The sequence below is a fragment of the Xanthobacter sp. SG618 genome, assembly GCF_012932745.1.
Classification (GTDB): domain Bacteria; phylum Pseudomonadota; class Alphaproteobacteria; order Rhizobiales; family Xanthobacteraceae; genus Xanthobacter; species Xanthobacter flavus.
This window is the reverse complement of the sequence record NZ_JABBHL010000001.1, coordinates 111,071-167,694: the sequence shown is the minus strand read 5'-3', so window position 1 is coordinate 167,694 and position 56,624 is coordinate 111,071. Positions and strand designations below refer to the sequence as shown.

The 56,624-nt window shown below is 69.7% G+C and carries 49 protein-coding genes and 1 tRNA gene (2 of these 50 running past the window's edge); 31 read left to right on the top strand and 19 right to left on the bottom strand.

Going from position 1 to position 56,624, the window contains the following annotated elements:
- The 3 genes in view from FHT36_RS00800 to dprA are tightly spaced (at most 58 nt apart) and all read left to right on the top strand, a layout consistent with a single transcriptional unit that may run on beyond the window.
- Positions 1-795, top strand: partial view of a dihydroorotase gene (locus FHT36_RS00800; protein ID WP_169120233.1) — the 3' portion only. The gene continues 537 nt to the left of window position 1, outside the view; only the last 795 of its 1,332 coding nucleotides appear in the window; its start codon lies beyond the left edge, outside the window; its stop codon occupies positions 793-795.
- A 58-nt stretch (positions 796-853) separates the two neighbouring features.
- Positions 854-1,459 (top strand): glycerol-3-phosphate 1-O-acyltransferase PlsY, encoded by a 606-nt coding sequence (plsY, locus tag FHT36_RS00795; RefSeq protein ID WP_169120231.1) that lies wholly within the window; start codon positions 854-856, stop codon positions 1,457-1,459.
- Positions 1,460-1,465: 6 nt separating this feature from the next.
- Positions 1,466-2,614 carry a DNA-processing protein DprA gene (dprA, locus tag FHT36_RS00790; protein ID WP_169120229.1) on the top strand — a complete coding sequence of 383 codons (1,149 nt, stop codon included), beginning with the start codon at positions 1,466-1,468 and terminating at the stop codon, positions 2,612-2,614.
- A gap of 11 nt (positions 2,615-2,625) precedes the next feature.
- On the opposite strand, the gene FHT36_RS00785 is transcribed toward dprA, so the two are convergent.
- The gene (locus tag FHT36_RS00785; RefSeq protein ID WP_169120220.1) at positions 2,626-2,838 is read right to left on the bottom strand and encodes a hypothetical protein; all 213 of its coding nucleotides are present in this window, start codon (positions 2,836-2,838) and stop codon (positions 2,626-2,628) included.
- A 332-nt stretch (positions 2,839-3,170) separates the two neighbouring features.
- Here FHT36_RS00785 and topA point away from each other — a divergent pair, with 332 nt between their 5' ends.
- The gene (gene topA, locus FHT36_RS00780; protein WP_169121442.1) at positions 3,171-5,855 is read left to right on the top strand and encodes a type I DNA topoisomerase; all 2,685 of its coding nucleotides are present in this window, start codon (positions 3,171-3,173) and stop codon (positions 5,853-5,855) included.
- Between the two features lie 27 nt (positions 5,856-5,882).
- On the opposite strand, the gene FHT36_RS00775 is transcribed toward topA, so the two are convergent.
- Both FHT36_RS00775 and FHT36_RS00770 read right to left on the bottom strand, forming a co-directional pair.
- The gene (locus FHT36_RS00775; protein ID WP_169120218.1) at positions 5,883-7,382 is read right to left on the bottom strand and encodes an MDR family MFS transporter; all 1,500 of its coding nucleotides are present in this window, start codon (positions 7,380-7,382) and stop codon (positions 5,883-5,885) included.
- Between the two features lie 140 nt (positions 7,383-7,522).
- Positions 7,523-8,695 carry a putative zinc-binding metallopeptidase gene (locus FHT36_RS00770; protein WP_169120216.1) on the bottom strand — a complete coding sequence of 391 codons (1,173 nt, stop codon included), beginning with the start codon at positions 8,693-8,695 and terminating at the stop codon, positions 7,523-7,525.
- A 206-nt stretch (positions 8,696-8,901) separates the two neighbouring features.
- Here FHT36_RS00770 and FHT36_RS00765 point away from each other — a divergent pair, with 206 nt between their 5' ends.
- The gene (locus FHT36_RS00765) at positions 8,902-9,369 is read left to right on the top strand and encodes a DUF488 family protein (protein WP_169120214.1); all 468 of its coding nucleotides are present in this window, start codon (positions 8,902-8,904) and stop codon (positions 9,367-9,369) included.
- Here FHT36_RS00765 and FHT36_RS00760 read toward each other — a convergent pair.
- The 3 genes from FHT36_RS00760 to FHT36_RS00750 form a co-directional block, all read right to left on the bottom strand.
- Positions 9,341-10,993: a molybdopterin-binding/glycosyltransferase family 2 protein gene (locus FHT36_RS00760; protein ID WP_169120212.1), complete on the bottom strand. Its 1,653-nt coding sequence runs from the start codon at positions 10,991-10,993 to the stop codon at positions 9,341-9,343. The two genes, FHT36_RS00765 and FHT36_RS00760, sit on opposite strands and share 29 nt — an antisense overlap.
- Positions 10,990-11,688 (bottom strand): XdhC family protein, encoded by a 699-nt coding sequence (locus FHT36_RS00755; protein WP_169120210.1) that lies wholly within the window; start codon positions 11,686-11,688, stop codon positions 10,990-10,992. The genes FHT36_RS00760 and FHT36_RS00755 overlap by 4 nt, the downstream gene beginning before the upstream one ends.
- Positions 11,689-11,770: 82 nt before the next feature.
- Positions 11,771-12,094, bottom strand: a complete 324-nt coding sequence (locus tag FHT36_RS00750) for an XdhC family protein (RefSeq protein WP_169120208.1) — start codon at positions 12,092-12,094, stop codon at positions 11,771-11,773.
- An 88-nt stretch (positions 12,095-12,182) separates the two neighbouring features.
- Between FHT36_RS00750 and FHT36_RS00745 the strand changes: the two genes are divergently transcribed.
- Positions 12,183-13,277 carry a lysine-2,3-aminomutase-like protein gene (locus FHT36_RS00745; protein WP_169120206.1) on the top strand — a complete coding sequence of 365 codons (1,095 nt, stop codon included), beginning with the start codon at positions 12,183-12,185 and terminating at the stop codon, positions 13,275-13,277.
- Positions 13,270-14,136 carry a DUF296 domain-containing protein gene (locus FHT36_RS00740; protein ID WP_169120204.1) on the top strand — a complete coding sequence of 289 codons (867 nt, stop codon included), beginning with the start codon at positions 13,270-13,272 and terminating at the stop codon, positions 14,134-14,136. Before FHT36_RS00745 ends, FHT36_RS00740 begins: the two co-directional genes overlap by 8 nt.
- Here the strand turns inward: FHT36_RS00740 and FHT36_RS24780 are convergent.
- The 6 genes from FHT36_RS24780 to tpiA form a co-directional block, all read right to left on the bottom strand.
- On the bottom strand, positions 14,099-15,304 hold the full coding sequence (locus FHT36_RS24780; protein WP_169120202.1) for a VWA domain-containing protein: 1,206 nt from the start codon (positions 15,302-15,304) through the stop codon (positions 14,099-14,101). The genes FHT36_RS00740 and FHT36_RS24780 overlap by 38 nt on opposite strands.
- Complete coding sequence (locus FHT36_RS00730) at positions 15,301-16,233, bottom strand: MoxR family ATPase (RefSeq protein WP_169120200.1); 933 nt, start codon at positions 16,231-16,233, stop codon at positions 15,301-15,303. Before FHT36_RS00730 ends, FHT36_RS24780 begins: the two co-directional genes overlap by 4 nt.
- Positions 16,234-16,291: 58 nt before the next feature.
- Entirely contained in the window at positions 16,292-17,839 is a 1,548-nt protein-coding gene (locus tag FHT36_RS00725) for an EAL domain-containing protein (RefSeq protein WP_169120198.1), read from the bottom strand.
- 93 nt (positions 17,840-17,932) lie between these two features.
- Positions 17,933-21,442 carry a transcription-repair coupling factor gene (gene mfd / locus FHT36_RS00720; protein WP_169120196.1) on the bottom strand — a complete coding sequence of 1,170 codons (3,510 nt, stop codon included), beginning with the start codon at positions 21,440-21,442 and terminating at the stop codon, positions 17,933-17,935.
- A 33-nt stretch (positions 21,443-21,475) separates the two neighbouring features.
- Entirely contained in the window at positions 21,476-21,772 is a 297-nt protein-coding gene (locus FHT36_RS00715) for a succinate dehydrogenase assembly factor 2 (protein WP_169120194.1), read from the bottom strand.
- A gap of 389 nt (positions 21,773-22,161) precedes the next feature.
- Positions 22,162-22,911, bottom strand: coding sequence for a triose-phosphate isomerase (gene tpiA / locus FHT36_RS00710; RefSeq protein WP_169120192.1), 750 nt, complete (start codon positions 22,909-22,911; stop codon positions 22,162-22,164).
- Between the two features lie 173 nt (positions 22,912-23,084).
- Between tpiA and FHT36_RS00705 the strand changes: the two genes are divergently transcribed.
- The 9 genes from FHT36_RS00705 (at position 23,085) to lexA (ending at position 32,523) form a co-directional block, all read left to right on the top strand.
- Positions 23,085-24,980 (top strand): peptidylprolyl isomerase, encoded by a 1,896-nt coding sequence (locus FHT36_RS00705; protein WP_169120190.1) that lies wholly within the window; start codon positions 23,085-23,087, stop codon positions 24,978-24,980.
- 12 nt (positions 24,981-24,992) lie between these two features.
- A complete protein-coding gene (gene trpE / locus FHT36_RS00700) occupies positions 24,993-26,504 on the top strand; it encodes an anthranilate synthase component I (protein ID WP_169120188.1) in 1,512 nt (503 codons plus the stop codon).
- 272 nt (positions 26,505-26,776) lie between these two features.
- Positions 26,777-27,394, top strand: coding sequence for an aminodeoxychorismate/anthranilate synthase component II (locus FHT36_RS00695; RefSeq protein ID WP_169120186.1), 618 nt, complete (start codon positions 26,777-26,779; stop codon positions 27,392-27,394).
- Between the two features lie 22 nt (positions 27,395-27,416).
- A complete protein-coding gene (gene trpD / locus FHT36_RS00690) occupies positions 27,417-28,451 on the top strand; it encodes an anthranilate phosphoribosyltransferase (protein WP_169120184.1) in 1,035 nt (344 codons plus the stop codon).
- Positions 28,448-29,239 carry an indole-3-glycerol phosphate synthase TrpC gene (trpC, locus tag FHT36_RS00685; protein ID WP_169120182.1) on the top strand — a complete coding sequence of 264 codons (792 nt, stop codon included), beginning with the start codon at positions 28,448-28,450 and terminating at the stop codon, positions 29,237-29,239. Before trpD ends, trpC begins: the two co-directional genes overlap by 4 nt.
- A 104-nt stretch (positions 29,240-29,343) precedes the next feature.
- Positions 29,344-29,778 carry a DUF2147 domain-containing protein gene (locus FHT36_RS00680; protein WP_169120180.1) on the top strand — a complete coding sequence of 145 codons (435 nt, stop codon included), beginning with the start codon at positions 29,344-29,346 and terminating at the stop codon, positions 29,776-29,778.
- Between the two features lie 119 nt (positions 29,779-29,897).
- Positions 29,898-30,386, top strand: coding sequence for a cyclic pyranopterin monophosphate synthase MoaC (gene moaC / locus FHT36_RS00675; protein ID WP_169120177.1), 489 nt, complete (start codon positions 29,898-29,900; stop codon positions 30,384-30,386).
- A gap of 55 nt (positions 30,387-30,441) precedes the next feature.
- Positions 30,442-31,656 carry a gephyrin-like molybdotransferase Glp gene (gene glp, locus FHT36_RS00670; RefSeq protein WP_169120175.1) on the top strand — a complete coding sequence of 405 codons (1,215 nt, stop codon included), beginning with the start codon at positions 30,442-30,444 and terminating at the stop codon, positions 31,654-31,656.
- 156 nt (positions 31,657-31,812) lie between these two features.
- Positions 31,813-32,523, top strand: coding sequence for a transcriptional repressor LexA (gene lexA, locus FHT36_RS00665; protein ID WP_169120173.1), 711 nt, complete (start codon positions 31,813-31,815; stop codon positions 32,521-32,523).
- A 133-nt stretch (positions 32,524-32,656) separates the two neighbouring features.
- Here lexA and FHT36_RS24260 read toward each other — a convergent pair whose 3' ends face one another.
- Positions 32,657-34,831 (bottom strand): ComEC/Rec2 family competence protein, encoded by a 2,175-nt coding sequence (locus FHT36_RS24260; protein ID WP_169120171.1) that lies wholly within the window; start codon positions 34,829-34,831, stop codon positions 32,657-32,659.
- A 237-nt stretch (positions 34,832-35,068) separates the two neighbouring features.
- Between FHT36_RS24260 and gltX the strand changes: the two genes are divergently transcribed.
- Together gltX and FHT36_RS00650 are read left to right on the top strand one after the other, a co-directional pair.
- A complete protein-coding gene (gene gltX / locus FHT36_RS00655) occupies positions 35,069-36,484 on the top strand; it encodes a glutamate--tRNA ligase (RefSeq protein ID WP_169120169.1) in 1,416 nt (471 codons plus the stop codon).
- The gene (locus tag FHT36_RS00650; protein ID WP_169120167.1) at positions 36,481-36,717 is read left to right on the top strand and encodes a sulfurtransferase TusA family protein; all 237 of its coding nucleotides are present in this window, start codon (positions 36,481-36,483) and stop codon (positions 36,715-36,717) included. Before gltX ends, FHT36_RS00650 begins: the two co-directional genes overlap by 4 nt.
- A gap of 155 nt (positions 36,718-36,872) precedes the next feature.
- On the opposite strand, the gene FHT36_RS00645 is transcribed toward FHT36_RS00650, so the two are convergent.
- Positions 36,873-38,039, bottom strand: coding sequence for a M20 aminoacylase family protein (locus tag FHT36_RS00645; protein ID WP_169120165.1), 1,167 nt, complete (start codon positions 38,037-38,039; stop codon positions 36,873-36,875).
- A 152-nt stretch (positions 38,040-38,191) separates the two neighbouring features.
- Here FHT36_RS00645 and FHT36_RS00640 point away from each other — a divergent pair.
- Positions 38,192-38,267, top strand: a tRNA-Lys gene (locus tag FHT36_RS00640).
- Between the two features lie 30 nt (positions 38,268-38,297).
- On the opposite strand, the gene FHT36_RS00635 is transcribed toward FHT36_RS00640, so the two are convergent.
- Complete coding sequence (locus tag FHT36_RS00635) at positions 38,298-38,810, bottom strand: HXXEE domain-containing protein (RefSeq protein WP_246701964.1); 513 nt, start codon at positions 38,808-38,810, stop codon at positions 38,298-38,300.
- A gap of 211 nt (positions 38,811-39,021) precedes the next feature.
- Here FHT36_RS00635 and ribB point away from each other — a divergent pair, with 211 nt between their 5' ends.
- Positions 39,022-40,332, top strand: coding sequence for a 3,4-dihydroxy-2-butanone-4-phosphate synthase (gene ribB, locus FHT36_RS00630; protein ID WP_169120161.1), 1,311 nt, complete (start codon positions 39,022-39,024; stop codon positions 40,330-40,332).
- A 265-nt stretch (positions 40,333-40,597) separates the two neighbouring features.
- Positions 40,598-41,398 carry a DUF1194 domain-containing protein gene (locus FHT36_RS00625; protein WP_169120159.1) on the top strand — a complete coding sequence of 267 codons (801 nt, stop codon included), beginning with the start codon at positions 40,598-40,600 and terminating at the stop codon, positions 41,396-41,398.
- A gap of 28 nt (positions 41,399-41,426) precedes the next feature.
- Here the strand turns inward: FHT36_RS00625 and map are convergent, their stop codons facing one another.
- Together map and fni are read right to left on the bottom strand one after the other, a co-directional pair.
- Complete coding sequence (gene map / locus FHT36_RS00620; protein ID WP_169120157.1) at positions 41,427-42,257, bottom strand: type I methionyl aminopeptidase; 831 nt, start codon at positions 42,255-42,257, stop codon at positions 41,427-41,429.
- A 157-nt stretch (positions 42,258-42,414) separates the two neighbouring features.
- Entirely contained in the window at positions 42,415-43,446 is a 1,032-nt protein-coding gene (gene fni / locus FHT36_RS00615) for a type 2 isopentenyl-diphosphate Delta-isomerase (RefSeq protein ID WP_169120155.1), read from the bottom strand.
- A gap of 213 nt (positions 43,447-43,659) precedes the next feature.
- Here fni and FHT36_RS00610 point away from each other — a divergent pair, with 213 nt between their 5' ends.
- From FHT36_RS00610 to FHT36_RS00575, 8 genes are all read left to right on the top strand, one after another.
- Complete coding sequence (locus tag FHT36_RS00610) at positions 43,660-44,709, top strand: polyprenyl synthetase family protein (RefSeq protein ID WP_169120153.1); 1,050 nt, start codon at positions 43,660-43,662, stop codon at positions 44,707-44,709.
- Positions 44,706-45,680 carry an ABC transporter ATP-binding protein gene (locus FHT36_RS00605; protein WP_169120151.1) on the top strand — a complete coding sequence of 325 codons (975 nt, stop codon included), beginning with the start codon at positions 44,706-44,708 and terminating at the stop codon, positions 45,678-45,680. The genes FHT36_RS00610 and FHT36_RS00605 overlap by 4 nt, the downstream gene beginning before the upstream one ends.
- On the top strand, positions 45,677-46,870 hold the full coding sequence (locus FHT36_RS00600) for an ABC transporter permease (RefSeq protein ID WP_169120149.1): 1,194 nt from the start codon (positions 45,677-45,679) through the stop codon (positions 46,868-46,870). The genes FHT36_RS00605 and FHT36_RS00600 overlap by 4 nt, the downstream gene beginning before the upstream one ends.
- 124 nt (positions 46,871-46,994) lie before the next feature.
- Entirely contained in the window at positions 46,995-47,726 is a 732-nt protein-coding gene (locus FHT36_RS00595) for a heme ABC transporter permease (protein ID WP_169120147.1), read from the top strand.
- A gap of 10 nt (positions 47,727-47,736) precedes the next feature.
- Entirely contained in the window at positions 47,737-47,910 is a 174-nt protein-coding gene (gene ccmD / locus FHT36_RS00590; protein WP_169120145.1) for a heme exporter protein CcmD, read from the top strand.
- A complete protein-coding gene (locus FHT36_RS00585; RefSeq protein ID WP_169120143.1) occupies positions 47,907-48,503 on the top strand; it encodes a DsbE family thiol:disulfide interchange protein in 597 nt (198 codons plus the stop codon). Before ccmD ends, FHT36_RS00585 begins: the two co-directional genes overlap by 4 nt.
- A gap of 31 nt (positions 48,504-48,534) precedes the next feature.
- Positions 48,535-49,353, top strand: coding sequence for a molybdopterin-synthase adenylyltransferase MoeB (locus tag FHT36_RS00580; RefSeq protein WP_169120141.1), 819 nt, complete (start codon positions 48,535-48,537; stop codon positions 49,351-49,353).
- Between the two features lie 3 nt (positions 49,354-49,356).
- Entirely contained in the window at positions 49,357-50,364 is a 1,008-nt protein-coding gene (locus tag FHT36_RS00575; protein WP_169120139.1) for a glycosyltransferase domain-containing protein, read from the top strand.
- Positions 50,365-50,376: 12 nt separating this feature from the next.
- On the opposite strand, the gene FHT36_RS00570 is transcribed toward FHT36_RS00575, so the two are convergent.
- Complete coding sequence (locus FHT36_RS00570; protein ID WP_169120137.1) at positions 50,377-51,378, bottom strand: D-glycerate dehydrogenase; 1,002 nt, start codon at positions 51,376-51,378, stop codon at positions 50,377-50,379.
- 156 nt (positions 51,379-51,534) lie between these two features.
- Between FHT36_RS00570 and FHT36_RS00565 the strand changes: the two genes are divergently transcribed.
- Positions 51,535-52,083, top strand: a complete 549-nt coding sequence (locus FHT36_RS00565; RefSeq protein WP_210257521.1) for an SH3 domain-containing protein — start codon at positions 51,535-51,537, stop codon at positions 52,081-52,083.
- A gap of 30 nt (positions 52,084-52,113) precedes the next feature.
- Here the strand turns inward: FHT36_RS00565 and FHT36_RS00560 are convergent, their stop codons facing one another.
- Positions 52,114-52,434: a 2Fe-2S iron-sulfur cluster-binding protein gene (locus FHT36_RS00560; RefSeq protein WP_168457945.1), complete on the bottom strand. Its 321-nt coding sequence runs from the start codon at positions 52,432-52,434 to the stop codon at positions 52,114-52,116.
- A gap of 382 nt (positions 52,435-52,816) precedes the next feature.
- Here FHT36_RS00560 and FHT36_RS00555 point away from each other — a divergent pair, with 382 nt between their 5' ends.
- Positions 52,817-56,624, top strand: partial view of a hypothetical protein gene (locus FHT36_RS00555; RefSeq protein ID WP_169120135.1) — the 5' portion only. The gene runs 521 nt beyond the window's last position; the window shows 3,808 of its 4,329 coding nt (coding positions 1-3,808); the start codon lies at positions 52,817-52,819; its stop codon lies off the right edge, out of view.

The following is a 56,624-nucleotide window of genomic DNA, read 5'->3' as shown; positions in this document are numbered from 1 at the left end:
CAGGTGCTGCGCCGCGCGCTCACCTATGCCCGCGACTTCGATGCTCTCCTCGTGCACCACACCGAGGATGCGTCCATGTCGCAGGGGGCGATGAACGAGGGCGCCTTCGCCTCCCGCCTCGGCCTCTCCGGCAATCCGAAGGCGGCCGAGACCATCATCCTCGAACGCGACGTGCGGCTCGTGGGCGCGGCGCGCTCGCGCTACCACGCGGCGGCGCTCACCTGTGCCGAATCGCTGGAGGTGCTGGAGCGGGCCAAGGCGGCCGGGCTGCCGGTGACCGCCTCGGTCAGCATCAACCACCTGTCGTTCAACGAACTCGATATCGGCGCCTACCGCACCTATTTCCGCCTCGCCCCGCCCCTGCGCGGGGAGGAGGACCGGCAGGCGCTGATCCGTGCGCTGGCCTCTGGTCTCCTGGACGTGGTGGTGTCCGACCATCTGCCGCAGGACGTGGAGGGCAAGCGCCTGCCCTTCTCCGAAGCCGAGCCCGGCGCCATCGGGCTGGAGACCCTGCTCTCCGCCGCCCTGCGCCTTGTCCATTCCGATCAGGTGGACCTCGTGAACCTGCTCGCCGCCCTGTCCACCCGGCCGGCGCAGATCCTGGGTCTGGATGCCGGCACGCTCCGGCCCGGCGCGGCGGCGGACGTGATCGTGTTCGATCCCGGCATGCCCTACGTGCTCGATCCCCGCTCGCTGAAGTCGCGCTGCCGGAACACGCCGTTCGATGAGGCCCGCCTCGACGGACGGGTGCTGCGTGCCATCGTTGCCGGGCAGACCGTCTACGAATACGTTTGACCCACCGTGACCTGTGCCGTCCCGCCGCGGCGGCGCGGCGAGACCGTTCGAGGTGCGCATGCCTGATACCCCGCCCGCGCTCGTGCTGCTGATCGCCCTTGCGTTCGGCTACCTGCTCGGCTCGGTCCCGTTCGGGCTCATCCTCACCCGCTTCGCCGGCACCAAGGACCTGCGCTCCATCGGCTCCGGCAATATCGGCGCCACCAACGTGCTGCGCACCGGGCGCAAGGATCTCGCCGCCGCCACCCTTCTTCTGGATGCGCTGAAGGGCACCGCCGCCGTCCTCGTCGCCCGCCATTTCGCCGGCGAGAGCGCCGCCATGGCGGCGGCTGTCGGGGCCTTTCTCGGCCACATCGCGCCGGTGTGGCTGCGCTTCAAGGGCGGCAAGGGCGTCGCGACCTTCCTGGGCGTCACCATCGGCCTGTTCTGGCCGGCCGCCATCGCCTTCGCGGTGGTGTGGCTGGGGGCGGCCTATTTCACGCGATATTCGTCGCTGTCCGCGCTTATGGCGTCGGTGGCCACCGTGGTTGCGGCCATGGCCCTCGGAAACAACAATCTGGCCGTGCTGCTCGCCCTGCTCGCCATCCTCCTGTGGCTGAAGCACCACGAGAACATCCGCCGGCTGCTGGAAGGCACCGAGGGCAAGATCGGCGCGAAGGGCTGAGGCGACATGGCGCGCGGCAGGGCAAGCGGTCGCGCCAGCGGGCCGGCGAAGGGCGAGTTGCTGGGGCCGGAGCAACGCCGCGACTGGCTGCGGCTGATCCGCACCGAGAATGTCGGCCCGCGCACCTTCCGCGCCCTCATCAATCAGTTCGGCGGTGCCGGCGCGGCGCTGGATGCCCTGCCCTCCCTCGCCCGGCGCGGCGGACGGCTGATGCCGCCCCACACCCCGACCCTCGCCGAAGTCGACGCAGAGCTGGAGGCGCACGCCCGCATGGGCGCCCGGCTGGTCGCTTTGGGCGAGCGGGACTATCCCCCCGCCCTTGCCGCCCTCGATGACGCGCCGCCCCTCATCTCCGTGCGCGGTGAGGCAGAGGTGCTGCGCCGGCCCATGGTCGGCATCGTCGGCGCCCGCAACGCCTCAGCCGCCGGACGCACCTTCGCGGCGCGCCTCGCCCGTGACCTTGCGGCCGGCGGCTGGGTGGTGGTGTCCGGCCTTGCCCGCGGCATCGATGCGGCGGCTCACGAGGCCAGCCTCGACGGCGGCACTGTCGGCGTATTCGCCGGCGGGCTGGCCAAGCCCTACCCGCCCGAAAACCTCGGCCTGATGGAAAAAGTGTCCGCGACCGGCGCGCTCGTCTCCGAGATGCCCATCGGCTGGGAGCCGCGCGCCCGCGACTTTCCCCGCCGCAACCGGCTCGTGTCCGGCATGAGCCTCGGTGTCGTGGTGGTGGAGGCGGCGGAGCGGTCGGGCTCGCTCATCACTGCGCGGCTTGCCGCCGAGCAGGGACGCGAAGTGTTCGCCGTGCCCGGCTCGCCGCTCGACCCCCGCGCGGGCGGCACCAACCGCCTGCTGAAGCGCGGCGCCACCCTCGTTACCGAGGCCGCCGACGTCATCGAGGTGCTCACCCCCATCGCCGGGCGGCGCGACGATCCGGTGGTGGAGGCGGAGGCGCCGTTCGTGCCGGCGGGGCCGGTGACGCCGGGCGACGATGCGCGCGCCCGGGTCATCTCGCTGCTCGGCCCGGTGCCGACGCCCATCGACGATCTGGTGCGCCTGTCCGGTTGCACCGTCGCGGAAGTCCAGATCGTGCTGCTGGAACTGGAACTCGCCGGCCGGCTGGACCGACCGGGGACAGGCAGAGTGGCGCTCAAATAGGCCGGGCGGCGCTAGCGCGGCTCGGCATCCGCGCTTCCCGGCCCCGCAGAGGAGACGCTGTCGGCCAGCGCGCGGGCCTCCTGACGCGCCATGTCGAGCACATAAGCGAGGGTACTGAACCCATGGCTGCGGGCGAGACGTGACAATTCGGCGGTGATGGCGGCGACATAGGCGGCCGTCGCAGCGGCATCGCCGGCAATATCGACGGAAGACCGTTCGGTCATGTCGGTTCCAAAGCCCCCGTTTGGTATCAGAGCATGGTCTTAAAGATTGAGTTGAATTATGAAACATACTCTGGGTTGTACTTTGCTCAAACCTGTCAGCGCGCCCTGATCCGGCGCACCATTTGACAGGCGCCCCTCGGCTCCCCATGTTGCGGCGCTCTCGGCGTCGCGGTCCGCTCTTGCTGGGGTGAGCGATCGCGATCGGACGCCGGGCATCGGAGCCGGAGCTTCACGCTTCGCCCCCGGGATGCCGAACGGCATCGCGGGATGCTCCCTCCCCTTTCCAAGGCCGCGCAATGGGGCGGCGGCCCTTGATTGAGACACGGTTCGTCATGCAGGTCGTCATCGTCGAATCGCCGGCCAAGGCGAAGACGATCAACAAATATCTCGGTCCCGGCTATGAGGTGATCGCCTCCTACGGCCACGTTCGCGACCTGCCGTCGAAGGACGGGTCGGTGGATCCGGATGCCGATTTCCGCATGCTGTGGGACGTGGACCCCAAGGCGCAGAAGCGGCTCAACGAGATCGCCGCCGCTGTGAAGGGGGCCGATGGCCTGATCCTCGCCACCGACCCGGATCGCGAAGGCGAGGCCATCTCCTGGCACGTGCTGGAGGTGCTCCGGCAGAAGAAGGCGCTCAAGAGCCAGAAGGTCGAGCGCGTCGTCTTCAATGCCATCACCAAGCAGGCGGTGCTGGAGGCGATGAAGTCGCCCCGCGCCATCGACAGCGCGCTGGTGGACGCCTATCTCGCCCGCCGCGCCCTCGACTATCTCGTTGGCTTCACCCTCTCCCCCGTGCTGTGGCGCAAGCTGCCCGGCGCCCGCTCGGCTGGCCGCGTCCAGTCGGTGGCTCTGCGCCTCGTCTGCGACCGCGAGCGAGAGATCGAGACCTTCGTCCGGAAGGAATACTGGTCGATCCTCGCCAAGCTGGCGACGCCGCGGAACGAGGAGTTCGAGGCGCGGCTTTCCGGCGCCGACGGCAAGAAGATCACCCGCCTCTCGGTGGGCACGGCGGAGGAGGCCAAGGCCTTCCGCGAAGCGTTGGACAGCGCGGCCTTCCGGGTGCGCTCCGTCGAAGCCAAGCCCATGAAGCGGCATCCCCAGCCGCCCTTCACCACCTCGACCCTGCAGCAGGAAGCGAGCCGCAAGCTCGGCCTCGCCCCCGCCCGCACCATGCAGATCGCTCAGCGCCTGTATGAGGGCGTGGACGTGGGCGGCGAGACGGTGGGTCTCATCACCTACATGCGAACCGACGGCGTGGACATGGCCCCCGAGGCCGTGGCCGCCACCCGCGATGCCATCGGCAAGCAGTTCGGCCAGAAGTACCTGCCGGGCGTGCCGCGCAAGTACACCACCAAGGCCAAGAACGCGCAGGAGGCCCACGAGGCCATCCGCCCGACCGACCCCTCGCGCCATCCGCGCGATGTGGCCCGCTATCTCGATGGCGAGCAGGCCAAGCTCTATGAGCTGATCTGGATCCGCACGGTCGCGAGCCAGATGGAATCGGCCGAGCTGGAGCGCACCACGGCGGACATCGAGGCGAAAGCCGGTGCCCGCACGCTGGACCTCACCGCCACCGGCACGGTGGTGAAGTTCGACGGCTTCCTCACCCTCTACCGCGAGGGCAAGGACGACGAGGACGACGACGAGGAGGGCCGTCGCCTTCCGGCCATGAGTGCCAACGAGGCGCTGGCCAAGCGCGACATCTCCACCACCCAGCACTTCACCGAGCCGCCGCCGCGCTATTCGGAAGCCTCGCTGGTGAAGCGGATGGAAGAGCTGGGCATCGGCCGGCCGTCCACCTATGCCGCCGTGCTCGCGGTGCTGCGCGACCGCGAATATGTGAAGCTCGACAAGAAAAAGCTGGTGCCGGAGGACAAGGGCCGGCTCGTCACCGCCTTCCTCGAAAGCTTCTTCAAACGCTACGTGGAATACGACTTCACCGCCGACCTGGAAGAGAAGCTCGACGAGGTCTCGGCCGCGGAACTCGACTGGAAGGAGGTGCTGCGCGCCTTCTGGCAGGACTTCCACGCCGCCATCGAGGCCACCAAGGATCTGCGCGTGTCGCAGGTGCTCGACGCCCTCGACGAGATGCTGACCGCCCACATCTTCCCGCCGCGGGAAGATGGCACCGATCCGCGCCTGTGCCCCACCTGCGGCACCGGCCGGCTCTCGCTGAAGATGGGCAAGTTCGGCGCCTTCATCGGCTGCTCCAACTATCCCGAGTGCCGCCACACCCGTCCGCTCACCGGCGACAATCCGCAGGAAGGCGACGGCACCCGCGTGCTCGGCCTCGATCCGGACTCGGGCGAAGAAGTCACCATCCGCTCCGGCCGCTTCGGCACCTATCTCCAGCTCGGCGAGGGCAAGGAGGGGGAGAAGCCCAAGCGCTCGTCCCTGCCCAAGGGCCTCGCCCCGGCGGACGTGGACCTTGAAACCGCGCTGAAGCTGCTCTCCCTGCCGCGGGAGATCGGCCTCCATCCGGAGGATCGCGAGCCGATCCTTGCCGGCATCGGCCGCTATGGACCCTATGTCCAGCACGGGCGCACCTACGCCAATATCGAGGACGGCGACGACATTCTCGCCATCGGCCTCAACCGGGCGGTAGCGCTGATCGCGGAGAAGCAGTCCAAGGGGCGTGGCGGACGCGGCGGCACGCCGGCCGGGCGGGTCGTCGGCGATCATCCTACGCTGGGCGGTCCCATCACCGTGCGTCCGGGCCGCTTTGGGCCCTACGTGAACCACGGCAAGGTCAATGCGACCCTGCCCAAGTCCACCGATCCCGAGGCGCTGACGCTGGAACAGGCGGTGCAGTTCATCGACGCCAAGGCGGCCTCGTCTCCGGCCAAGCCCGCGCGCGGCGGCCGCAAGGCGGCGGCTGACGACGGCGAGAAGGCCGCGCCGAAAAAGGCGGCGGCGAAGAAGCCTGCCGCCAAGAAGCCGGCGGCAAAGGCTGCCGCTCCCAAGAAGCCTGCTGCAAAGAAGCCGGCGGCGAGCAAGCCCGACGCGGCGGAATAGCCCCGCGTCCATCCGGCCGGGGCAGCGTCAGACGATGCTGCCCTCGCCTTCGCTGGCATGGACCGAGCTGCGCAGCGGCCGCTCCGGCAGGAAGACCAGCGCCACGGCCGCCAGCGCCGCCAGCACCGAGACGGTGGTGAACACCCGGCTGAACGCGCCCGAGAGGCGCGCCGGATCCGCGCTGCGCGCCAGGCTCTCGATATCCCCTGCCCCAACTCCGGCGAGCGCCGCGAGCAGCACGGCGCCCAGCACCGCCACCGCCAGCGCGCCGCCGAGCTGGCGGAAGAAGGTCATCACGCCCGTGGTGGTGCCCATGAGATGCGGCTGCACGGCATTCTGGATGGACACCGTGCACACCGGCAGCGCCGTGCCCATGCCCACGCCGATGACGGCGAACAGGGCGAGGACGAGCACGAGCGGCATCGCCGGCGCCAGGGCGATGGCGAGCAGCCCGCCGGCGGAGAGCGCCAGCCCGCCGATGGCCGGCCGCTTGTAATGGACAAGCCGCGCCATGGCGCGGCCGGAGAGCATGGCGCCTATCACCACCCCGCCCATCACCGGAATGAGGCCGAGGCCCGACTGGGTGGCGGAGAGCCCGCGCGCCGTCTCGAAATAGAGCGGCACGAAGATGGACAAGCCGACCATGCCCCCGAATGCGAGGAAGGAGGCGATCATGCCTCGCCCCACCACCTTGTCGGCGAGAAGCCCGAGGGGCAGGAACGGCTCCTCCGCCCGCCGCATCCGCCAGATGAACAGGCCGACAAAGACGGCGGTGCCGGCGAACAATGCGAGGATGAGCGGTGAGCCCCAGAGCACGCGCACGCCGCCCCAGCCGAGGGCAAGCAGCAGCATCAGGCTCGCCACCGCCATCAGCGCCGCGCCGAGATAATCCATGGCGTGGCGGCGCTCGTGGCGCGGCAGGTCGCGCAGCCGCCGCTCGGTGATGAGCAGTGCCGCAAGGCCGATGGGCAAATTGACCCAGAAGATGAGGGTCCAGTTGAGATATTGGGCGAAAAGGCCGCCCAGCACCGGGCCGGCGATGCTGGAGGCGGCGAACACCCCGGCGATCTGGGCCTGATAGCGCCCCCGCTCCCGTGGCGAGACCAGATCGGCGATGATGGTTTGCGACAGGGAGATGAGTCCCCCGCCGCCCAATCCCTGAACCGCTCTCGCGATGATGAGCGCAAGCAGATTGGGTGCCAGCGCGCAGGCCACGGACGCGGCCGAGAACACCGCCACGGCGGTGAGCAGCATCACCCGCCGCCCATGGATGTCGCTCAGCTTGCCATAGAGCGGCGTCGCCACCGTGGCCGCGAGCAGATAGGCGGTGACCACCCAGGAGAGGTTGGCGAAGTCGCCGAACGCATCGCCGATGGTGGGCAGGGCCGTCGCCACGATGGTCTGGTCCAGCGCGCCGAGCAGCATCGCCAGCATCAGCCCGAAGATGATGCGGCGGATCTCGGCGTGGCTGGGTGGGATCTTCGCCCCGGACGAAGCGTGGGGCGACTGCGGATCGATCTGGTGCATCAGGGGAATCGAGCGACGGCGGAGGGACGCCCATGGGTCGCCCGTTGCCGGCCGATTGCAAGGCCGACGGGACGGAAGAGGCATCCCCATCCGCTCCGGCCCAGCTTCACGAGTACGTGAAGGTGCACCCCCGCGCCCCCTTAGGCGACCGCGGCGATGGGGCTCCCCTCCGGTGCGTCGGCGGCATTCTCGCCACGGCCCGGCGGCACCTCCTCGGTCACGGTCTCCGGCACCGGATCGGCTTCCACCTGCCGGTGGACGAGGCTGTGGATGAAGCCGACCTTCTCGATCACGCCCGGGCCGAGGATGAACGGATAGGCATCCGACATGCCGAGGCAGCGATTGAGATTGTTGAGCGCGAATGAGATGGGCAGCCAGGAATCCACCATCTGCTGAATGGCGCAGGCGCGGTAGGGGTTGAAATCCACCTCCGCCCCGAGTTCGCCCGTGCGGTCGAGGCGCGGCTGCACCCGGATGCCGAAGGCGCCGGCCATCTCCAGCGTATCCACGATGTGGATGTAGTGCTTGAAGGTCTCGGCGAAGTCCTCCCACGGATGCGCCGTGGCATAGGCGGAGACGTGGTTCATCTGCCAGTCGGGCTTGGGGCCATTGGCGTAATAGGCCTGCAGGGCCTCGCCATAATCCTCCGTCTCGTCGCCGAAGAGGGCGCGGAAGGCCTGCAGGCGGCCTGCGTCTCGCACCAGCCTGTTCCAGTAATAATGCCCCGTCTCATGCCGGAAATGGCCGAGCAGGGTGCGGTAGAGCTCGCCGAGTTCGCCCTTGCGGTGCTCGCGCTCGGCATCATCCGCCTCGGCGAGGGCGATGGTGATGAGGCCCTCATCGTGGCCGGTCATGACTTTGGGAGCCGAGCCGTCCGGCGCGTCGGCGAGAAATTCGAAGCAGAGGCCGCCCTCGCGATCCTCGTTGCTTTCCAAGGGCAGGTTGAGGCGTAGCAGGGAATAGACGAGCCGGTGCTTCGCCACCTCCACCTTGCGCCACTTGCGCAGGTTTTCGGGAACCGTGAGATCGGGAACCGTGCGGTTGTGGCGGCAGGCGAGGCAGAATTCGCCCTCCTCCTCCGCCGGCATCAGCCAGTTGCAGGCATCGAGCGCAGCATTGGCGCAGAAGCGGTAGCGCTGCTCGCCACCGCGACCGATGGCACGCCACACGCTGCTTTCGGCATCCCCCTCGCGCTCCAGCGGTACCAGAGCGTTGGCTTGCGGGATGTAGCCGAGATCGTGGCCGCACTTCTCGCAGCGGCGGTTTTCGAAATACAGGAGCTGATCGCAGGCGGCACAGCGAAACAGGCGCATGATGGGTCTCCCCCCAAGCCAGCGGCCGTCCTTGTACGACGCCCGCCCGGGTGGCTCATGAACCCGGGGAACGCCGCGCGGTTCCCCGTTCACCGCTGGCTTAAGCGAGAAAGTGGCCCTTTCGCCTGCCCAAGTCCATTTCGCGCCTGCGAAACGCGCTTCGGGCGGGGATGACGGGTCGTCCGCCGCACGGCATGATCCCTTCCATGAGCAGCCGCAAAGACCCCACCGCCCTCTTCACCATCGGCTACGAGCAATCCACCCCCTCGGCCTTCCAGGCCGCGCTGGATGAGGCGAGGGTGGGCCTGCTGGTGGATGTGCGCGCCGTCGCGGCGTCACGCCGGCCGGGCTTCTCCAAGACCGCGCTGGCGGCGGGCATCGCCGAGAACGGCGTCGCCTATGTCCATCTGCGGGCGCTGGGCACCCCCAAGGAGGGCCGGCTCGCAGCGCGCAGCGGCGACCATGACGCCCTGATGCGCATCTATGATGCCCACCTCGCCACCGACCCCGCCAAGGCGGCGCTGGAGGAATTGGCCGGGCTGGCGCAGGGCCGGCGCATCTGCCTCATGTGCTTCGAGCGCCATGTGGAGGGGTGCCACCGGCTGCGGCTGGCGCAATTCCTGTGCGAGCGGCTGGACCTCGACGTCACGCACCTTCAGCCGGCGCCGTTCTGAGCTGCCGCTCCCCCTTGGCGGCGGCCTCGCGCGCCTCGGCGAGGAGGCGCGGCGTGTCCACATCGAGGAAGGCGCCCTCCTCCGCCTCGACAGGCACTTCCGCCACCAGTTCGGCATTGGCGGCGAGAATGGCGCGGGCGCCCACATCCCCCTCCAGCGCCGCCAGCTCGGCGAAGAAGCGGCGCGACCACAGCACCGGATGCCCCCGCTGCCCGCCCTCCACCGGCGCCGCGATGAGCCGTCCGGAGGCAGGCGCATAAGCGGACATCAGGCGATCCAACAGGCCGGGCGCGAGCAGCGGCATGTCGCCCAGCACCACCAGCGCCCCCGCCGCCGTCTCCGGAACCGCGGCGATGCCGGCGCGCAGCGACGAGGCCATGCCCGTCGCATGATCGGGATTGTGGACGAAGACCACGTCGAGCCCCGCCAGCGCCGCCTCCACGCGCGCGTGTTCATGCCCGGTAACGACGATGACCGGCCGCGCGCGGGACGCCAGCACCGCTTCCGCCACCCGGCGGATCACCGGCCGTCCGCCCACTTCCGCGAGCAGCTTGTTGATGCCCTCCCCCATGCGCGAGGAGCGGCCGGCGGCGAGGATGACGGCGGCGAACCCGTCCTCCACCTCGTCGCTCTCGGCGCGGGGATGGGGGCGGGCGGCGATGTCCTGAAGCAGCCCACCGGCACCGAGGCGGGCAATTTCGCGGGCGCTCACCTCCAGCCCCGCGAGGAGGCGGTGGAGGATGAAATCGAAGCCGTTCTCCTTCGGGCTGCGCGCACAGCCCGGCGCACCCAGCACCGGGACGGATCCCAGCCGCCCGAGCATCAGGAGATTGCCCGGGTCCACCGGCATGCCCAGCCGCTGGACCTCCCCGCCCGCAGCAACGAGCCCGGCCGGGATCACGTCATTGCGGTCGGCGATGGCGGAGGCGCCGAAGACGATGACCAGTTCCGCACCGGCCGCAACCGCGTCCGTAAGCGCAGCGGCGAGCTTCGCGGTGTCATGGGGCAGGGTGCGATGGGCGATCACCTCCGCCCCAGCCAGCGCGAGGCGGGCGCGGGTGACGGCCAGCGTCTTCGCCACCACCTTGTCGGCAAGGCCCGGCAGCAGGGTGGAGAGCACTGCCACGCGCTTCAGCCGGAACGGCGCGATGGACAGGATGCCCGGCCCGACCGCAGCGGCCGCGTCCACCATCCCGCCCGGCACGGCATAGGGGATGATCTTCACCGTCCCCACCATGTCGCCGGCCGCCACTGCGCTGAAATCGCGCAAGGTGGCGAGGGTGATGGCCTCGTCCACCGCGTTGAAGGCGTCCAATGCGGCATCCGATACGCGCAGCACGCCGGCGGCGGCGGCATAGAGATTGGCGCGGCCGGTAAAGGCCGTGTCGGGCCGCACATGGGCGCCAGCCACCGCATCGGCGAGACGGCGCGCGGCGGCATCCTCGGCCACATCCCCCGGCTCCATGCGCGCGGCGACAACCTCGGCGAGGCCGGCGGCGGCGAGGCGGGCGATGTCGGCCTCAGTGAGGCGCGTGCCCTTCTTGATGGTGCCGCCGGGGAGCCGCACGGAATGGGCGGCGATGGCGCCTTCGGCCTCGGCGAGCGGCAGGGGGCCAAATCTCACGCCGCGGCTCCCGCCGTGGCGGCAGAGCCGGTGCGCAGGGCGCGGATCACCTCGGCCAGCACTGCAACGGCGATCTCCGCCGGGCTTGAGGCGCCGATGTCCATGCCGATGGGCGCGTGGATTCGGGCGATGGCCTGCTGGGACAGCCCCGCCGCCGCGAGCCGCTCCACCCTCTTGGCGTGGGTGCGGCGCGAGCCGAGCGCCCCGACATAGAAGCACTCGGCCCGAAGGGCGGCGGCGATGGCCGGCTCGTCGATCTTCGGATCGTGGGTCAGCGCCACCAAAGCGGTGAAGGGATCGAGGCCGTAGGCCGGCAGCGCCTCCTCCGGCCATTCGGCGATCACCGGTACATCAGGAAAGCGCTCGGGCGTGGCGAAGGCGGTGCGTGGATCGAGGATGGTCAGGTCGAATCCCGCGAGCCGCGCCATGGGCGCCAGCGCCTGCGAGATGTGGACGGCACCGATCACCAGCATCCGGGGCGGCGGCACATCCACCGCGAGGAAGACGCTGCCCTCCCCGGCCTTCCCGCTGCGACGGGCGGCGAGCGCGGCCGCGATTTCCGGTCCGAGCGGGTCGGAGGCGAGGGTCGCAGCGGTGGCGAGCCGTTGGGCGCCGGTGGCAAGCTCGGTCACGACAACCGCCGCGCGGCGGGCGGCGCGCTCCGCATTCAGGGCCGCGAGCAGGTCGAGACGCATGGTGGTCCTCCCTCAGGGAGCATCCGGATCATCTTCCCCATTGAATATAACGCTTAGCGGCCTGCGTCACCGCCCGGCGTGCTCAGTCCACCGGCTCCACATAGACGGCGATCTTACCGCCGCAGGAGAGGCCCACCTTCCAGGCGGTCTCGTCGGCGACGCCGAACTCCAGCGTGCGCGGCGCGCCGGCCGCGATCACCTCCGCCGCCTCGCTCACCACCGCGCCTTCCACGCAGCCGCCGGAGACCGAGCCGAGGAAATTGCCGTCCGCATCGATGACGAGACGGCTGCCCACCGGGCGCGGCGCCGAACCCCACGTTTCGAGCACGGTGGCGATGGCCACCCCCCGCCCCTCGCGCCGCCAGCGCTCGGCGGCGGCAAGAACGTCGCTGTCGGTCACGTCCATGGGCGGCTCCCGTGTCGATGTGGCAAGGCGGATCTGGCAAGCAGATTTGGCATCATGGCAGGCTTCCCATATAGCTGTCCGCCAGCCGATGCCGAACCCTCTCAACAAACTTGTGTCCTTGGCCGCCCGCGATCAAGGGACGCTGCGCACCGCCGCCGACCTCATCGGCGCTGGCCTTGCCACGCCGCAAAACCGCGCGGCGCTGGAGGCCGTGGCCGCGCAGTATGCTTTGGCGGTGACGCCCACGCTGGCCGCCGCCATCAACACGACGGACGCCGCCGACCCCATCGCCCGCCAGTTCGTGCCCGATGCCGCCGAGCTGAAGGTGCGCCCCGAGGAACTGGCCGACCCCATCGGGGATGACGCCCACAGCCCCGTGCCGGGCGTGGTGCATCGCTATCCCGACCGGGCGCTTCTCAAGATCGTCGGTGTCTGCGCCGTCTATTGCCGCTTCTGCTTCCGCCGGGAGATGGTGGGGCCGGGCGCGGCCTCCCTCCTGTCGGATGATGCGCTGGAGCGGGCGTTCGCCTATTTCGCCGAACATCCGGAAATCTGGGAAGTCATCCTCACCGGCGGCGATCCCTTCATGCTCTCGGCCCGGCGCATGGGCGAGGTGGTGGGGCGGCTCGCGGCCATCCCCCATTTGAAGATCGTGCGCCATCACACCCGCGTGCCTATCGCGGCGCCGGAACGGGTGACGCCGGCCTTCGTCGCCGCGCTCAAGGCGCCGGGAATCACGCCCTATGTGGCGGTGCATGTGAACCATGCGCGGGAATTGACGCCCGCCGCCCGCGCCGCGCTGGCGCGGCTGGCGGATGCCGGCATTCCCCTCTTGTCGCAGACGGTGCTGCTGCGGGGGGTGAATGACGACGCCGGCACGCTGGCCGAGCTGTTCCGCGCCCTCGTGGAATGCCGGGTGAAGCCCTATTACCTGCACCATCCCGACCTCGCCCCCGGCACCGGCCATTTCCGCCTGCCCATCGCCGAGGGGCAGGCAATCGTGCGGGCGCTGCGCGGGCGCCTCTCGGGCATTGCCCAGCCAACCTATGTGCTCGATATCCCCGGCGGGGCCGGGAAAGTGCCGCTCACGCCGGGCCATCTGGCCGTGGCCGAGGGCGGCTATCAGGTGAGCGACAATTGCGGCGGCCTGCACGCCTATGCCGATGAGGGAACGAATGGCTGAGCTTCGCCGCATCACCCAGCCGGGGCCGGTCGCCGCCGAGCGCATAGAGAGCGCGGTGGGCGCGCTGAAGGTGCTGGACTTCACCCTTCAGCCCGGCCTCACCATCAACGCCGCCATCTGCGGCCCGCTGCTGGACGCCGGCATGGGCGCTGCGCAGGTGGAGATTTCCGGCGGCGCGTTCGGCCCCTTCACCTATGTGATGCCCGCCGCCTCGCCCGACGACACCCACGCCGCATGGTACAGCCGCGCCTTCTCTCCGGAAGGCGTGACGAAGCTGGAGCGCGGCAACGTCACTTTCGGCCGGAAGGAGGGTTCGCCCTTCATCCACTGCCATGCCTTCTGGATCGAGCCGGACGGCACCCGCCACGGCGGCCATGTGATGCCCCATGAGGCGGTCGTGGCCGAGCCCATCCGCGCCCGCGCCTATGGCGCCGCCGAGGTGGAGACCACCGCCGATTTCGACCCCGAGACGAACTTTCCCCTCTTCACGCCCCATGCAGTGAACGCCCCGGCCGACGGCCCGCGCATCGCCTTCGCGCGGGTGCGGCCCAACACCGAGCTGTTCGGCGCCGTGGAGGAGATCTGCCGCCGCCACGGCTTCAAGGGCGGGCGGCTGCGCGGCGGGGTGGGCAGCATCATCGGCGCGCGCTTTTCCGATGCGCCGGAGGTGGAGGACTACGCCACCGAGGTGTTCGTGACGTCGGGCGTGGTGATGCCGGATGCCGAGGGCACACTCGTCTCCGACATCTGCCTCTCCCTTGTCGGCCTCTCCGGCGTGCTCGCCGAAGGGCGACTGGTGCGCGGGGAAAACCCGGTGCTCATCACCTTCGAGCTGGCGGTGGAAGAGACCGCCGGCTGAGCGGGCCGGACAAGGCGGACACCAGTCTTTCGAGGCTTTTCAGGTCGTGGACGGGGCGCATCTCGTCCACCTGCGGCAGCATGGCGGCGACGCCCTGCGCTTTCGGCTCGAACCCCTCGTAGCGCAACAGCGGATTGAGCCAGACAAGGCGGCGGCAGGAGCGCTTGAGGCGCGCCATCTCGCCCGCCAGCGTCTCATCCACCTCCCGCTCCAGCCCATCGGTGAAAAGCAGGACGACCGGGTTCTGCGCCGTCACCCGCCGCGACCACTCCACATTGAAGGCGCGCAGCGAGGCGGCGATGCGGGTGCCCCCCGCCCAGTCGCGCGCCGAGGCGGAGACGGCGGCCAGCGCCGCATCGGGATCGCGCCGCGCCAGCTGCCGGGTGACATTGGTGAGGCGCGTTCCGAACAGGAAGACAGACACCTTTCGCCGCCCCCCGAGCGCGTGGAGGAAGGACAGGATGGGCCGGGAATAGTCGGCCATGGAGCCGGAGATATCCACCAGCGCCACCACCGGCGGCGACTTCTCCTTGGGGCCGCGCCGCTTCAGCAGCACGAGATCGCCGCCGGTCGCCACCGCCGCCCGCAGCGAGGCGCGCAGATCGAGCCGGCGGCCCTTCGGGTCAGAAACGAGCCGGCGGGTGCGGGCGCGGTCGTCCGGCATCCGCAAATGGGCGATGCGGCGGCGGGCCTCGGCAAGCTCGGCAGCCGACATCTGGGCGAAATCCTTGGTGCGCAGCACGTCCTCGACGGAGGCGGAGAGGCGTGCTTCCACCTCCACACGCGGCTTTTCCACCTGCCGCTCGGTGCCCACGCCGGCGAACAGCGCCTCCTCCACCCGCCGGAGCACGCTCTCTCGCTTTTGCTCGCGCTGCGGCACGGCCACCGGCGAGAGCATGGCGATGAGCCGCTCCTGATGCGCCCGGCGGCGCCAGAACAGGCGGAAGGCCTGATCGAACACCACGCTGTCCTCGTGACGCGAGACGAAGAGGGCGTGGAGGGTCCAGTAGAAATCCTCACGCGCGCCGACGCCCGCCATCTCCACCGCCGCCACCGCATCGAGGATGCGGCCCGGCCCCACCTTGAGGCCGGCGGCCCGCAGGGCGCGGCCGAACCAGGCGATGTTCTCGGCAAGACGCCCGTCTTCGGCGGCGGTCGCGGTGGTCACTCCGCCGCGCGCGAGGCCTGCCGCGCCTCCTCGATGAGGCGCTCGATGCGGGGCGCGTCGGTGCGGGCGATGTCGTCCTGATACTTGAGCAGCACGCCCAGCGTGTCGCCGACGAGGCCGGGATCGAGCGAAACCGCGTTCAGCTCCACCAGCGCGGAGGCCCAGTCCAGCATCTCGGCGACGCCGGGCACCTTGAACAGGTCTTCCTTGCGCAGCGCCTGAACGAAGGCCACCACCTCGGCCGAGAGCCGCGCGGGCGCATCGGGCAGGCGCGCGCGCAATATCTCCATCTCGCGGGCGGCGTCGGGATAATCCACCCAGTGATAGAGGCAGCGGCGCTTCAGGGCGTCGTGGATCTCGCGCGTGCGGTTGGAGGTGAGGATCACGATGGGCGGCGCAGCAGCCTTCACCGTGCCCAGCTCCGGGATCGTCACCTGATGGTCGGAGAGCACTTCCAGCAGGAAGGCCTCGAACGCCTCGTCGGTGCGGTCCAGCTCGTCCACCAGCAGAACAGGCGGGCCTTCCGCGTGAGGCTCCAGCGCTTCCAGCAATGGGCGACGCAGCAGGTAGCGGTCGGAGAAGATGTCGGCGGCGATGGCCCCCTTGTCGCTCTCGCCGGCGGCTTCCGCGAGGCGGATGGCGATCATCTGGGCGGCGTGGTTCCACTCGTAAACGGCCGCCGAAAGGTCCAGCCCCTCATAGCATTGCAGGCGGATGAGCCTTCGCCCGAGGGCCGCCGCCAGCGTCTTCGCCACCTCGGTCTTGCCGACGCCGGCCTCGCCCTCCAGGAGCAGCGGGCGGCCCATGCGCAGCGCGAGGAAGACGACGGTGGAGAGCGCGCGATCGGCCACATAGCCCTGCCCGGCCAGCAGCCGGCCGGTGTCATCGATGGTGCCGGGCAAGGCGCCCCGTATCGCGTCGGCGGTCATGGGCGGAGTAGAGCACGCGGGATGAAGCTGGCCAAGCGCGGGAACGCCCCGCCGCCGGTCAGGCCGGATGGGCTGGTGCAGGCAGCGCAGGCAGCCCGTCGAGCAGCGCCTCAAGCTCGATCGGGCGGGAGAACAAGAAGCCCTGCGCGAAGCGGATGCCGCAACTGCGGATGCGTTCAAGCTGCCGCTCGGTCTCGATGCCTTCCGCGATGATGAGGACGCCGAGGTCGCGCAGCAGCGGCACCATGGCTTCCAGCATGTGCGGTTCGGTCCACGCCTCCTCGCGCAGGAAGGAGCGGTCGATCTTGACGAAATCGACCTCGATCATGCCGAGCAAAGCGAGGTTGGAGAAACCGACACCGAAATCATCGACGGCGATCTGCGCACCGCGACGGCGCAGGTCGCGCAGCACCTCGCCGAGGGCCGGCGCGTCATAGTCGAGCGCTTGGCGCTCGGTCAGCTCGAACACCACCTGGCAGAGCGCCAAAGGCCGCGTGCCGAAGGCTTCGTCCGCCATCTGCACGAGGCGCGTGTCGCTGAACTGGACGGGCGGCACGTTCACCGCGAGCGAGAAATCGGGCACCTTCTGCGACATATGGGAGAGATCGCGCGCTGCCTGCAGCAGCACCCACCGCGTGGTGTCATGGATGAGGGGGCTGGTCTCGATCCAGGGAATGAAGGCGTTCGGCATCAGCACCCCGTGGCGGGCGTGCCGCCAGCGGAGCAGCGCCTCGGCCCCCACCCAGTTGCGCGATGCCACGTCCACCAAAGGCAGGTAGGCGAGGAAGAAGTCCCCCCGCCTGAGCGCATTGCGCACCTGTCCTTCCACCGAAAGGCGCCGGCGCACCAGAGACATGGGCCCGAACCACAAAGCGAGCCCCAGTCCCGAGATCAGGCTGAGCTGCACCGGCACCGTGGCGAGCCATTGGTGGACGAGGCTGGATTCCGGCACGCTGATGACGACCACCACCGGCCACTTGTGCGATGCCGCGGTGAGCTGCACCGGCGCGGTGAACATGAACCAGACGCCAGCGTCGGCCCCATCGCCCGTGTTCTCCCCCGGCATCGGCCCGGCCCGCCCCAGCTGGACGGGCATCAGGCGATGGCGGACGCCCTCTTCCGCCCCCGGCGGTACCACGGCTTCGAGGAGGCACGCGCCGTTGAGATCGAGCAGCACCCTTCGGCCGTCACCCAGATCCAGCGGTATCTGCACCGGATCGCGATCGGCTATTCCCGCGCACAAGTCGTCCAGGGAAACTGCCGGCCGCAACGTGCAGGCGTCGTCCTGCCGTCCCTGGAATTCGACATTCAAGAGGGGAGCGGTGCCCAGTTGCTGCCTCAGGCCCCGCACGCCTTCGGGGCTGCACAGGTCGTTGGAGCGGCCGGCGACATCACGCACCAGTCCGGAAAGGCGGTCGAGATTGCGGTCGGTCCATTGGGCGAGGCTGAGAGCCTGCGTGTGGTAGCGCTGGACGACACCCGATCTCATCCTCTGGAAATCGAGCATGAGATAGACGGCGGCGACGAGAATGACGGTCCCGACGAAGACGATGGGCACCATCATCTCGAGATGTTTCGGCCAGAGGCGCCGACGCCACGACAGCACTTCCCCCATCCCGCACCACCACCCCAGCGGAACTTGTTTCTCCAACCCAACGCCACGTTGTGACAGTTCCAGGATGTACCAGAACACCTAAAGCTACGCCATTCCTTTCCGGGCGGAAAGGTCGGCCAACTTCTTCAGCACGGTGAGCGTGCCCTTCAGCCGATGCTCGGCGTTCGGCCAGTCGCGCAGGAAGACGACCTTGAAGTCCGGCCGCACCTTGGCCTGCGAGCCCTCGTTGGCGATGAGCTTCACGAGGCCGGAGGGGTCGGAGAACTCGTTGTTGCGGAAGGTGAGCACCACGCCCTTGGGGCCGGCATCCACCTTCTCCACATTGGCCTTGCGCGCGAGGGCCTTGATCTGTGTGAGCTTCAGGAGCTGGCCCACCTCTTCGGGCGTCGGGCCGAAGCGGTCCACCAGCTCGGCGCCGAAGGAGTCGATCTCGGCGTCGTCCTGGATGTCGGCGAGGCGGCGGTAGAGGGCGAGGCGGACGTGCAGGTCGGCCACATAGTCCTCGGGGATCAGCACCGGCATGCCGATGGTGATGTTGGGCGACCACTTGTCGTCCACATAGTCGGTGATGCCGGCCTTGATGTGGGCGATCGCCTCCTGGAGCATCTCCTGGTACAGTTCGTAGCCCACTTCCTTGATGTGGCCGGACTGCTCGTCGCCCAGCAGGTTGCCGGCGCCGCGGATGTCGAGGTCGTGGCTCGCCAGCTGGAAGCCGGCGCCGAGCGTCTCCAGCGATTGCAACACCTTCAGCCGGCGTTCCGCCTGCACCGTCACGGGCTTGGTGGCGGGCACGGTGAAGATGGCATAGGCGCGCGCCTTGGCCCGGCCCACGCGGCCGCGCAGCTGGTAGAGCTGGGCGAGGCCGAACATGTCCGCCCGGTGCACGATCAATGTGTTGGCGTTGGGCACGTCGAGGCCCGATTCCACGATGGTCGTGGAGAGCAGCACGTCGTACTGCCCATCGTAGAAGGCGGTCATGATGTCTTCGAGCGCGCCGGCGGCGAGCTGGCCGTGGGCCACCGCCACCTTCACCTCGGGCACGGAGGCGGCGAGGAATTCGCGCACCTCGCCAAGGTCCTCGATGCGCGGCACCACATAGAAGCTCTGGCCACCGCGATAGCGCTCGCGCAGCAGCGCCTCGCGCACCACCAGCGGATCGAACGGCGTGATGAAGGTGCGCACCGCGAGGCGGTCCACCGGGGGCGTCGCGATGATGGAGAGTTCCCGCACACCGGTCATGGCCAGCTGCAGGGTGCGCGGGATGGGGGTGGCGGTGAGGGTCAGCACATGCACCTCGGCGCGCAGCTGCTTCAGCCGCTCCTTGTGGGAGACGCCGAAATGCTGCTCCTCGTCCACGATGACGAGGCCGAGATCCTTGAAGCTGATGGCCTTGCCCAGCAGCGCGTGGGTGCCGACGACGATGTCCACCGTACCGTCGGAAATCCCCTTCTTCACGGCGGTCAGGTCCTTGCCCGTGACCATGCGCGAGGCCTGCGCCACGTTCACGGGCAGGCCGTGGAAGCGGTCGGAGAAGGTCTTGAAGTGCTGGCGGGCGAGGAGCGTGGTGGGCACCACCACCGCCACCTGCTTGCCGGAGAGCGCCACCGCGAAGGCGGCGCGCAGGGCCACCTCGGTCTTGCCGAAGCCCACGTCGCCGCAGATCAGGCGGTCCATGGGGTGGCCGGAGGCGAGGTCGTCCAGCACCGAGTCGATGGCGGCTTCCTGGTCGTCCGTCTCCTCATAGGGGAAGCGGGCGCGGAACTCGTCATAGAGGCCCATGGCCGGCACCAGCTTGGGCGCCTCGCCGAGCTGGCGCTGGGCGGCGATCTTGATGAGTTCGGACGCCATCTCGCGGATGCGCTTCTTCATCCGCGCCTTGCGCTGCTGCCAGGCGCCGCCGCCCAGCTTGTCGAGCTGCGCTTCCGTATCCTCCGAGCCGTAGCGGCTCAGGAGTTCGAGATTCTCCACCGGCAGGAACAGCTTGTCGCCGCCGGCATAATGCAGTTCCAGGCAGTCGTGGGGGGCACCCATGGCCTCCACGGTCTTAAGGCCGATGAAGCGGCCGATGCCATGGTCCACATGCACCACGAGGTCACCGGCGGTCAGCGCGGTCAGCTCGGTGAGCACGTCCTGCGGGCGGCGCGCCTTGCGCTTGGGGCGCACGAGGCGGTCGCCGAGGATGTCCTGCTCGCCGATGACGGCGAAATCCGGCGTCTCAAAGCCCGCTTCCACGCCGAACACGGCGAGCGCCGCCTGGTTCCTCGGCAAGGCCGCGAGGCTGTCGAAGCGGGAGATGGCGGCGCAGCCCTTCAGGCCATGGTCGGCGAGCACGGTGCCGAGCCGCTCGCGCGAGCCTTCGGACCAGCCGGCGAGGATGACCTTCTTGGACTTCTGCAGGTCCCGCACATGGGCGATGGCGGCGTCGAAGACGTTGGCGTCCTGGTCCGCCCGCTCGGCCGCGAAGGAGCGGCCCTGCACGCCGCCGAGATCGATGACCTTCCCTGCCCCGCCTTCCGGCACGGCGAAGGGCGAGAGCCGGGCAAGGCGCATGCCGGCGAGGCACTTCGACCATTCCGGTCCCTGAAGATAGAGCCGGTCCGGCGGCAGCGGATTGTAGATCGGTCCGCCGTGCAGGTCCTGCGCCTGCCGGCGGGCGTCGTAATAATCGGCGATCTGAGCGATGCGCTCGCCGCCCGCTTCCTCGGCCAGCGGATCGAGTAGCAGGGTTCCGCCTTCCAGATAGTCGAACAGCGTGTCCATGCGCTCATGGAAGAGCGGCAGCCAATGCTCCATGCCGGCGTGGCGGCGGCCCTCGCTCACGGCCTCATAGAGGGTGTCGCCTTTCTGGGCGGCGCCGAACTGGGCGACGTAGGCCATGCGGAAGCGGCGCATGGTGTCGGTGGTCAGCTGGAACTCGGCCATGGGCACCAGTTCCAGCGCGCGCAGCTGGGACGTGGTGCGCTGGGTCTCGGGGTCGAAGGCGCGGATGCTCTCCAGCGTATCGCCGAAGAAATCGAGCCGGATGGGCGCGTCGAGACCGGGCGGGAACAGGTCGATGAGGCCGCCGCGCACGGCATATTCGCCGGTGTCGCGCACGGTGGGGGTGCGCAGGAAGCCGTTCTGCTCGGCCCATTCAGTCACGCCATCCAGCGCAATGGCATTGCCCGGCGCCGCCACCAGGGACTGCGACGCCACCAGCCCCTTGGCCGGCACGCGCTGCACCGTGGCGTTGACGGTGGTGATGAGCACGCTCGCCGCCCCGCCCTTGATGCGGGCGAGCTTCGCCAGCGCCGCCATGCGCCGCGCCACGATGGACGCATTCGGCGAGGCCCGGTCATAGGGCAGGCAGTCCCACGAGGGGAAGGAGATGACCTCCAGCTCGGGGGCGAAGAAGGCGAGGCCGCGTTCAAGCGCCGCCATGCGCTGGCCGTCGCGGCAGACCACCGTCAGCCTGGGCCAGGGGGCGTTCTTGCCCGCCGCGATGGAGCGCGCGAGGTCCGCGACCACCATGCCCTCCATGCCGTCGGCGACGCGCGAGAGGGTCAGCGGCCGGCCTTCGGCCAGCACGTCGGCGATGGGCAGGGGACGCTTCAAGACACGAACTCCGGAAGGACGCGGGCGGGGAGATCAGCCCGGCAGGCCGCGGCCCGAGAAATGGAAGGCGCAGATCTTGCGGAACAGCTCGGTGTCGAATTCCGGCGGGATCGCTTCGGTGCCGCTGACCCAGGAGAAGACCTTCTGGTCCTCGGGCTCCAGCAACTCCTCGAAATCGGCGAGTTCCGCGTCCGAGAGCGCGGCGATCTCGGCATCGGCGAAGCCGCCGAGAATGAGGTCCATCTCGCGCATCCCGCGATGGCGCGCCCGGAACAGGATGCGGCGACGCCGCTCGTCGAGGCCGTCGCTGGACCTGATGATGCCGGACATGAACGGACCTCCAAAGCAAGGCGACGGCCGGGCCCAGAGGCCCGTCCGACACCGGCATATAGGGGCTTGTCCCCCGCTTTGGCCAGTGGGGACGCGCAATGGCGGCGGGTGGCGGCTTGATGCGCCGGTCCCGACAGGCGCCCCCTCCCGCGAAGGGAGAGGGGCGGAACCGCCCACGGGGCGACACCGGCCGAACTCCCTCTCCCCTTGCGGGAGAGGGCTGGGGTGAGGGGTGAAGGATGCCGGACGGGGCGGGATTGCCGGGCCACCGCCAGTGGGCCGACGGGAAAACTCTTCCTCCCCGTTGCGCGCATTGGCGGCGATACCCCCCTCACCCGTCTCGCGGCTGCGCCGCGATCCACCCTCTCCCGCGCAGGGGAGAGGGGAAATCAGCCCACCGCCCGGGCGATGGCGAGGAAATCCGCGGCCTTGAGGCTGGCGCCGCCCACCAGCGCGCCGTCCACGTTGGCGGTGGCGAGCAGGGTCGCGGCGTTGTCCGGCTTCACCGAGCCGCCATAGAGGATGCGGATGCCATTCGCCTCGGCGCCGAAGCGCTCGCCGAGAATGTGGCGGATGGCGCCATGCACTTCCGCTACGTCGTCGGTGGTGGGGGTGCGGCCGGTGCCGATGGCCCAGATGGGCTCGTACGCGACAACGAGGTTCACCGCCGTCGCGCCGTCCGGCACCGACTGGCGCACCTGCCGCGTCACCACGGCGGCCGCCTCTCCCGCATCGCGCTCCACCAGCGTCTCGCCCACGCAGACGACCGGCAGCAGGCCGGCCCGCCACGCCGCCTTCACCTTGGCCTTGACGATGGCATCGCCCTCCTGGTGGTCGATGCGGCGCTCGGAATGGCCGAGAATCACCGCCACCGCGCCGGCGTCGCGCAGCATCTCGGCGGAGATGTCGCCGGTATGGGCGCCGCTCTCGGCCGGGTGGCAGTCCTGTCCGCCGATCATAAGCTGGGTACCCGCGACGTCGGCGGCGAAGGCGCCGATGAGGGTAAAGGGCGGGCAGATCATGGTTTCCGCCGAAAGGCCGGCGAGGCCGGCCGCCACGGTCCGCAACTCGGACTTGGCCGCCCGCAGGCCGTTCATCTTCCAGTTGCCTGCGATCAGGGGGCGGCGCTCGGCCGTCATGGCGGTTCCTCCGGGTTTGCAACAGCAGCAAGGCTCTCGTAGGGCCCCACCTACCAGAGCCGCGCGCCCGCTGGAAAGGGGTGCGACCATGCGCCGTTGCGAGGCCCCCTGCCCCTCCCTATGATGCGCCGCTTCCGCGCCGGGGCCCCCGGCGCTCTTCGAACGAATGAACGATGGTCCTTCAGACACTCCGCAAGGGCGCCTCCGGCTGGATCGCCAAGATTTTCCTCGTCGTGCTCACCCTCAGCTTCGTGGTCTGGGGCATCGCCGACGTGTTCCGTGGCATGGGCGCCTCAGCTGTCGCGAGCGTCGGCGGCACCGAGATTTCGGCGCAGGTCTTCCGCCAGCAGTATCTCGACCAGCTCCAGCGCATCAGCCGACAGGCCGGCCGCGCCATCACGCCCGAGCAGGCGCGCGCCTTCGGGCTTGACCGGCAGGTGCTGAACCAGATGATCGCCGACGCGACGCTGGATGCGGAGGCCGCCCGCCTCTCCCTCGCGATTTCCGATGCGCAGATCGCGCGCGAGATCGCCGACAATCCCAATTTCCGTGCCCCCGGCGCCAAGGCGTTCGACCCCGGCTATTTCCAGCAGATCCTGCGCGCCAACGGCCTGACGGAGCAGCGCTTCGTCGCCAGCGAGAAGCAGCGGCAGGTGCGTGACCAGCTCCTGCAGTCGCTCGGTGCCGGCGTCTCCGTGCCGCAGGTGCTGCTCGAGGCGGTGAACCGCTTCGAGGGCGAGACCCGCACCGCCTCCTACATCCGGGTGACCCCGGCCGCCGCCGGCACCCTGCCCGCGCCGACCGAGGACGCGCTGCGCGCCTATTTCGATGCGCACAAGCTGGCCTTCCGCGCCCCCGAATACCGCAAGATCAGCGTGCTCGCGCTGACCCCCGCTGCCCTCTCCGCCGGAATCACCGTGACCGACGAGGACGCCAAGGCCGAGTACGACCGCACCATCGCCCGCTTCGGCAAGCCGGAGACCCGCGAGGTGCAGCAGATCGTCTTCACCAGCGCCGCCGATGCCGCGGCCGCGGAGGAGAAGATCAAGGCCGGCGCGACCTTCGCCGACATCGCCGCCGCGCGCGGCCTGACCGCCAAGGACACGGACCTCGGCCTCGTCGCCAAGTCCGCCATCCTCGATCCGAAGATCGCCGAGGCCGCCTTCTCGCTGGCCGACGGCGCAGTCAGCGGCCCGGTGGAAGGGCGCTTCGGCACGGCGCTGGTGCACGTCACCAAGATCGTGCCCGGCGCCTTCCAGCCGTTCGAGCTTGTGAAGCCGCAGATCGTCGCCGAGCTGCAGCTGGACAAGGCGAAGCGCATCATCCTCGACATGCACGACAAGGTGGAGGACGAGCGTGCCTCCGGCGCCACCCTCCAGGAAACCGCGCAGAAGCTGGGCCTCAAGCTCGCGAGCTTCGACGTGGACCGCTCGGGCCGCGATCCCGCCGGGGCCTCCGTCGAGGTCCCCGGCGGGGCCGACGTGATCTCCGGCGCTTTCGCCGCCCAGCCGGGCGTCGAGACCGACACGGTGCAACTGCCCCAGGGCGGCGGCTTCGTGTGGTACGAGACCGCCGCGATCACCCCCGCCCGCGACCGCACCTTCGAGGAGGCCAAGGCCGCCGTGACCGCCCGCTACACAGAAGCGGAGACCGAGAAGGCGGTGGAAGCCAAGGCCAAGGAGCTGATGGACAAGGCGAAGGCCGGCACGCCCCTCGCCCAGGTCTCCGCCGAGGCCGACATTCCGCTCCAGATCGCCGAGGGCCTGCACCGCGGCCGCGCCGAAGGCCCGTTCAGCGCCGAGAGCGTCACATCCGTGTTCGACGTGAAGGAAGGCGGCTTCGGCATCGCCCTCGGCACGCCCGAGCCGGACCGCATCGTGTTCCAGGTGACGAAGGTGGAGATTCCCCAGCAGATGCCGCCGGACACCAGCCGCGTCACGCAGGAGCTGTCGCGCCAGCTGGAGAACGACGTGCTGGTGCAATATCTCGCGGCCATCCAGAAGGAGCTGGGCGTGAAGATCAACGAGCGCCTGTTCGCCCAGGCGGTCGGCAGCAACCCGGCAAACTGAAGGCCGGCGCCCGTGAACGCACCCACCGACTTCGACCTCTTCGCCTCGCGCTATCTGCGGGGCGAGGCGCAGGTGGTCTCGACCACCCTCGTCGCCGATCTGGAAACGCCGGTTTCGGCCTTCCTCAAGCTCGCCGGCGACCAGCCCAACGCCTTCCTGCTCGAATCCGTCGAGGGCGGGCAGGCGCGCGGGCGCTATTCCATGATCGGGATGAAGCCCGATCTCATCTTCCGCGCCTCCGGCGATCTCGCCGAGATCAACCGGACGCCGGACGCCGACAAGAGCGCCTTCGTGCGCTGCGCCGAGCCGCCGCTGACCGCGCTGCGCGCCCTTCTGGCCGAATCTGCCATCGAGCTGCCGGAGGGCGCCCCGCCCATGGCTGCCGGCGTGTTCGGCTATCTCGGCTACGACATGGTCCGGCAGATGGAAAAGCTCGGCCCGGCCAAGCCCGATCCCATCGGCGTGCCCGAGGCGCTGCTCATCCGCCCCACCGTGATGGTGGTGTTCGATGCGGTGAAGGATGAGCTGACCGCAGTCACCCCCGTGCGGGCGAAGGAGGGCGTCTCGCCCCGCGCCGCGTGGGAAGCGGCGATCATCCGCCTCGACCAGGTGGTGGCGGACCTCGACCGCGCCATCGCCCACCCCGCGCCGGAGCCGTTCCACGGCGAGGTCTCGCAGTCCTCCAACACCGGCGCGGAGGAATTCTGCGCCATGGTGGAGAAGGCGAAGGATTACATCCGCGCCGGCGACATTTTCCAGGTGGTGCTGTCCCAGCGCTTCGAGAGCCCGTTCACCTTGCCACCCTTCGCCCTCTACCGGGCATTGCGGCGGGTGAACCCGGCGCCGTTCCTCGTTTACCTGAACTTCGACGGCTTCTCGGTGGTGTGCTCCTCGCCGGAGATCCTGGTGCGGGTGCGGGACGGGAAGGTGACGATCCGCCCCATCGCCGGCACCCGCAAGCGCGGCGCCACCCATGCCGAGGACGAGGCGCTGGCGGCCGAACTGCTCGCCGATCCCAAGGAGCGCGCCGAGCATTTGATGCTGCTCGACCTCGGCCGCAACGACGCCGGCAGAGTCTCGCGGGTGGGCACGGTGAAGGTGACGGACTCGTTCTTCATCGAGCGCTACAGCCAGGTCATGCACATCGTCTCCAACGTGGAAGGCGCCATCGACCGGCGCTTCGACGCGGTGGACGCGCTGGCGGCCGGCTTTCCCGCCGGCACGGTCTCCGGCGCGCCCAAGGTGCGGGCCATGGAGATCATCGACGAGCTGGAGAAGGACAAGCGCGGCATCTATGCCGGCGCCATCGGCTATTTCGGCGCCAATGGCGAGATGGATACCTGCATCGTGCTGCGCACGGCGGTGGTGAAGGACGGGCGCATGTTCGTCCAGGCCGGCGCCGGCATCGTCTACGACTCGGTGCCCGAGAGCGAGCACCAGGAGTGCGTGAACAAGGCCAAGGCCCTGTTCCGCGCCGGCGAGGAAGCCGTGCGCTTCGCCGCCCGCGCCGGGAAGGGGCAGTGAGGGGATGGAGATGGGGATGACACGTCGCGAGCGATGGTGAAGCGGGAACAGCCCTGACTCCCTCTCCCCTTGCGGGAGAGGGCCGGGGTGAGGGGTTCGCGCCGCTTGCACGAGGGCCGGGATGGCTGAGCCGCCCCCTCACCCCCCGCCCCCTCTTCCGCAAGGGGAGAGGGGAGCTACGCGAGCTCCCTGCCCATCACCATTGACCGCCCGTCATCCATCGCCTTAACACCCGCCATTCCCGCTTAAGCGGCGCGGGGCCGGAGTTCCAGATGTCCGCCACCCAGTCCCCGAAGGTCACGCTGATCGATAATTACGACAGCTTCACCTACAACCTCGTCCATTACCTGGGCGAGCTCGGCGCTACCGTCACCGTCCACCGCAACGACACTGTGAGCGTGGAGGACGTGCTGGCCGAGAAGCCGGACGCCATCGTGCTGTCCCCCGGCCCCTGCACGCCCAACGAGGCGGGCATCTGCCTCGATCTCATCGCCAAGGCGGGGGACAAGGTGCCGATCTTCGGCGTGTGCCTCGGGCACCAGTCCATCGGGCAGGTGTTCGGCGGCGACGTGGTGCGCGCGCCCTCCCCCATGCACGGCAAGATGAGCGAGATCCTGCACGAGGGCAAAAGCGTCTTCCGCGGGCTCAACCATTCCTTCCAGGCGACGCGCTATCATTCGCTGATCGTCGAGCGGGACACCCTGCCCGATGAGCTGGAGGTGACGGCCCACACCGCCGACGGCCTCATCATGGGCCTTGCCCACAAGAGCCTGCCCATTCACGGCGTGCAGTTCCATCCCGAGAGCATCGCCTCGGAGAACGGGCACGCGCTGATCCGCAACTTCCTCGAGATCGCCGCCGCCTTCAATGCTGAGAAGGCCAAGGACTGAGGACGGGGGCCGAGAACACACCATGGACCAGTTCAAACCCCTGCTCGGCAAGGTGGCCACCGGCGCAAGCCTCAGCCGTGAGGAAGCCGCCTTCGTGTTCGACCGCATGATGTCCGGCGAGGCGACGCCCTCCCAGATGGGCGCGCTGCTCATGGGCCTGCGCGTGCGCGGCGAGACGGTGGAGGAGATCGCCGGCGCGGTCTCCGTCATGCGCTCCAAGATGCTCACCGTGGAAGCCCCGGACGAGGCGGTGGACGTGGTGGGCACGGGAGGCGACGCCTCCGGCTCCTACAACATCTCCACCTGCGCCAGCTTCATCGTGGCCGGCGCGGGCGTGCCGGTGGCGAAGCACGGCAACCGGGCGCTCTCCTCGAAATCCGGCGCGGCGGACGTGCTCTCCGCGCTGGGCGTGCGGCTGGATCTCGATCCGGCCGGCATCTCCCGCTGCATCGGCGAGGCCGGCATCGGTTTCATGTTCGCCCCCTCCCACCACCCGGCCATGAAGCATGTGGGCCCGACGCGGGTGGAAATGGGCACGCGCACCATCTTCAACCTGCTCGGCCCGCTCTCCAATCCGGCCGGCGTGAAGCGGCAGATGGTGGGCGTGTTCGCGAAATCCTGGATCGTGCCGCTGGCCGAGGTGCTGAAGGCGCTGGGCTCGGAGAAGGCGTTCGTGGTCCACGGCTCGGACGGGCTCGACGAGATCACCATCTCCGGCGGCACCGACATCGCCGTGCTGGATGACGGCCGCATCCACACCTTCACCCTCAATCCGGAGGATGTGGGCCTCGCCCGCGCCCCGGCCGAGGCGCTGAAGGGGGGCGATGCCGTCCACAATGCCGCCGCCCTGCGCGCCGTGCTGGACGGCGCCCCCGGCGCCTATCGCGACGTGGCGGTGCTGAACGCCGCCGCGGCCCTCGTGGTGGCCGGACGGGCGAAGGACCTCTCGGCCGGTGTCGGCATGGCGCAGACCAGCCTCGACACGGGCTCCGCCCGCGCGCGGCTCGAACGCCTCGTCACCCTCTCCGCCTCACTCGCCCCGGAGGCCGCGCAATGAGCGACATTCTTACTAAGATCGAGGCCTACAAGCGCGAGGAAATCGCCGCCGCCAAGAAGGCCCGGCCGCTGGCGGAGATCGAGGCCGCCGCCCGCTGCGCGCCCCGCGTGCGCCCCTTCGCCGGGGCCATCGAGCACAGCCTCTCGGAAGGCCGCACGGCGCTGATCGCCGAGATCAAGAAGGCGAGCCCCTCCAAGGGCCTGATCCGCGCGGACTTCGATCCGCCGTCGCTCGCCCGCGCCTATCAGCGCGGCGGCGCCACCTGCCTCTCGGTGCTCACGGACACACCCTCCTTCCAGGGCGCGCCTGATTATCTGAAGGCCGCCCGCACGGCGGTGAGCCTGCCCGTGCTGCGCAAGGATTTCATGTACGACACCTATCAGGTGGCGGAGGCCCGCGCCTGGGGGGCGGACTGCATCCTCATCATCATGGCCGGGGTGGACGACGCCCTCGCCCGCGACCTCGCGGATGCGGCGGCAGCGTACGGCATGGACGCCATCGTGGAAGTGCACGATGACGCCGAGCTGGACCGCGCGCTGACCCTGCCCTGCCGGCTCATTGGCATCAACAACCGCAATTTGCGCACCTTCGAGACCACGCTGGAGACCTCCGAGCGCCTCGCGCCCCGCGTGCCGAAGGACCGCATCGTCATCGGCGAGAGCGGCATCTTCACCCCGCAGGACGTGGCCCGGCTGGCCCAGGTGGGCATCGGCACCATCCTCGTGGGCGAGAGCCTGATGCGGCAGGAAGATGTCGCTTCCGCCACGTGCCAGCTCCTCGCCACATAGACTTGCCGTATACGTGAAGTTACGCCTTAATACGTGAGGCGGCCCGACAAGAGGCCGCAGCACCGGCTGCTGCATCGCCGGTGCCTCACGGGAGGAAAAGCTTCATGAGAACCACGCTCACCGCTGCGCTTGCCGCCGCCGGCCTTCTTGCCACCTCGACCCTGGTGACCCCCGCTTTCGCCGCCGACCCGACCGGCCTGTGGCTGACCCCCACCCGCAGCGGGCAGGTGGAAATCTCCAAGTGCGGCAATGGCCTGTGCGGCCGCCTCGTCTCCTCGGAAGGGCTGAAGGCCGATCCGGCGCTGAAGGACGTGAACAATTCCAACGCCGGCCTGCGTAGCCGGGCGCTGAAGGGTCTCACCATCCTCACCGGCTTCTCCGGCGGGCCGCAGGAATGGACCGGCGGCAGCATCTACAATGCCGAGGACGGCAAGACCTATTCCGGCACCATCACCATGGACGGTGACAACACGCTGAAGCTGCGCGGCTGCGTGGTGGTTCCGCTCTGCAAGACGCAGGTGTGGACCCGCCTGCGCTGAGCGCCATCGACGCCGGCAACACAGCCTTTCCGACGCCATGTCTCTGCCGCGGTGGACAGGCGCCGCCGCGGACGCCATCTTCCTGACCGCACATCGATTCCGGGAAGACCGCGACGGCCATGGCCAGCCTCACCCATCTCGACGAACAGGGCGCCGCCCGCATGGTGGACGTATCCGACAAGGACGCGACCACCCGCGAGGCGCTGGCCGAGGGCCGGGTGGCGATGGCGCAGGCGACGCTGGATCTCATCCTCTCCGGCAACGCCAAGAAGGGCGACGTGCTGGGGGTGGCGCGCATCGCCGGCATCATGGCCGCCAAGCGTACCCATGAGCTGATCCCCCTCTGCCATCCGCTGATGCTGACCAAGGTGGAGGTGGAGGTTTCCCCAGACCCCGCTCTGCCCGGCCTTCATGTCACCGCCCGCGCCAAGGTGACGGGCCAGACCGGCGTCGAGATGGAGGCGCTCACCGCCGTCTCCGTCGCCTGCCTCACCATCTACGACATGGCCAAGGCCGCGGACCGCGGCATGCGGATCGAGGGCATCCGGCTCCTGGAGAAATCCGGCGGCCGCAGCGGCCATTTCCGCGCCGACGCCGGCGCGGCCTGAGCCGGCCCGCCACCATGACCAGACCTGCGATCATGCAGAGTGAGGGAGCCGCGCCATGGCGCTCATGACCGTCGAAGAGGCCACCTCGCTCATCACCTCCGGCGTCACCGCGCTCGGTGTGGAGGAGGTGCCGGTGCAGGCGGCGGCCGGCCGCGTGCTGGCGCGCGATCTGGCGGCCCGCCGCACCCAGCCGCCCGCCGACATGTCGGCCATGGATGGCTACGCCGTGCGCGGCGCCGACATTGCCGAGACGCCGGCCCGCCTCGCCGTCATCGGCGAATCCGCCGCCGGCCGGCCCTATCCGGGCACGGTGGGCGCCGGGCAGGCCGTGCGCATCTTCACCGGCGCCGTTGTGCCTGAGGGCGCCGACACGGTGGTGATTCAGGAAAACGTCTCCCGCGAGGGCGACACCATCACCACCACGGCCCCGACCGCCGCGCTCCGCAACGTGCGCAAGCGCGGCTGCGATTTTTCCGAAAGCACGCCCGGCCTCCTGGCCGGCCGGCGCCTGACCGGCCGCGACATCATGCTGGCCGCCGCCATGGACCATGCGACGGTACCGGTCGCGCGCCGCCCGCGCGTCGCCCTGCTGCAGACCGGCGACGAGCTGGTGCTGCCGGGCCAGGGCACCGGCAATGACAGCGAGATCGTCGTCTCCAACGCCTTCGGCCTCGCGGAACTCGCCCGCCGCGCCGGTGCCGATGTGACCGACCTCGGCCTCATCAAGGACGACCTCGCCGCCATCCGCGCCGTGGTGGCGCGGGCGCTCTCCGGCGAGTTCGACCTCGTCGTCTCCTCCGGTGGCGCCTCCGTGGGCGATCATGACCTGATGGCCCCGGCGCTGAAGGCGGAGGGGGTCGATCTCTCGGTCCACAAGATCGCGCTCAGGCCCGGCAAGCCGCTGATGTTCGGCCATCGCGGCGATGTGCGGGTGCTGGGGCTGCCGGGCAATCCTGTCTCCTCCCACGTCTGCGGGATGATCTACCTCGTCCCCCTGATCCGCGCGCTTCAGGGTGATTCCCGCCCCGGCCCCGTGCCCGTGCCGGCGCGCCTCGCGGCGGATCTGCCGCCCAATGACGTGCGGCGGGACTTCATGCGCGCCACACTCGAACGCCGGCCGGATGGCTCGATCCACGCCATCCCCTGCGCCTCGCAGGACAGCGCCATGCTGAGCATTCTCTCCGCCGCCGATTGCCTGCTGGTGCGGCCTCCCTTCGCCCCGGCGGGCCGCGTCGGAGACCCCTGCGAGATTATTCCCTTCGAGGATTGAGCGCTTAACGGAGCCTTCACCACTTGCGGAACACAAAAGGAACAGATAAAGACTGTTCATGATTTGTTTCGCGGCGCACCGGGCTGGATGCGCCTTGAATCGGGACCGGCAGAGCGCCTGTTCCGTGGCGGTGCGTGCAAGGAACGGGGCCAGGGAATGCTCACTCGGAAGCAATATGACCTTCTGCGCTTCATCCATGAGCGGCTCAAGGAAACCGGCGTTCCCCCGTCCTTCGACGAGATGAAAGAGGCGCTGGACCTGCGCTCCAAGTCCGGCATCCACCGTCTCATCACCGCTCTGGAAGAGCGCGGCTTCATCCGCCGCCTGCCCAATCGCGCCCGTGCGCTGGAAGTGGTTCGCCTGCCCGACAGCGTGGCACCCGGCCTCGCCTCCGCCCGGTCCGCAGGGCGCGGCTTCTCGCCCTCGGTCATCGAGGGCAGCCTCGGCAAGGTCCGCCCCGTGGCGGAGGACGACGAGGCGGGCCAGGTGGTCTCGGTGCCGGTCATGGGCCGCATCGCCGCCGGCACGCCCATCTCCGCCATCCAGAGCCGCAGCCACACGCTGAACATCCCGCCCGAGATGCTGGGCTCCGGCGAGCACTTCGCCCTTGAAGTGCGCGGCGACAGCATGATCGAGGCCGGCATCCTCGACGGCGATACGGTGCTGATCCGCAAATGCGATTCCGCAGACACCGGCGACATCATCGTGGCGCTGGTGGATGACGAGGAAGCGACCCTCAAGCGCCTGCGCAAGAAGGGCGCCTCCATAGCGCTCGAGGCCGCCAACCCGGCCTATGAAACCCGCATTTTCGGTCCTGACCGCGTGCGCATCCAGGGCCGCCTCATCGGCCTCATGCGCCGGTACTGATCCTTAGATTTCTCCTGCGGGAGATCCGGAACGGGGTGAGGGGCGCGGTGGTCCACGCTCAACGGGCGCCTGCGCTTTTTTGAAGGCGTTGCCCCTCACCCCGACGTTTGCCGGCGCCGCCGGTTTGGGATGGTCACGGGGCCGTGGCATCGGTCTGCGGGTCGCCCGCATCGACCACGCCCCGCTCCGGCGCGAGGTCCGGCGGCAGCGGTGCCATCCATGGCCGGGAGACCGAGGGGCTGCGGCTTCGCTCGGCCACGAGGGCTCCATCGCGCAGGGTGAAGGCGAGCGTCCCCGTCCGCGCGAGTTTTTCCGGCGTCAGCACCTCGGCGGGGCAGGCACGGGGCGGGGCATCGCGGGTGACGACCATGCGGGCGTTGAGGCAATCCGCCTCCAATCCCTCCGCGCGCCGGGACACGGCGATGGTGCCGCCGCCGGGCAGCGGCGCCGTGCAGCCGAGCGGGTCGCAGGTGAAGGCGGCGGCGAGGTCCTTCGCCCCGGCCGTGCGGCGGTCGCCCTCCCGCGTCAGCCATTGCTCCACCACCAGCTTCTGGCCGGAGGCGCCGAGCACGGAGAGCCGGCCGTCCGGCATGCGCACCGCCACAGTCTGCGCATCGGGTGCGATGAGGAGGTCCGGTTTCAGCGGCGCTCCGGCCACCAATGCGGCGAGGCCGAGGGGCACCAGCGCCACCAGGGTGAGCACGCCGCGCAGCAGGCAGAGGGCGAGTAGCGCGAGGGAGAGCCACAGCAACGTTCCGGCGCCGATGAAGGCGGCGCGGATGTCGGCGCCCGGCAGCGTGCCCACCCAGTCGGACACCGCCGTCATGATCTCGATGCCCCGCCCCATCACCGGCCAGGCGAGATGATCCCAGCCGAACGGCATCAGCAGCACGCCCGCGAGCCCCGCCGGCATCACCAGGAAGGAGACCGCCGGCATGGCGGCGAGGTTGGCGAGCAGCCCGTAGGGTGCCACCCGCTGGAAATGGAAGATGCCGTAAGGCGCCGTCGCGAGGCCCGCCACCAGCGAGGTGAGCGCCGTGCCCGCCACCAGCACTGCCACCCATGAGACCACCGCCCCGGCGATTCCATCCGGCCGCGGGATCGCCCGCAGGGGTTGGAGCCGCTCATAGGCGGCGACGAGGGCGAGGGTGGCGGCGAACGACATCTGCGTGCCCGGATCCAGCGCCGCCTCCGGCGTCAGCGACAGCACCACCACGGCCGCCACGCCCACCGACCGTAGCGACAAGGACGGCCGCCCCACCAGCACGCCGGCCAGCACCAGCCCCGTCATCACGAAGGAGCGCTGGGCGGGCACGTCATTGCCCGACAGCACCAGATAGAAGGCGCTGCCGGCGAGAGCGATGAGCGCCGCGCTGGACTTGATCGGCCACGACAAAGCAAGCCCCGGCACCAGTGCCAGCAGCCCGCGCGCCAGCGCGAACAGGGTGCCGGCCACCAGCGCCATGTGCAGGCCGGAGATGGAGAGGATGTGCGAGAGGCCGGAGACGCGCATGCTCTCCTCCACCGCATGGGGAATGCCCGAGCGGTCGCCCGCCACCAGCGCCACCGCCACCTCCGCCGGCACGCCGGAGAGCGAGGCGCGGATGCGGTCGGAGAGGCTCTGGCGCACCCCGTCCAGCGCCATGGCGAGGCGCACGGATAGAGGCGGGTCGCGCGGCGCCGCCGCCTTGGGCCGGCCGAGCCCGTAGCCGATGGTGCCGATGCCCTGGAACCAGGGCGCGCGGCCGAAATCATGAGCGCCCGGCATGGCGGGGCCGGAGGGCGGCAGCAATTGTGCCAGCTGGGTCACATGGCTGCCGACCGGCGGCGCCCATCCCTTGCGGAGCGAGAGCCGCACCAGCGCCGGCGCGTTGGCCAGCCCGCGCACGGCATCGCCATCCAGCCGCAGCAGGATGCGGTCGCCGGTGGTCCGCCGCTCCACGCGCTCAATGAAGCCGGAGAGGCGCACCGGGGTCTTGGGCGGCACCACCATCTCGTGGGCGATGAGCTCGGTCCGCATCCCGCCCGCCGCGAATCCGGCGGCCGTGGCGAGCAGCACCGCGGCGATGCCGAACATCACGGGCCGCGCCCTCGCCCCCAAGGCCGCCGCGGCGAATGCGGCCACCAGCACAAGGCTGGCGGCAAGCGACGGCTCGGTGGAGGCGCCGAAATAAAGCAGGATGCCGGCGGTGAAGGCGGCCGGCAGCCACAGGATCAGACGCCCGGAGGCCGCCTCGGCCGCCACGTCATGGGCGAGGCGGGCCTTCAGCGCGTCGGCGAGGCGCTGAAGACCGCGCGCGGAAAGCACCGGGAGCGCAACCGCTGCGCCCCGCCCCCCTGCCCGCGCCCTGCTCGAGGCCCGCTCGTCCATCCCCGCCCGCCGAGGGGCCGGTCCGGGCCACGCCCGCCCCGTGTTCCTTGTGCCCCGCCTCTATGCTACACGGGCGCCTCCCGCGCGCCATGTGGTTCGGTTTGCGTTCCGCAGGGCCTCCGCATGCGCGCGTCCTCACGTCCAAGCGGACCCAAGCCCGCCGAGCCCCGCCCGATGTCGCAGATCGTCACCCGCTTCGCCCCTTCGCCCACCGGCTTCCTGCATATCGGCGGGGCGCGCACGGCGCTGTTCAACTGGCTCTATGCCCGCCACACGGGCGGCAAGATGCTGCTGCGCATCGAGGATACGGACCGGCAGCGCTCCACCAAGGAGGCCATCGACGCCATCCTCGAAGGCCTCTCCTGGCTGGGCATCGATTGGGACGGCGATCCCATCTACCAGTTCGCCCGCGCCGAGCGGCATCAGGCCGCGGTGGCGGAGATGCTGGCCAAGGGCAACGCCTATCGCTGCTACGCCACGCCCCAGGAGCTGGACGAGATGCGCGAGCTGGCCCGCAAGGAGGGCCGCCCGCCGCGCTATGACGGCCGCTGGCGCGACCGCGACCCCTCCGAGGCGCCGGCCGACCGCGCGCCCGTCATACGCCTGCGCGCCCCGCAGGAGGGCGAGACGGTGATCGACGACATGGTGCAGGGCACCGTGACCTTCCCCAACAAGGATCTCGACGACCTCGTCCTGCTGCGCTCGGACGGCACGCCCACCTACATGCTGGCCGTGGTGGTGGACGACCACGACATGGGCGTCACCCACATCATCCGCGGCGACGACCACCTCACCAATGCCGCCCGCCAGACGCAGATCTACCGTGCGCTGGGCTGGGACGTGCCGCGCATGGCGCACATCCCGCTCATCCACGGGCCGGACGGGGCCAAGCTCTCCAAGCGCCACGGGGCGCTGGGCGTCGACGCCTATCGCGACATGGGCTATCTGCCGGCGGCGCTGCGCAACTATCTCGTGCGCCTCGGCTGGAGCCATGGCGACCAGGAGGTGTTCTCCACCGACGAGATGGTCGCGTTCTTCGACCTCGACAAGGTGGGCCGGTCGGCAGCGCGCTTCGATTTCGCGAAGCTCGAAAGCCTCAACGGCCACTACATGCGCGCCTCCAGCGATGCGGACCTGCTCGCCGCCATCGACGCGCTGGTGCCCTATCTGCCGGACGCCGCGCACCGCCTGCCGCGCATGACGGACACCCGCCGTGCCCAGCTCGCCGCCGCCATGCCGGGGCTGAAGGAGCGGGCGAAGACGCTGGTCGAGCTGCTCGACAATGCCGAGTTCATCTTCGTTGAGCGGCCCATCCCGCTGGACGAGAAGGCCAAGACCCTCCTGTCGGCCGAGGGCCGCGCCCATCTCGGCCGCCTCGTGCCGCTGCTCGAAGCCGTGGAGTGGACCGCCGCCGCCACCGAGGAGGTGGTGCGCCGCTATGCCGAGGCGCAAAGCGTGAAGCTCGGCGCCGTAGCCCAGCCGCTGCGCGCCGCGCTCACCGGCAAGTCCACCTCCCCGCCGGTGTTCGACGTGCTGATCGTGCTCGGCCGCGAGGAGAGCCTCGGCCGGCTCCGGGATCAGGCGATTTGAAGCCGGCTGCCGTCACCGTCGCGCTGGACCTGAAGGGGCTGAAATGCCCCCTGCCCGCTTTGCGCACCCGCAAGGCACTGGCCCAGGCGGCGGCGGGCACGCGGCTCGTCGTCACCTGCACGGACCCCATGGCGGTGATCGACATTCCCCACCTCGCGCACGAGACGGGCGCGGTGCTGGAGACGCAGGAGGTCGAGGCCGGCCTCCTCACCTTCGTGCTGGTAAAGGCGTAGCGTTGCTTCGCTCAAGCGCCGCGCGGGCTTATGGCTTAACGCTCAGGCGCCGCGCGGGAGCTTGCTTCGCTCAAACGCCGCGCGGGCTTATGGCTTAACGCTCAGGCGCCGCGCGGGAGCTTGCTACGCTCAAGCGCCGCGCGGGCTTTTTGGCCTCACGCCGTCAGAGGCAGCGCCCGCTCCACCAGCCGCACCCAGTAGGACGCGCCATAGGGAATGGCGGCGTCGGCAAAATCGTACTGCGGATGGTGCAGGCCGGCGGACGGGCCATTGCCGATGAAGATGTAGGCGCCGGGCTTTTCTTCCAGCATGTAGGCGAAATCCTCGGCCGCCATGAGGGGCGGCGCGGCGGCGTCCACCTCGGAGGCGCCGGCCACCTCGCTCGCCACCTCGGCGGCGAAGGCCACCTGATCGGCGTGGTTGCTGGTGACGGGATAGCCTTCCTTGAAGCTCACCGTGGCGGTGGCGCCATAGGCCGCGGCGACTCCTTCCGCCACCTGCCGGATGCGCTCGCGCAGCTGCGCGCGAACACCCTGATCCAGCGTGCGGGCGGTGCCGACGAGGGTGGCCGAGGGCGGCAGCACGTTGTCCGCCTCGCCCGCATGGAACATGGCGATGGAGACCACCGCCGCCTCCAGCGGATCCACATTGCGCGAGACGATCTGCTGCAGGGCCATGACGATGGCGGCGCCGGTGAGCACCACGTCCACGCCCTGGTTCGGCCGCGCGGCATGGGCGCCACGCCCGTCCACCACGATCTCGATATGGTCGGCCGAGGCCATGATGCCGCCCGGCCGCATGGCGAAGCGCCCCACCTCCAGCCCCGGCAGATTGTGCATGCCGTAGACCTCGCGGACGGGGAAGCGGGCGAACAGCCCGTCGTCGATCATCGCCTTGGCGCCGGCTCCGCCCTCTTCCGCCGGCTGGAAGATGAGCACGGCGGTGCCGGAGAAGGCGCGGGTCTCGGCGAGGTGGCGCGCGGCGCCGAGCAGCATGGCGGTGTGCCCGTCATGGCCGCAGGCGTGCATCGTGCCGGGCGTCTGCGAGGCATAGGCGGCGCCGGTTTTCTCCAGGATGGGCAGCGCGTCCATGTCCGCGCGCAGGCCGATGAGCGGGCCATCGCCCTTGCCGCGCACGATTCCCACCACGCCGGTGCGGCCGATGCCGGTGATGACCTCGTCGCAGCCGAAGGCGCGCAGCTTTTCCGCCACCGTGGCGCTGGTGCGGTCGAGGTCGTACATGAGCTCGGGATGGCGATGGAAATCCTGACGCCACGCCGCGATCTCGTCGGCGCGGGCAGCGATGTGGTTGTTGACCGGCATGGCAATTCCAGAAGCAATTGAGTGACCATGGTGCGGAACCCATCCTGCCCGGTCAATGCCCGCGCCCGCGCTGCCCCCTGCCGAAATGCCGGGACATCACACCCGCCCGGCCTTGACCCCGCCGCCTTCGCACCCTAACCAACGCGTCAAGTGAGCCCGTAGCTCAGCCGGTAGAGCACGTGACTTTTAATCATGGGGTCTCGGGTTCGAATCCCGACGGGCTCACCACGCCACCTCTTCAAGCTCGACAACCGCCGTTCAACGGCCGTGGGCGTGCGCGACGTTGGCCCTCACGCGGACGATGATGGCAGCGTGAACCGCCACGGCGATGGCGAGCGCGAGCGCGTGTTGGCCGGGGCTCGCCGGCACGAGCAGGGCGACGGCGACGCCGAAGGGAATGAACAGTAGCGCGCCAGTGCCGAGGCCTGGATTGTAGCTGCGGAAGCGCGCGGCCATGCCGAGATGGGCGATGCCGTTCACCAGGATCAGATAGGCCGCGGCCAGCCCCCAGGCCGCGCCGGCGAGCCATGCCACATAGACGGCGACGAGATTGATCCCCCACACGCCGGGGAGATTGATCCAGAGCACATCCGAGACGGTCAGCGCCTCGACCCCGCCGAAGACCACCCGGTTCACATAGGTGCGGAAGCGGTCGCCCGTATGCTCCTCGATCTGGTGCAGCATGTAGAGAGGCGAGGCGAGGAACATCAGGACCACGCCCCGGCCGGCCCCGGACACCAACGGTGCGGTCAGCAAAAGCGCGACAGCCATGAAGCCCGCTCCGATCACCCAATTGCGCGAGAGCCATGCCTTCATCGCGAGATCCCCGCCATCCGCCGCAGCCGTAATCATCCTGCGCCACGCGGCTTGCGCCAAGCCCCGGAGGCTCTTCCCCGCCAATTCAGCAGGAACGAATGCACGGAGCAAAGCCCTCGATGCACTTTTTCATTGTCACTGAAATTCGCTTTGCTATGCTTGCGCCATGAAGCTCGCGGAATGGCTCTCGACGACCGGTACGAAGCGCAGCGCATTCGCGCGGCAGGTGGGCATGTCCCCGGCCAGCGTGACGGCCCTGTGCAATGACGAGCGCGCCTGGATCTCCCGCGAGACGGCCGAAAAGATTGCCGAGGCGACCGGGCAGCAGGTGACGCCCAACGATTTCCTCGGCCTTTCCACGCCCCTCACCCGAGGTTTGCCCGTGACCGATACCACCCAGGCCCGCGTCCAGTCCGCCATCGAAGCCATCGCGCGGGGAGAGATCATCGTCGTCACCGACGACGACGACCGCGAGAACGAAGGCGACCTCATCCTCGCCGCCTCGCTGGCGACGCCGGAGAAGATGGCCTTCGTCATCCGCAATACATCCGGCATCGTGTGCACGCCTTTGCCCCCGTCCGAGGCGAAGCGGCTGCGGCTCGATCCCATGGTGTCGAACAACGACGCGCCCATGGGCACGGCCTTCACCGTCTCCATCGACGTGCGCCACGGCACCACCACTGGCATCTCGGCGGAAGAGCGCACCAACACCGTGCGCGCCCTTGCCAACCCCAACATGGGCGCCGGCGATTTCGTGCGGCCGGGCCATGTCTTCCCGCTGATCGCCCGCGAGGGCGGCGTGCTGATCCGCTCCGGCCATACGGAAGCGGCGGTGGACCTGTGCCGCCTCGCCGGCCTGCCGCCCATCGGCGTCATCGCCGAGCTGGTGAACGATGACGGCACCGTCCAGCGCGGGCCGCAGGTGACCGCCTTCGCCGAGAAACACAATCTCACCCGCATCTCGGTTGCGGAGATCATCGCCTATCGCCAGGCGCGCGAGAAGCTGGTGACGCGGGCGGCGGAATTCCCGGTGCCCACCGTCGTCGGCGAGCTGCAGGGCTATTCCTACGTGACGCCCTTCGATCCGGTGAACCACCTCGCTTTGGTCAAGGGCCGCATCGGCGACGGCGAGAAGGTGCTGGTGCGCCTGCACCGGGCCGACGCCATCGCCGACGCCTTCAGCGGCGGCAAGGTGCTGCAGAAGAGCCTGGAGCGCATCGAGGCCGAGGGCCGCGGCGTGCTGGTCTATCTGCGCGACGGCACCAGCGGCGTGCCGGCCGTGGCCATGGGCCAGAATTCCGAGAAGAGCACCAGCGAGCTGGAGCGCGACCGGCACTGGCGGGAAGTGGGCCTCGGCGCGCAGATTCTGCGTGATCTCGGCATCCAGTCGATCCGCCTCCTGTCCTCCAAGACCCGAACCTATGTGGGCCTCGCGGGCTTCGGCATCGAGATCCTCGGGACTGAGACGCTCGATTGAGCCATCCCGGCCGCGGCCGAGCCGCCGCGGCCAACCCATTGTGAAACTTAAAAGACACTGGCGATGCGCGCGCCGCGCACGCCAGTGCAACGGTTCCGCCGCAAAACGTGACAGGCCTTAAGGCGGCAAAGCTCTTCTCCCCGCGGGGGAACGGTGTCAGCATTTCACGGACGTGAAGCCGCACTGTTTCTTCCACGGGAGGAAGCTGTCCATGTCCTCGCGCCGCCGCCTTTGCCGCCACCTGTGTTCTCGTGCTTCCGGCCTTATGGCCGCGTCTCTCCTCGCCCTCGGCCTTCTCCCCCACGCCCCTGCCGAAGCGGGCGGCGCCGGTAAGCTGCCGGTGGACGTGGAGCTGGTGCTGGCCGTGGACGTCTCCTATTCCATGGACGCCGACGAGCTTGCCCTTCAGCGCGAAGGCTATGCGGCCGCCCTCACCTCCCCCGAATTCCTCAATGCGCTGCGACTCGGCCCGAACGGTCGGATCGCGGTGGAATATGTGGAGTGGGCCGGCGAGAACGAGCAGAAGATCGTGGTGGAGTGGCACATCATCGATGGCCCGGAGAGCGCGAAGGCGTTTTCCGAGGCAGTGCGGGCGGCGCCCATCCGGCGCATCTACCGCACCTCCATCTCCGGTGCCCTGCTGTTCGCCGCCGACCAGTTCGACCTGAACGGCTTCCGTGGCCTGCGCAAGGTCGTCGACGTCTCCGGCGACGGCGTGAACAATCAAGGGCCACCCGTGGCGATGGCGCGGGATGCGGTGGTGCGCCGGGGCATCACGGTGAACGGGCTGCCGCTGCTGATGAAGCGCTCCGCCTCGTCCGCGCTCGATATCCCCGAACTCGATGTCTATTACGAGGACTGCGTCATCGGCGGCCCCGGCGCCTTCGTCATCCCGGTGGAGAAGATGGAGGAGTTCGCCCGCGCCATCCGCACCAAGCTGGTGCTGGAAGTGGCCGGCGTGGTGCCCAAGCCCGGACCGGGCCTCATCCAGCACGCCTCCGCCGAGCAGCCGCGCATCTCCTGCACCATCGGCGAGAAGATCTGGATGGACCACTGGGCCAATTGAGGCGCCCGCACCGCGCGTGAAGATTAGCTCAGGCGAGCGAGAGACCGGGCGCGTGCAAGCCCGCTTGCGAGAGGGTGAAAATCTCCACCCCCGTCTCGGTGACGCCGATCGTGTGCTCATATTGGGCAGACAGGCTTCTGTCCCTTGTGACGGCCGTCCATCCGTCCTTGAGCACCTTCACATCCGGCCGGCCGAGATTGATCATCGGCTCGATGGTGAAGATCATGCCGGGCTTCAGCTGCGGACCTTCGCCCTTGCGGCCGTAGTGCATCACGTTGGGCGCGTCGTGGAACACCGTCCCGATGCCGTGGCCGCAGAAGTCGCGCACTACCGAGCAGCGCTCAGCTTCCGCATATTGCTGGATCGCGGCGCCGATGTCGCCGAGATGCGCGCCGGGCCTCACCGCCTCGATGCCGAGCATCAGGCAGCGATACGTCACCTCGCAAAGCCGCTCGGCTGCCCTCTTGATCTGGCCGACCGGGTACATGCGAGAGCTGTCACCGTAATAGCCATCGAGGATCATGGTGACATCGATGTTGACGACGTCTCCCTCGCGCAACGGCTTGTCGTCGGGAATGCCGTGACAGACCACATGGTTGATCGAGGTGCAGATGTTCTTGGGGTAGCCACGGTAGTTGAGCTGGGCCGGCAGCGCGCCGGCCTTCAGCGTGTAGTCCATCACGAACCTGTCGAGTTCGTTGGTCGTGATGCCGGGTTTCACCAGATCGGCCACGGCGTCCAGGCATCCCGAAGCGATCCGGCCGGCGCGGCGCATGCCTTCGAAATCGTCTTTGCCATAGAGGCGGATGGCACCCTCGGTGGGGCTTGCGGGCACTTCAGATGCGGCGGGATCAGTCATCGGGGAGCATCAAGTCTTGTGTTTGATGGGGCGCCTGCCGCCCTTGGGAGCAGACATGGCAGCACCATCATCTGCGAAAACGGTCAGGCCCTGACGGGCGCCCATGGAATGCATCGGGCCCATGGCCAAAATCTGGCCGATGGTCCATGCGACCCCCTCAGCGCACCTCGACCAGCGGCACGCCACGCAAGGCCTCGAGATGCCCCGCACCGGTCACGAAGGCGGCGATGCGCAGCTGTTCGGCCAGCACCTCGAAATGGGCGACGACGGCCTCGGTGGAAGTGACGGCCGCCTTCAGCGTCGCCGCCGCCTGCCCCACGAGATCGGCGCCGAGGCGGATGGCCTTGGCGGCGTCCACGCCGTCGCGGATGCCGCCCGATGCGATGATTGGCACATCCGGCAGGGCCGCGCGCAGGTCCACCACCGCATCGGCGGTGGGAATGCCCCAATCGGCGAAGGCGGCGGCCAGCGCCTGCGTGCGGCCCGTGCCGCGCGCGCCTTCCACCAGTGCCCAGTTGGTGCCGCCGGCCCCGGCGACATCGAGCGCGGCCACCCCGCACTTCACCAGCCGGCGCGCGACGGGGGCGGAGAGACCGAAGCCGACCTCCTTCACCACCACCGGCACATGGAGATTGGTGCAGAGACCGGTGATGGCGTGGAGCACGCCGCGCCAGTCGCGGTCGCCGCCTTCCTGAATGGCTTCCTGCAAGGGATTGAGATGGATGACGAGCGCATCCGCGCCGATCATCTCCACCGCGCGGCGGGCGTTGTCGCGACCATCGGCGGCAAGGAGCTGCGCGGCGCCAAGATTGGCGAGGAGCAGCACATTCGGCGCGCGCCGGCGCAGGTCGCCGCCGAGCCCGCCGGCCGCGCCGGTCTCGACCGCGATGCGCTGGGAGCCGACGCCCAGGGCGATGCCCAGCGCCTGCGCCGCCTCGGCCAGATGCGCGTTGATCGCCTCGGAGCGCGCCGGCCCGCCGGTCATGGCGGAGATGAGCAAAGGCGCCTTCAGACGCCGGCCGAGGACGCTGGTGGACAGGTCCACCGCATCAAGGCTCAGCTCCGGCAGGGCGCAATGGACGAAGCGCCAGCGGTCGAACCCCGCATCCACGCGGGAGGCCACGCGATCGCCGGAAAGAACGATGTCGATGTGGTCTTCCTTGCGGCGACCGGCTGCGTTCTCGTCCATGCCTCTCCCGGCGGTTCCTGGGTGGATGCCTTTTGGCGTCGCTCATTAGGCGCCGCGGCGCTGGCGCCACACGCCCGCAAAATGTGCGACGCAGCGGAGCGCACGCACTGGCATCATTGTGTAAGCGGTGATCTAAAGTCATTCAAGGCAACGTATGTGCCTGTTGCAGGGGGATGATCGCCCCGGGCGGCCAAGAGCAGAGTGAGGGGGCGTATGGGGCAGAAGGGCGGACGGGACCGGCGGACCGAAGCTTCGGCGACGGCCCCGCGGGAAGCGCTGTCGGCGGCCGCCGGCGGTGTCGCGCTCGCCGTGGCGGCGCCGGACATCGACGCGACGCCGGCGCTCGATACCGCCTTGCCGGACTTCCCGCCCCGCTCCCGGGACCTCTCCTACCTCCGCGCGGTTGTGGACCGCCGGCTCGGGCTTCTCGTGCCGCCGGCCGCCTCGCATCCGGCCGTGCTGCATGCCGCCATGCGGCACATCCTGCTGGCGCCGGGCAAGCGGTTGCGGCCGCTGCTGGTCATGGCGGCGGCCATGCAGCTCGACGCCTCCGAGCATGCGGTGCTCGATTTCGGCTGCGCGCTGGAGATGATCCACGCCTCGTCCCTCATCATCGACGACCTGCCCTGCATGGACGACGCCATGGTGCGCCGGGCCCAGCCGACCACCCATGTGAAGTTTGGCGAGGACGTCGCCGTTCTGGCGGCGGTGGCGCTGCTGTCGCGGGCCCTCGGTGTCGCCGGCGCCGCGCCGGGTACGAGCGATCATGTGCGGCTCGACGCGGTGTGCATCCTGTCCAAGGCGGTGGGCTCGCTGGGCCTGTGCGGCGGCCAGTATGACGATTTGCGCCCGAGCCCCGGCCGCTCTCTCGCCGCCACCGAGGACGTGAACCGCCGCAAGACCGGCGTGCTGTTCTCCGCCGCGGTGGAAATCGCCGGCCGCGCCGCCGCCGCCGATGAGGCGCAGGCCGGCCATTTGCGGGCGCTCGCCGGCCATGTGGGCAGCGCCTACCAGATTCTCGACGACATCCTCGACAACTCGGGCTCGGCCGCGGCGCTGGGCAAGGATGTGGGCAAGGACGCCAACAAGGCGACGGTCATCGCCTCCCTCGGCGCGCCGCGCGCGCGCAAGCTGTTGTCGGAGCACTTGGCGGGGGCGCTCGCAGCCTCTAAAGAACTGGGGCCCAACAAGGAGGGCCAGCAGCCCCTGCGAGACTTCATGACCGCTGCCTTCGGTGAACTGATGGGGCCGCTGGCGCCGTGAGCGCCGCTGCCCACCAATACGACGACCCGATAGACGAAAGCCCGGCACCCCCCCTCGCCATTCTCGGCCTCACCGCAGGCTATGGCGCGCGCACTGTGCTGGCTGGCGTGGATCTCGTGCTGCGCGCAGGAACGGTCACCGCCCTCGTCGGCCCCAACGGCGCCGGCAAGAGCACCCTGGTCCGGGCCATCTGCGGGCGCATCCCGCCGCGCACGGGCGTGATCCGCATCTGCGGCATCCCCGCCGCCGAGAGCGAGGCCCGCGCCCGCATCGGCCTCGCCCCGCAGGACATCGCCCTCTACCGCGCGCTCACGATCGCAGAGAATCTCGCCGTCTTCGCCCGTCTCGCCGGCGTCCGCCGCGCCGACGTCGCCGCCTGCGTCGCGCGGGTGATGGCGCGCACCGGTATCGAGGAACGCGCCAACGAGCGCATCGACCGGCTTTCCGGCGGCTGGCAGCGCCGCGCCAATGTGGCGGCCGCACTCGTCGGAAATCCGCGCCTGCTCGTGCTGGACGAGCCGACCGTCGGCGTCGACGCCCCCGCCCGCGCCGACCTTGCCGCTCTGGTGCAGCGGCTTGCGGCGGACGGGCTCGGCATTCTTGTCATCACCCACGATTTCGCCTTCGCCGAAGAGGTGGCCGAGCGGGTCGCTATCCTCTCCGAGGGGCGCATCGCGCTGGAAGGGCGGCTCGCCGCCCTCATCGCCGCGCGCTTCCCGAACCAGCGGCGCGCCGCCGTGACCTTCGCCACGCCCCCCTCGCCGAACGGGCGGCAGGTGCTCGCCCTGCGCGGGCTGACCGGGGATGAAGGCGGCACCTCCTTCAGCGGCGTCGTCTCCGATACGCCGGAGGGCGCGGGCGGGCTCATCGCCGCGCTCAAGGTGGCCGGCCTCGTGCCGCGCACCATCGCGTTCGAGGCGGCGGGCCTCGATGCCCTCTATGCCGACGTGACCGGGAGCAACCATCCATGATGATGGGCGCCATCGTCCGGGCCATGGCACTGACGCTGATGCGCGACCGCGGCGCGCTGATGATGACGTTCGTGCTGCCGCCGGTGCTGTTCATTCTGTTCGCGGCGGTGTTCGCCGGCACGGGGGGCGAAACCTCGGCCATCAAGATCGCGGCGGCACGGACCACCGAGGCGCCATCGGCCACGGCCTTCCTCACCGCGCTCGGCCACGCCAGCGACAATGATCTCATCCTCGTCACGCCCGAGGAGGTCCGCGCCCGGGTGGCGGACGGCCGCGCCGATGTGGGGCTGGTGGTGCGGGGCGACGTGGCCGCCGCCACCGACAAGCCGCCCCTGCTCGTCATCACCGATCCCGCCCGCAATGTCGCCGCCGCCCTGCTCTCGGCGCGCATCCAAAGGGTGTTCACCGACGACCTGCCCGGCCTCGCCATCCGCCGCGTGGCGGCGCAGATTCAGGTGCTGGTGGGCGCCTTCTCCCCGGAACAGACCTCGCGGCTGGAGCAGTCCATCGCCCGCGCGCCGGAACTGGTGGCGGGGGGCGGCGCCGAGCTGATGGAGCGCCAGCCGCTCACCCGCCGCCGCTCCGAGCCGGGCGTGAGCTATTATGCCGGCGCCATCGCCATGCTGTTCCTGCTGTTCTCGGCGGTGCAGGGCGCGGGCAGCCTGGTGGATGAACGCCGCTCCGGCGTGTTCGACCGCATCGTCATGAGCCGCGGCGGCGTGTTGGCGCTGGTGGGCGGCAAGCTCGCCTTCCTGATTCTCCAGGGCCTCGCGCTCTCGGCGGTGCTCTTTGCCGTGGCGCAGATCGTCTATGGCGTGAACGTCCTGCCGAATTTCTGGACCTTCGCCGCCGTCGCGGTCGCCGCCTCGGCTGCCGCAGCGGGCATCGCCTTGCCGCTGGCGGCGGTGTCGCGCACGCGCCAGCAGGCGCAGACGCTCTCCACCTTCGCGGTTCTGCTGCTCTCCGCCGTGGGCGGCAGCATGGTGCCGCGCTTCCTCATGCCCGAATGGCTCCAGCAGGCGGGCGTGCTGACCCCGACGGCCTGGGGCATCGAGGCATTCCAGGGCGCGCTGTGGCGCGGCGAGGGCATGGCGACGCTCGCCCCCTCCCTGCTGATCCTCCTCGGCTGGGCGGCCGCAGGCGCCGCCGTGACGCTCTGGTTCATCCGGCGACAGGTGCGATTGGCCTGAAAGCTCCGGCTGGCCTGAAAGGTGCGGCTGGCCGGACCGTACCGCCCCGGCGGCCCCCTGCGACACGAAATCCTGAACGCCCTCGGCGCTTCCATCCGGCGCGCGCGCACACTAGAACGCCTTCATGGCGATCCTTGACCTTGCCAATCCGGTCCGCTTCCTCAGCCTGTCCGCGCGCATCCTGCCCTGGATCGCTGCCGCGGCGGTGGTGACGCTCGCAATCGGCTTCACTCTCGCCTTCCAGGCGCCGCCCGACTACCAGCAGGGCGAGACGGTGCGGATCATGTACATCCACGTGCCCTTCGCGTGGCTGGGCTTGTTCGGCTACTCGATGATGGCGGCCTCCTCCATCGGGATCCTCGTCTGGCGGCATCCTTTGGCCGATGTGGCGCACAAGGCAGCAGCCCCGGTGGGCGCCACCTTCACCGCTTTGTGCCTCGTCACCGGCGCGCTGTGGGGCCGGCCCATGTGGGGCACCTATTGGGTGTGGGATGCACGGCTCACCTCCATGCTGGTGCTGCTGCTGCTCTATCTCGGCCTGATGGCGCTGCGCGCGGCCATCGACGATCCCAACCGCGCCGGCCGCGCCGCCGCCGTGCTTACGCTGGTGGGCTTCATCAACGTGCCCATCGTGAAGTTCTCCGTGGACTGGTGGAACACCCTGCACCAGCCGGCCTCGGTGTTCCGCATGGGCGGCTCCACCATCGATTCCAGCCTGCTCTGGCCGCTGCTCATCTGCGCCATCGGCTTCACGCTGGTGTTCATCGCTTTGCACATGCTCGGCATGCGCACGGAAATCCTCCGCCGCCGCGTGCAGGCGCTGGAAGCCCGCGCGGCCGCGGAAGCCATGGCCTGAGCCCCCGCGCATGACCCATACCGTCTTCATCGCCGCATCCTACGGCGTCTCCCTCCTCGGCCTCGGGCTGCTCGCCCTCTGGCTGGTGCTGGACTATCGCAGCCAGCGCCGCACCCTCTCGGAGCTGGAAGCGCGCGGCGTCGGCCGCCGCCGGGCGGCCAATCGCACGGGAGAGGCAGAATGAGCGATCCCGTAATCCCCCCTGCCCGCCAGCGCCGCCGCCTGTGGCTTGTGGCCCTGCCGCTGGTCGTGTTCCTGGCCCTCGCCGCCCTGTTCTTCTCGCGGCTCGAAACGGGCGGCGATCCCTCGCGCATTCCCTCCGCGCTGGTGGGCAAGAAGGCGCCGGTCGTCTCCCTGCCGCCGCTTGAGGGCCTGAAGGGGCCGGACGGCGCACCGCTGCCCGGCATCGACCTTGCCGCGCTCGGCGGCAAGCCGGCGCTGGTGAATGTGTGGGCCTCGTGGTGCGGGCCGTGCCGGGAGGAGCATCCCATCCTGATGCAGCTCGGCAAGGACCCGCGCTTCAGCCTCCTCGGCATCAACTACAAGGACGCGCCGGACAATGCCCGCCGCTTCCTCGGCCAGTTCGGCCTGCCCTACAAGGCGGTGGGGGTCGACCCCAAGGGGCGGGCGGCCATAGAATGGGGCGTCTACGGCGTGCCGGAGACCTTCGTGGTGTCCAAGGACGGCACCATCGTCCACAAGTTCGTGGGGCCGCTGACCCCCGAGGCGGTGAGCAACACGCTCCTGCCGCTGATGGCGCGTCTCTCCGGCGGCTGAGCCGCCCGGCCGGCCTGCCCGAGGATTACCGATGGCCTTCTCCCCCGAAGAGATCGAGCGCTACGCCCGCCACATCGTGCTGCACGACGTGGGCGGGCCGGGCCAGCAGAAGCTGAAGGCGGCGACCGTGCTGGTCATCGGCGCCGGGGGCCTCGGCGCGCCGGTGCTGCTCTATCTGGCGGCCGCAGGGGTCGGGCGGCTGATCCTGGTGGAAGACGATGTCGTCTCCCTCTCCAATCTCCAGCGGCAGGTGATTCACCGCACGCAGGACATCGACCGGCTGAAGACCGACAGCGCCCGCGATGCGGTGGCAGCCCTGAACCCTCACGTGGAGCTGGTGACGCATCCGGTACGGCTTGATGCCGGCAACGCGCTGGACCTCATCGCCCAGGCCGATCTGGTGGTGGACGGCTCGGACAATTTCTCCACCCGATACCTCGTCTCGGATGCCTGCGTGCTGGCGAAGAAGCCGCTGGTCACGGCGGCGCTGGGGGCGTTCGATGCCACCATCACCACCATCCGCGCCCACGAGATAGGGCCGGATGGTACCCCGAACCCCACCTACCGCTGCCTGTTCCCCGAGCCGCCGCCCGCCGGCACCGTGCCCGCCTGCGCCGAGGCCGGGGTGCTGGGGGCGCTGGCCGGGGTGGCCGGATCGCTCGCGGCGCTGGAGGCGCTCCGCGCCATCGTCGGTTTCGGTGAGCCGCTGGTGGGGCGCCTGCTGATGATCGACGCGCGTTCCATGCGCTTTGAAACCCTCAGCTATGGCTGGGACCCCGAGAACCCCCTCACCGGCGAGGGCGCGCGCATCACCGACCTGTCGGCGCACACGCGCGGCGTGGCAGCCTGAGGCATGGCAGACGTCTCGGCGCCCCGCGCGTGCGTCTATACCTGCCTGATCGGCGGCTATGAGGCGCTGAACGAGCAGCCCATGGCGACCGCCTCCGGCCTCGACTTCCTCTGCTTCACCGATGACCCGACGCTCACCAGCGCCTCGTGGAAGCTGGTGCCCTGTACGCCGGCCTTTCCGCTCGATCCGGTGCGCAGCCAGCGCATGGTCAAGCTTTCCCCGCACGATGTGCTGCCGGGCTACGACGTCTCCCTCTACATCGACAACAGCGTCATCCTGACGGTGCCACCGGAAGAGGTGATCGCGCGCTACCTGCCCCCCGGCACCCGGGCGGCCATGCCGGGGCACAGCTTCCGGGCCAGCGTCCGCGACGAGTTCATGGAAGTTCTGCGCATGGGCCTCGACGATGGCGGGCGCGTGCTGGAGCAGCTCAACCACTACACGATGAGCGATCCCGCTGCGCTGGATCCCGCGCCCTTCTGGTCGGCCATCATGCTGCGGCGCCATCACGAGCCGGACGTCATCGCCGCCATGCGGCTGTGGCTCGCCCAGGTGTTGCGCTACTCCCGCCGCGACCAGTTGTCCGGCACCTACGCCCTGCGCCGCACCGGTTTGCGAATGAATCGGTTCGACGTGGACAACCTCGGATCGTGGTTCCACCGCTGGCCGGTGACCGAGGCACGCGACCGCGCCGCCTTCCCCTTCTCGCCCATCCTCAGCCAGGTGCCCGCCGCTCTGCTGGCGGAGGACTGGCGACGCGACCGCGCGGCGCTGGAGGCGCGCATCGGGGTGCTGGAGCAGGCGCTCGCTGCGGCGGAAACGGGGGTGACACGGCTGGAGGCATCGAAGGCGGCAAGGCCGGACTCAGCGACTTCGGCTGAGTCCGAACCTGACTGCACCCCGGCCCCACCGATATCCATCCCGAATGGCACCCGAACGTCACCGACATCGGGTCCAGTCAGTTGGCTGGCCCGCCTCGCGGGCCGCCTGTCGGGACGCCGCAACTCCTGAGGCGAAACCGCCTCAGAGCATCGCCGGCAGAACGCGATCCGGCGGACGGTGGCCGTCCATGAAGGTCTTGATGTTCACGATGACCTTCTCGCCCATGTCCACGCGGCCCTCGAGAGTCGCCGAGCCAAGGTGCGGCAGCAGAACGACTTTTCCCTGCCTAGCGAGGCGCACCAGCTTGGGGTTCACCGCCGGCTCGTGCTCGAACACATCGAGGCCCGCACCGGCGATCTCGCCGGCTTCCAGCAGGCGCGTCAGGGCGTTCTCGTCGATCACCTCGCCGCGCGCCGTGTTCACCACATAAGCGTCTGGCTTCAAGAGCTTAAGGCGCCGGGCGGAGAGCAGGTGGTAGGTGGCGGGGGTGTGCGGGCAGTTCACGGACACGATGTCCATGCGCGCCAGCATCTGGTCGAGGCTGTCCCAATAGGTGGCGTCGAGCATTTCCTCGATGCCGGAATTCAGGCGGCGGCGGTTATGGTAATGAATCTGCAGGCCAAATGCCTTGGCGCGCCGCGCCACCGCCTGGCCGATGCGGCCCATGCCGATGATGCCGAGGCGCTTGCCCCAGATCCGCCGGCCGAGCATCCAGGTGGGCGACCAGCCGGCCCACTCTTCCTTGTCCGCGATCATCACCTGCGCACCCTCGGCGAGGCGCCGCGGCACGGAGAGGATCAGCGCCATGGTCATGTCCGCGGTGTCCTCGGTGAGGACGCCGGGGGTGTTGGTGACCGTGATGCCCCGGTTCAGCGCGCTGGCGACGTCGATGTGGTCGACGCCGTTGGAGAAAGAGGCGATCAGCCGCAGGTTTTCCCCAGCCTGTGAGAGCACCGCCGTATCGATGCGGTCGGTCACGGTCGGCACGAGAACGTCCGCCGTCTTCACGGCCTCAACCAGCGCGGCCTGATCCATGGGCACGTCGTCGATGTTGAGTTTGGCATCGAACAGCTCACGCATCCGCGTCTCGACCGAGTCGGGCAGCTTGCGCGTGACAACGACGAGGGGCTTGCGACGCACCATCGTTACTCCCCATTCCCCATTTCTTAACGGTTCTGGTCCCGTCTATCAGACAGCCGGGGAAACACAAGGCGCGCCGGGACGCAGGGCCTTGACGTGCCCGCCACGTCGGCGCACCCCTCCGGTCTGTTAGGTGCGATGCGAAAGGACGATCCCATCATGCCCGCAAAGCGAACTCATCTGAAGCGAAGCCTCGACAGCCGGTCGGTGAAAGCCCTGGCCCTTGCGGCGGCGATGATGGTGGGAACGGCTGCGGGTGCAGTCGCCGCCGAGCCCGGCACCTCCGGCCTGCCGGTTCCCCGCTTCGTCTCCCTCAAGGCCGACAAGGTGAACGTCCGCAACGGGCCAAACCGCGACCAGGACGTGGCGTGGGTGTTCAACCGCGCGGGCCTGCCGGTGGAGGTGACCGCCGAATATGAGACGTGGCGCCGCATCCGCGATGCCGACGGCGCGGAGGGATGGGTGTACCACTCCATGCTGTCGCTGCGGCGGACCGCCCTCGTCGCCCCCTGGCTGAAGGGCGAGACGGTGCCCCTGCGCGGCTCGGCCGACGCCGATGCCAAGGTCGTGGCCAAGCTCGAGCCGAGCGTGCTCGGCGTGGTCAAGGCGTGCGACGGCAAGTTCTGCCGCATCACCGGCGACGGCTTCGACGGCTATGTGCAGCAGAACCAGCTGTTCGGCGTCTATCCCGGCGAGAAGGTGGACTGAAGGGGAGCGCCGCTCCCCTCGCCTCCCGCTTCAGCCCTGCGTCTCGGGCGTGTGCAGCACCAGCCCGTCCAGCGCTGCGGTCAGCTTGATCTGGCAGGAGAGGCGGGAAGTGGGACGAAGGTCGGTCGCGAAATCGAGCATCCCCTCCTCCATTTCCGAGGGCTGGCCAACCTTTTCCATCCAGGCTTCGTCCACATAGACGTGGCAGGTCGCGCAGGCGCAGGCGCCGCCACACTCCGCAACGATACCCGGAACACCATTGCGCACCGCCGTTTCCATGGCAGTAGCACCCTCCGGCCCGTCGACCTTGTGGACGGCGCCGGTATGTTCGATAAAGGTAATGGCAACCATAGATTGTCGCTTCCCGGCTTCCGCCGCACGCGCGGCGGTGGCTTGATCGGACGGCTCGCGAGCGTCCGCCGGATGGCGTCGGCCGGGCCGCTTTCCGGTCACTGGCTATAGCGGCTTGCCTCGCGCCGCACCAGCGTGGGCGCCGATTGTCGCGGGTCCCGCCCGCCCGGGCCGAATGGCCAAGCTCAAGCCAAGTGGCTCGATATTAACGATATCTTCATTAATGCGGCAGGGGCGGTTCAAACGGAGCCGCGGCCTGTCTAGGATAAGAAACGGTAAACCATCTTCGTCCGGCGTGGCCGGATGATGGGGGCGTGTACGGGTATCGGAGCCAAGGCGGCATCACGCGCCGGCACCGAAAGCGGGCAGAGGCGACAGCGAGATGAAGAACCCGAAGAAGATCCAGGACCCGACCGAGGCGGCTCTGTCGGCCATCCAGGAGGCTCTGACGCTCGAGCTCGACAATGCCGAGGCCAATGCGGCTGCGGCCAAGGGGGGCGAGGCGCCCCTGCCTCCCGATCGCGGAACCCCGCTGGATCGACCGCCCGCACCCGAGCGTGTTCTGTCCGGTCCCGGACCGCAGCGTGAAGGCCGCCCCATCAATCGCCGGCCGCGTCCGCCCGAGGGCGGAGAGGTTCGCGTGGACGGCGGCCGCCGCGAGGGCGCGCCCCGCCCCCCGCGTAGCGACGCCGAGCGCCGCGCCGCCAATGACGACCGCCAGCCCATCGGCCAGCTCCTCGGTCAGTTGCAGAAGAAGCCGCCGGTGACGCCCTTCTACTGGGCGACGGGCGTCTCGCTCGCGTGGATCGTCATCGGCATCATCTTCGCCTACACCGTCCACCACGGCCTGATGGCCAGCTCCAACGGGCTCCAGTCGCTGGGCGACTCCCCGGCCCTGCTCGGCATCTTCGCCGGCATCCTCATTCCCCCGCTCGCCTTCTTCGGCATGGCCAGCATCGTGCGCCGGTCGATGGAATTGCAGGGCATCGCCCGCTCCATGACCGAGGTCGCCCTGCGCCTCGCCCAGCCGGAATCCATCGCCACCGAAAGCGTGGTCACGGTCGGCCAGGCGGTGCGCCGCGAGGTGGCCGCCATGGGTGACGGCATGGACCGCGCCGTCGCCCGGGCCGGCGAGCTGGAGGCCATGGTGCGCGCCGAGGTCGCGACCCTCGAGCGCGCCTATGAGGAGAACGAGACCCGCATCCGGACCCTCATCGACGACCTGCAGTCCGAGCGCCACAACATCCAGATCGAGACCGAGCGCCTGCGCGAGGGCATCATCGCCGCCGAGACGGTGCTCTCCAGCGAGGTGAAGGACGTCGCCTCGCGCATCCACACCACCATGATGGAAGCGAGCGAGCAGGTCACCGAGATCCTCGGCCAGAAGGGCGAGCACATCACAGCCGCCCTCGCCCGCGTCGGCGACAGCATGATCGACAGCCTCACCGCCAAGGGCGGCGAGCTGATCGACCGTCTCCAGCTCACCGGCTCCGACATCCGGCAGGACCTGTCGGAATCCGGCGAACTGCTGGTGGAGACCCTGCGCTCGCGCACCGACGATCTCGCCTCGAACCTCCTCGCCACCACCACCGACGTGTCGCAGCTGGTCGAGCGCTGGGGCGACGAGGTGAACACCAACATCGACCGCCTCAAGCAGGGCATCACCGACACGCTGGCGGACAATGTCGGCCGCTTCGCCGACGACATCGACGTGCGCGTGGCCGAGGTGAATTCCGCCTTCCGCGCCACCAGCGAGAGCGCGGTGGTCGAATTCTCCACCCGCGGCGGCGAACTCGTCCGCAAGCTGGAAGAGACCGGCGAGCGCGTCGCCGAGACGCTGGCCGTGCGCGGCACCGACCTCGCCGACCGCATCGAGGCCACCGGCAACCGCATCTACGAGGCGGTCGCCGTGCGCGGCGAGGACCTGCAGCAGCGCCTGTCCGAGACCGGCGATCGCATCACCTCCTCGCTCGACCGCTCCAGCAACCAGGTGGTCACGGCGCTCGTGGACAAGAGCCACGAGGTCGCCGCTTCCCTCAACGGCGCCGGCGAGGACATGACCGAGCGCCTGTCGCGCGTCGCCACCGAGGTCACGCAGGCCATCGGCGCCCGCGGCTCCAAGGTCACGGAAGCCTTCCGCGAGACCGCCGACATCCTGGTCGCCACCATCGGCACCAAGAGCGACGCCATCAAGGAGATGCTTACCGCCCGCCTCAAGGCGATGGAGGAGACCATCACCGTGCGCGGCGCCGAGCTGGCCGACCGCATGCAGCATGATGCGGCCCACCTCGCCCGCGCCATGCAGGACGGCGTGAAGAACTTCGACACCACGGTGAAGGTGCACGCCCCCGAACTGGTGGACCAGATCACCCACCGGGTGGCGCTGGTGAACGAGAACCTGCGTCTCGCCACCTCCACGCTGGACGAGCGCCTCTCCGCCACCACCGACACGGTGGCGACCATCATGGATCAGCGCTTCTCGCGCATCGAGCAGACGCTGGACCAGCGCGCCCAGAGCCTCACAGAGACGCTGGCGACCCGCACCGTCAACTTCGCCCGCACCATCGCCGAGGGCACGAAGAACGCCACGGAGTCCCTCGACAAGTCGGTGGAGACGCTGGAGAACTTCTTCGCCACCCGCTCCAAGGCGCTGGGCGAGGTGCTGACGGACCGTGCCGACGCGGTGAACCGCAACATCGGCGTCCGGGCGCAGGAGATCGCCTCCGTGCTCGACGGCCGCGTCCACCGCATCGAGGAACTGGTGCTCGGCCGCCTCGACGGCGTCGCCACCTCGCTGGAAGTGCGCGGCACCGCGATCGCCGATGCCCTGGTCGGCCGCATCGAGACCGTCTCCGGCGCCCTGCGCGCCGAGGCGAGCGAGGTTGAGCGTTCGCTCACCACGCTGTCGGGCAATGTCAGCCGCACCCTCACCGAGCATTCTGAGAAGGTGGCCGACAACCTCGGCACCCGCCTGAACGAGATCGCCCACCTCATCGACGACAAGAACGGCACCTTCCTCTCCGCGCTGGAGCGCACCAGCCAGCGCGCGGTCACGGAGATCACCGCGACCAACACCGCGCTGCGCACCGACGTGGGCGTCATCATCGAGCGTCTCGACGACGCCAATGCCACCTTCCAGGGTGCGCTCACCCAGGCGGTGTCGAACCTCGATGCCTTCGCCGGCACCTTCGCCCGCCAAGTGGAGAGCTTCGGGGGCGCCGTCTCCGGCATCACGCTCAGCGCCGACGCCACCGCCGAGCGTTTCCAGTCGCAGATCGGCTCGCTCAAGGAAGTCTCCGCCACCGCGCTGGCGCAGATGTCCTCCCTGTCCGAGCGGCTCGACCAGAACCGCCGGCTCATGGACGAGGCCGCCCAGACGCTCGCCTCGACCCACGACCAGGTGGACAGCACGCTGGCCTCGCGCCGCGAAGCCATGGAGCAGCTCGCCCGCTCCCTCGCCCAGCGAGTCGGGGACGTGGAGAGCCGCCTCGTCGCCTTCCACACCATGCTCGACGAGACCTACGAGGCCTCGCAGCAGCGCGCCGTCGAGATCGCCGGCGTCATCGCATCGGCCACGTCCGGGTCCACCGAAGCCGTGGCGCAGCAGCTCGCGTTGGTGCGCACTGCGGCCGACGCTGAGCGCGAACGCTCCGCGGCGGCCCTGCGGGAGACCTACGAGGTGGCCCTCGCCGACGTGGACACGCTCTTCGGCGAGACGGGCAACCGCTTCACCGCCGTCGCCACCGATCTCAAGCGCGTGGCCGAGGATGTCCAGCAGGCCATCACCCTCGCCCGCGAGGAGATGAAGCGCGGCATCCTTGAGCTGCCTGCCGAGACCGAGGCGAGCGCCGCCACCATGCGCCGCGCGGTGGCCGAGCAGATCAAGGCCCTCGCCGAGCTCAACGAGATCGTCGCCCGGCAGGGTCAGGCCCTCGATGTGGTGGAGGCTTCCGCCCGTGCCGCGCAGCAGGAGACCACCCGCGCCGCCCGCGAGGCATCGCGTGAGACCACCACCCTGCGCAGCCGTCCCGAACGCGAACCCCGCGCCGAGAGCCCCCGTGCGGAACTCCAGCGCTCCGAACCGGCCCGTGCCGAAGCAAGCCGCCAGGACCTGACCCGCAGCGAGACCGGCCGTTCCGAGCCGGCCCGCACCGAAGGCGCGAGCCTTCTCCAGGCTGAGCTGCGCCGCG

Excerpts from the sequence above, each read along its gene's own strand:
- plsY (WP_169120231.1), top strand. The coding sequence starts at position 854 with ATGCCTGATACCCCGCCCGCGCTCGTGCTGCTGATCGCCCTTGCGTTC.
- dprA (WP_169120229.1), top strand. The coding sequence starts at position 1,466 with ATGGCGCGCGGCAGGGCAAGCGGTCGCGCCAGCGGGCCGGCGAAGGGC.
- FHT36_RS00785 (WP_169120220.1), bottom strand. The coding sequence starts at position 2,838 with ATGACCGAACGGTCTTCCGTCGATATTGCCGGCGATGCCGCTGCGACG.
- topA (WP_169121442.1), top strand. The coding sequence starts at position 3,171 with ATGCAGGTCGTCATCGTCGAATCGCCGGCCAAGGCGAAGACGATCAAC.
- FHT36_RS00775 (WP_169120218.1), bottom strand. The coding sequence starts at position 7,382 with ATGCACCAGATCGATCCGCAGTCGCCCCACGCTTCGTCCGGGGCGAAG.
- FHT36_RS00770 (WP_169120216.1), bottom strand. The coding sequence starts at position 8,695 with ATGCGCCTGTTTCGCTGTGCCGCCTGCGATCAGCTCCTGTATTTCGAA.
- FHT36_RS00765 (WP_169120214.1), top strand. The coding sequence starts at position 8,902 with ATGAGCAGCCGCAAAGACCCCACCGCCCTCTTCACCATCGGCTACGAG.
- FHT36_RS00755 (WP_169120210.1), bottom strand. The coding sequence starts at position 11,688 with ATGCGTCTCGACCTGCTCGCGGCCCTGAATGCGGAGCGCGCCGCCCGC.
- FHT36_RS00750 (WP_169120208.1), bottom strand. The coding sequence starts at position 12,094 with ATGGACGTGACCGACAGCGACGTTCTTGCCGCCGCCGAGCGCTGGCGG.
- FHT36_RS00745 (WP_169120206.1), top strand. The coding sequence starts at position 12,183 with ATGCCGAACCCTCTCAACAAACTTGTGTCCTTGGCCGCCCGCGATCAA.
- FHT36_RS00740 (WP_169120204.1), top strand. The coding sequence starts at position 13,270 with ATGGCTGAGCTTCGCCGCATCACCCAGCCGGGGCCGGTCGCCGCCGAG.
- FHT36_RS00730 (WP_169120200.1), bottom strand. The coding sequence starts at position 16,233 with ATGACCGCCGACGCGATACGGGGCGCCTTGCCCGGCACCATCGATGAC.
- FHT36_RS00715 (WP_169120194.1), bottom strand. The coding sequence starts at position 21,772 with ATGTCCGGCATCATCAGGTCCAGCGACGGCCTCGACGAGCGGCGTCGC.
- tpiA (WP_169120192.1), bottom strand. The coding sequence starts at position 22,911 with ATGACGGCCGAGCGCCGCCCCCTGATCGCAGGCAACTGGAAGATGAAC.
- FHT36_RS00705 (WP_169120190.1), top strand. The coding sequence starts at position 23,085 with ATGGTCCTTCAGACACTCCGCAAGGGCGCCTCCGGCTGGATCGCCAAG.
- FHT36_RS00695 (WP_169120186.1), top strand. The coding sequence starts at position 26,777 with ATGTCCGCCACCCAGTCCCCGAAGGTCACGCTGATCGATAATTACGAC.
- trpD (WP_169120184.1), top strand. The coding sequence starts at position 27,417 with ATGGACCAGTTCAAACCCCTGCTCGGCAAGGTGGCCACCGGCGCAAGC.
- trpC (WP_169120182.1), top strand. The coding sequence starts at position 28,448 with ATGAGCGACATTCTTACTAAGATCGAGGCCTACAAGCGCGAGGAAATC.
- FHT36_RS00680 (WP_169120180.1), top strand. The coding sequence starts at position 29,344 with ATGAGAACCACGCTCACCGCTGCGCTTGCCGCCGCCGGCCTTCTTGCC.
- moaC (WP_169120177.1), top strand. The coding sequence starts at position 29,898 with ATGGCCAGCCTCACCCATCTCGACGAACAGGGCGCCGCCCGCATGGTG.
- glp (WP_169120175.1), top strand. The coding sequence starts at position 30,442 with ATGGCGCTCATGACCGTCGAAGAGGCCACCTCGCTCATCACCTCCGGC.
- lexA (WP_169120173.1), top strand. The coding sequence starts at position 31,813 with ATGCTCACTCGGAAGCAATATGACCTTCTGCGCTTCATCCATGAGCGG.
- gltX (WP_169120169.1), top strand. The coding sequence starts at position 35,069 with ATGTCGCAGATCGTCACCCGCTTCGCCCCTTCGCCCACCGGCTTCCTG.
- FHT36_RS00645 (WP_169120165.1), bottom strand. The coding sequence starts at position 38,039 with ATGCCGGTCAACAACCACATCGCTGCCCGCGCCGACGAGATCGCGGCG.
- FHT36_RS00635 (WP_246701964.1), bottom strand. The coding sequence starts at position 38,810 with ATGGCTGTCGCGCTTTTGCTGACCGCACCGTTGGTGTCCGGGGCCGGC.
- ribB (WP_169120161.1), top strand. The coding sequence starts at position 39,022 with ATGAAGCTCGCGGAATGGCTCTCGACGACCGGTACGAAGCGCAGCGCA.
- FHT36_RS00625 (WP_169120159.1), top strand. The coding sequence starts at position 40,598 with ATGGCCGCGTCTCTCCTCGCCCTCGGCCTTCTCCCCCACGCCCCTGCC.
- map (WP_169120157.1), bottom strand. The coding sequence starts at position 42,257 with ATGACTGATCCCGCCGCATCTGAAGTGCCCGCAAGCCCCACCGAGGGT.
- fni (WP_169120155.1), bottom strand. The coding sequence starts at position 43,446 with ATGGACGAGAACGCAGCCGGTCGCCGCAAGGAAGACCACATCGACATC.
- FHT36_RS00610 (WP_169120153.1), top strand. The coding sequence starts at position 43,660 with ATGGGGCAGAAGGGCGGACGGGACCGGCGGACCGAAGCTTCGGCGACG.
- FHT36_RS00600 (WP_169120149.1), top strand. The coding sequence starts at position 45,677 with ATGATGATGGGCGCCATCGTCCGGGCCATGGCACTGACGCTGATGCGC.
- FHT36_RS00595 (WP_169120147.1), top strand. The coding sequence starts at position 46,995 with ATGGCGATCCTTGACCTTGCCAATCCGGTCCGCTTCCTCAGCCTGTCC.
- ccmD (WP_169120145.1), top strand. The coding sequence starts at position 47,737 with ATGACCCATACCGTCTTCATCGCCGCATCCTACGGCGTCTCCCTCCTC.
- FHT36_RS00585 (WP_169120143.1), top strand. The coding sequence starts at position 47,907 with ATGAGCGATCCCGTAATCCCCCCTGCCCGCCAGCGCCGCCGCCTGTGG.
- FHT36_RS00580 (WP_169120141.1), top strand. The coding sequence starts at position 48,535 with ATGGCCTTCTCCCCCGAAGAGATCGAGCGCTACGCCCGCCACATCGTG.
- FHT36_RS00575 (WP_169120139.1), top strand. The coding sequence starts at position 49,357 with ATGGCAGACGTCTCGGCGCCCCGCGCGTGCGTCTATACCTGCCTGATC.
- FHT36_RS00570 (WP_169120137.1), bottom strand. The coding sequence starts at position 51,378 with ATGGTGCGTCGCAAGCCCCTCGTCGTTGTCACGCGCAAGCTGCCCGAC.
- FHT36_RS00565 (WP_210257521.1), top strand. The coding sequence starts at position 51,535 with ATGCCCGCAAAGCGAACTCATCTGAAGCGAAGCCTCGACAGCCGGTCG.
- FHT36_RS00560 (WP_168457945.1), bottom strand. The coding sequence starts at position 52,434 with ATGGTTGCCATTACCTTTATCGAACATACCGGCGCCGTCCACAAGGTC.